The sequence below is a fragment of the Pseudomonas sp. NPDC090203 genome, assembly GCF_044746765.1.
Taxonomy (GTDB): Bacteria; Pseudomonadota; Gammaproteobacteria; order Pseudomonadales; family Pseudomonadaceae; genus Aquipseudomonas; species Aquipseudomonas putida_AD.
The window spans coordinates 82,541-138,643 of sequence record NZ_JBIVCV010000014.1; the positions used below are offsets into that span (position 1 = coordinate 82,541).

Consider the following 56,103-nt stretch of genomic DNA (forward strand, 5'->3'; position numbering starts at 1 on the left):
GAGTTCCGAGTGGTCGCCGCCACGGCCCTTGCCGATGTCGTGGTACAGGCCGGCCAGGTAGATCAGCTCGGGCTTGGGCAGCTTGGCCATGAGCTTGCTGGCCAGCGGGAATTTCTCCGACACCTGGGTGTACTGCAGTTTGCGCAGGTGCTTGATAAGGTTCAGCGTGTGGGCATCGACGGTGTAGATGTGGAACAGGTCGTGCTGCATCTGCCCCACGATGTGGCCGAACTCGGGCAGGTACAGGCCCAGGATGCCGTAGCGGTTCATCCGGCGCAGGTTGCGGTGGATGCCGATCTCGCACTTGAACAGCTCGATGAACAGGCTGGTGTTGCGAATGTCGTTACGGAAATCGTCGTTGATCAGGTGCCGGTGTTCGCGCAGCAAACGGATGGTATCGGCACGCACGCCCTTGATTTCCGGGCGTTGGGCCATCAGCACGAAAATCTCCAGCATCGCGAAGGGCGTACGCTTGAAGACGTTCGGGTTGCTGGCTTCGATGTAGCCGTCATGCAGCTGGAAGCGCGAGTTGATGGCCTCGGTCGCGGTGTTCTGGTCGTCCGAGAGGATGACTTCCTCGAAGTGCTGGATGATCAGATCGCTCAACTGGGCGATGCTCATGACCACCCGGTAGTACTTCTGCATGAAGCGTTCGATGGCCAGCTTCGCGTCGCTGTCCTGGTAGCCCAGCAGGCGCGCGATGTTGGTCTGGTAGTCGAACAGCAGGCGGTCTTCGGAGCGCCCGGCCAGCATGTGCAGCGCATAGCGGACCTTCCACAGGAACTCCTGGGAAGAGGCGAGCAGGGCGTTTTCGCTTTCCAGCAGAAAGCCCTCGTCGGCCAGTGCGTGCAGGTTCAGCGTGCCGTACTGGCGCCGTGCGACCCAGAGGATGGTCTGGATGTCCCGCAGCCCGCCGGGCGAGCCCTTGACGTTGGGTTCCAGGTTGTACTCGGTGTCGAAGTACTTGTGGTGCCGGGCTTTCTGTTCGGCACGCTTGGCCAGGAAGAATTCCTTGCTCGGCCACATGTGCTGCGTGCTGGTGACGTCCAGCATGCGTTGGCGCAAGTGCTCGGGGCCGGCAATGGTGCGGCTTTCCATGAGGTTGGTGACCACCGTGAGGTCCGCCTGGGCCTCGATGGCGCACTCCTCGACCGAGCGAACGCTCTGACCGACTTCCAGGCCGATGTCCCACAGCAGGGTCAGAAAGCGCTCGATGGAATCGCGAAACAGCTCGTGATCGGCACTGTCCAGCAGGATCAGCAGGTCGATGTCCGAATAGGGGTGCAGTTCGCCACGGCCGTAGCCGCCGACCGCCAGCAAGGCGATATCGGCGTCATCGCTCCAGTCGAACTGCTCCCAGGCCTGTTGCAGGATGTTATCGACGAACCAGGCGCGGTCCTCGATCAGGCGCCGTATCTCGCGGCCGGACTTGAAACGCTCGTCCAGCACCTCGCGGGCCTGACGGATGGCTTTCTTGAAGGCAGCGATGGGGCTGGCCTTCAACGCCAGTTCGGCCTTGAACTGGCCGCGATCGAACAAATCTGGGTCCACCTGCGGCATCGAACTGCTTTCCTTCTATCTATGCATGCTGTCTGGACGTGAGAATCAGGCGCTGGTGCGGGCGATGGTGTCGTCGCTGCGCAGGGTGAAGATCTCGTAGCCTGTGGCGGTGACCAGAATGGTGTGTTCCCACTGTGCCGACAGCTTGCGGTCCTTGGTGATGGCTGTCCAGCCGTCGCCCAGCAGACGGGTGTCGGCCTTGCCCTGGTTGATCATCGGCTCGATGGTGAAGGTCATGCCTTCCTTGAGTTCCATGCCTTCGCCGGCCTTGCCGTAGTGCAGCACTTGCGGTTCTTCGTGGAACACCTTGCCGATGCCATGGCCGCAGTATTCACGCACCACCGAGAAGCCGTTCTTTTCGGCGTGTTTCTGGATCACTTCGCCGATGTCGCCCAGGTGAGCGCCGGGCTTGACCAGCTCGATGCCCTTGTACATGCATTCCTGGGTGATTTTCGACAGGCGCTCGGCCCACTCTGGCACCTTGCCGACATGGAACATCTTGCTGGTGTCGCCGTGATAGCCGTCCTTGATGACGGTCACGTCGATGTTCAGCACGTCGCCTTCCTTGAGCGGCTTCTCGTTCGGGATGCCGTGGCAGACCACGTGGTTGATCGAGGTGCAGATGGACTTGGGAAAACCCTTGTAGTTGAGCGGCGCCGGAATGGCCTTCTGCTCATTGACGATGTAGTCGTGGCAGATGCGGTCCAGTTCGTCGGTGGTCACGCCAGGCTTGACGTAGGCCCCGATCATTTCCAGGACTTCGGCGGCCAGACGGCCGGCAATGCGCATCTTTTCGATGTCTTCAGGGGTTTTGAGGGTAACGGACATACAAGGCTCTCTCGGCGCGGCCAGGCCGCAGCTAAACACGGAAAACCGCGATTCTACCAGACCGTCGCCAAGCGGGTTATCATCGCTTCCTTATATAGAGGCGACGAGGGTGTGCGGCATGGCATCCCCGGCCCGGCAAAAGCCTCGGCAAAACAGGATCTTATTTCAGGTTCCGTTATCCAGACTTTTGTGATATAAAATGCGCCGCTTTACGGGGTATGCCCCGAAAGCACAAACCCACACACGTGTCGACACGATGACCTGGGTGCCCTCGGCTCGAGCCGCTGGTTGGTCATTGGGATGCGTGGAGGCCTAACCCGACTTATCAAGGAACTATCATGTCCCAAGTCAATATGCGCGATATGCTGAAGGCCGGTGTGCACTTCGGCCACCAGACCCGTTACTGGAACCCGAAAATGGGCAAGTTCATTTTCGGCGCGCGCAACAAGATTCACATCATCAACCTTGAAAAAACCCTGCCAATGTTCAACGACGCTCTGACGTTCGTAGAGCGCCTGGCCCAGGGCAAGAACAAGATCCTGTTCGTCGGCACCAAGCGTTCCGCTGGCAAGATCGTTGCTGAAGAAGCAGCACGTTGCGGTTCGCCGTACGTCGATCACCGCTGGTTGGGCGGCATGCTGACCAACTTCAAAACCATCCGTGCCTCCATCAAGCGTCTGCGCGAGCTGGAAGTTCAGGCTGAAGACGGTACTTTCGCCAAGCTGACCAAGAAAGAGGCGCTGATGCGCACTCGCGATCTGGAAAAGCTGGATCGTAGCCTGGGTGGTATCAAGGACATGGGCGGTCTGCCAGACGCACTGTTCGTCATCGACGTTGACCACGAGCGCATCGCGATCACCGAAGCCAACAAGCTGGGCATCCCGGTCATCGGCGTAGTCGATACCAACAGCAGCCCTGAAGGTGTTGACTACATCATCCCAGGTAACGATGACGCCATCCGCGCCATCCAGCTGTACATGGGTTCGATGGCTGACGCCGTTATCCGTGGTCGCAACAACGTTGCTGGCGGCACCGAAGTTTACGCTGAAGAAGCGGCTGTACCTGCTGCCGAGTAAGTGACGCTTTAGCGCCGCTTGGCACGCAAAAAGGGGGCTTGGCCCCCTTTTTGCCACCTCGAAAACCATCTGGCGTTGCCATCGATCTGATGTCATGTGCAGCGGTCATCATGGATTTTCAAGCGAATTTGAACGCCCGCCCGGCGGGTGGAATGGTTGAAGACCTATCCAAGAGGATTTTGAAATGGCAGAGATTACTGCAGCGTTGGTCAAAGAACTGCGCGAGCGTACTGGCGAAGGCATGATGGACTGCAAGAAGGCCCTGACCAAGGCCGGCGGCGACATCGAGAAAGCCATCGACGATATGCGTGCTTCGGGCGCCATCAAGGCCGCCAAGAAAGCAGGCAACGTTGCTGCTGAAGGCGCAATCGCCATCAAGGCAGACGGCAAAGTCGCTGTCCTGCTCGAAGTCAACTCCCAGACCGACTTCCTGGCTCTGCAGGACGACTTCAAGAACTTCGTCGCTGCAAGCGTCGACAAGGCATTCGCCGAGAAACTGACCGACGCAGCTCCGCTGATCGCCGCTCAGGAAGAAGCACGTACTGCCCTGGTTGCCAAAGTAGGCGAGAACGTCAACATCCGTCGTCTGGTACGCGTTGAAGGCGACGTTGTCGGTTCCTACCTGCACGGCAACAAGATCGGCGTAGCCGTTGTCCTGAAAGGCGGCGACGTCGAGCTGGCCAAAGACATCGCGATGCACGTTGCTGCAAGCAACCCTGAGTTCCTGCTGCCGTCGGACGTTTCTGCCGAAGCGATCGAGCGCGAGAAGAACGTCTTCCTGCAGCTGAACGAAGACAAGATCAAAGGCAAGCCTGCCGAGATCGCTGACAAGATGGTTCAGGGCCGCATCACCAAGTTCCTGGCCGAAGCCAGCCTGGTCGAGCAAGCGTTCGTCAAGAACCCTGAAATCAAGGTCGGTGAACTGGCCAAGAAAGCCGGCGCTGAAATCGTTTCCTTCACCTACTTCAAAGTAGGCGACGGCATCGAGAAGCCAGTCGACAACTTCGCTGAAGAAGTCGCTGCTCAAGTAGCTGCCAGCAAGCAATAAGACGGTTCTCCGACTGTCGACCCAAGAGGCTGCCCGCTCACGCGCGCAGCCTCTTTGTCAAAACGGCAGCAGGATTTTGTTTTTCCGGTACATGGCTCACAAGGCCACAACCGGCGCAGTAGCCTAGAGTTAGCGCAGGCGCAACGGCCGGCAACTCTGACATTTTTTTTATACGCCGCAGGAGAGATTCGCAATGGCTCAGCAGGGCAGTGGATATCAAGCTCGCTATAAACGCATTCTACTCAAGCTTAGCGGCGAGGCCCTGATGGGGTCCGAAGAGTTTGGCATCGATCCGAAAGTGCTGGATCGCATGGCGCTTGAAGTGGGTCAACTGGTAGGAATCGGTGTTCAGGTCGGCCTGGTCATCGGTGGTGGCAACCTGTTCCGTGGCGCGGCATTGAGCGCTGCCGGGATGGACCGCGTCACTGGCGACCACATGGGCATGCTGGCCACCGTGATGAACGGTCTGGCCATGCGCGACGCCCTTGAGCGTGCCAATATTTCCGCCATCGTGATGTCCGCCATTTCCATGGTGGGTGTGACCGATCACTACGATCGTCGCAAGGCGATGCGTCACCTGAATTCCAAGGAAGTGGTGATTTTCGCTGCCGGTACCGGCAACCCGTTCTTCACCACCGATTCGGCAGCCTGCCTGCGGGCCATCGAAATCGATGCCGACGTCGTGTTGAAGGCAACCAAGGTCGATGGTGTGTACACTGCCGATCCATTCAAGGACCCGCATGCCGAGAAGTTCGATCATCTGACTTACGATGAAGTACTGGATCGCAAGCTGGGCGTAATGGATCTGACGGCCATCTGCCTGTGCCGTGACCACAAGATGCCGCTGCGTGTCTTTAATATGAACAAACCCGGCGCCCTGCTGAACATCGTGCATGGCGGCGCGGAAGGAACCTTGATCGAGGAAGGCGTACAATGATCAACGAAATCAAGAAAGACGCTCAAGAGCGCATGAAGAAGTCCCTGGAGTCCCTGCACCACGCGTTCGGCCAGATCCGTACCGGCAAGGCTCACCCAAGCGTGCTGGGTTCGGTGATGGTTCCTTACTACGGCGTGGACACTCCGCTGACCGGCGTCGCCAACGTTACCGTGAAAGACTCCCGTACCCTGCAGGTCGTGCCGTTCGAGCGCAACATGCTGGGCGCCGTCGACAAGGCCATCGGCAGTGCAGGTCTTAACCTGAACCCGACCAACCTGGGCGAACTGCTGCTGATCTCCATGCCGCCGCTGACCGAAGAAACCCGCAAGGGCTTCACCAAGCAGGCCCGCAGCGCTGCCGAAGACGCTCGCGTTGCCGTGCGCAACATCCGTCGCGATGCCATGGGCGATCTGAAGAAACTGGTCAAGGACAAGGAAATCAGCGAAGACGAAGAGCGTCGTGCCAGCGCTGATATCGACAAACTGATCAAGGACTTCGAAGGCCAGATCACCAAGGCCACGGATGACAAAGAAGCGGACCTGATGGCCGTATAAGGTCGGGAAGCTTTCATGGAAAAGACAAAGCTGGCTGTGCCGTCGTCGGTACCGCGTCATGTCGCGATCATCATGGATGGGAACAATCGCTGGGCCAAGAAGCGCCTGTTGCCAGGCGTGGCGGGTCACAAGGCGGGCGTTGACGCCGTTCGGGCGGTCATCGAGGTGTGTGCCGAGGCCAAGGTCGAGGTGCTGACCCTGTTCGCGTTCTCCAGCGAGAACTGGCAGCGCCCGGCCGAAGAGGTCGGCGCGCTGATGGAGCTGTTCTTCACGGCCTTGCGTCGCGAGACCAAGCGCCTGAACGAGAACGGCATCAGCCTGCGCATCATCGGCGACCGCTCGCGTTTTCACCCTGAGCTGCAGGCCGCCATTCGCGAAGCCGAAGCCAGCACTGCCGGTAACAGCCGCTTTGTCTTGCAGATCGCCGCCAACTACGGCGGTCAGTGGGACATCGCCCAGGCTGCGCAGCGCCTGGCGCGTGAGGTTCAGGCCGGCCATCTGCGCCCCGAAGACATCACCCCGCAGTTGCTGCAGACCTGCCTGGCCACGGGCGACCTTCCGCTGCCCGACCTGTGCATCCGCACCGGGGGCGAGCATCGCATCAGCAACTTCCTGCTGTGGCAGCTGGCCTACGCCGAGCTGTACTTCTCCGACCTGTTCTGGCCGGACTTCAAACACGATGCCATGCGCCATGCGCTGGCCGATTTCGCTTCGCGCCAACGCCGCTTCGGGAAAACCAGCGAGCAGGTAGAAGCTGGAGCCCGCGCTTAATGCTCAAACAACGAATCATCACAGCGTTGATCCTCGCGCCGCTGGCCCTGTGCGGCTTTTTTCTGCTCGAGGGTGGCAGCTTTGCGCTGTTCATCGCTGCAGTGGTGGTGCTGGGTGCCTGGGAATGGGCGCGCCTTGCCGGTTTCGAGGCGCAGTCGGCCCGCGTGCTGTTCGCGGCGGTGGTCGGCGTGCTGCTGTTCCTGCTGTATCTGCTGCCCGGCCTTGCGCCGTGGATCCTGGTCGCTGCGCTGTTGTGGTGGCTGGCGGCAACCTGGCTGGTGCTGACGTACCCCGAGTCCAGCGAACACTGGTCCAGCGTGATCTACAAACTGGCCATCGGCCTTTTGATTCTGCTGCCGGCCTGGCAAGGGCTGGTGCTGATCAAGCTCGAACCGATGGGCAACTGGCTGATTCTCGCTGTCATGATCCTGGTGTGGGGTGCCGACATTGGTGCCTACTTCTCCGGCAAGGCCTTCGGCAAGCGCAAGCTGGCGCCGAAAGTCAGCCCCGGCAAGAGCTGGGAAGGCCTCTACGGCGGCCTGGCGACCTGCCTGGTGATTACCGCCGTGGTCGGCGTTTCTCGCGGCTGGGGCGTTGGGGAAATCCTGTTCGCCCTGGTATGCGCCGCCATCGTGGTGCTGATTTCCGTGGTCGGCGACCTGACCGAGAGCATGTTCAAGCGCAAGTCGGGGATCAAGGACAGCAGTAACCTGTTGCCTGGCCACGGCGGCGTGCTGGATCGCATCGACAGCCTGACCGCGGCGATCCCGGTGTTTGCCCTGCTGCTCTGGGCCGCCAAAGACTGGGGCCTGATGTGAGCAAGCCGCAACTGATCACGGTCCTGGGGGCTACCGGCTCCGTCGGGCTGAGCACGCTGGACGTTATCGCCCGCCATCCTTCGCGCTATCAGGTGTTTGCCCTCACGGGCTTCACCCGTATCGCCGAGTTGCTGGCGCTGTGCGTTCGCCACACCCCGCAGTTCGCCGTGGTGCCGACCACGGCCGCTGCCCGGCAGTTGCAGGATGACTTGCGCGCCGCCGGCCTGGACACCCGGGTGCTGGTGGGGGAGGGCGGCCTGTGCGAGGTGTCTGCCCATCCTCAGGTGGATACCGTGCTGGCGGCCATCGTCGGCGCGGCAGGGTTGCGTCCTACGCTGGCCGCTGTCGAGGCAGGCAAAAAGGTCTTGCTGGCGAACAAGGAGGCCCTGGTCACCTCGGGCGCCCTGTTCATGCAGGCCGTGCGCCGCAGTGGCACCATCCTGTTGCCGCTGGACAGCGAGCACAACGCCATTTTCCAGTGCCTGCCGGGCAACTACTCCAACGGCCTGGATCAGGTGGGCGTTCGCCGCATTCTGCTGACTGCCTCGGGCGGACCGTTTCGCGAAACGCCTCTGGCCGACATCGAGCATGTCACGCCGGATCAGGCCTGTGCGCACCCGAACTGGTCCATGGGGCGCAAGATCTCCGTGGATTCGGCCAGCATGATGAACAAGGGCCTTGAGCTGATCGAGGCCTGCTGGCTGTTCGACACGGCCCCTGCGAATATCGAAGTGGTGATTCACCCGCAAAGCGTGATTCATTCGATGGTCGATTACGTGGATGGCTCGGTGCTGGCGCAGTTGGGCAACCCCGACATGCGCACGCCGATCGCCCACGCACTGGCTTGGCCCGAGCGGATCGATTCGGGTGTGTCGCCGCTGGATCTGTTCAGCATTGCCCGGCTTGATTTCCAGGCTCCGGACGAATTGCGCTTCCCTTGCCTGCGTCTGGCGCGGCAAGCTGCGCAGACCGGCGACAGCGCCCCGGCAGTATTGAATGCCGCCAACGAGGTCGCCGTGGCGGCGTTTCTGGATCGGCGCATTCGCTTCCCTGAAATCGCGAGTATGATCGACGAAGTCCTGAACATAGAGCCTGTGGTTGCCCTGAACGAGCTGGAGACGGTCTTCGAGGTCGACGCCAGGGCGCGAACGCTGGCTGAGCAGTGGCTCAGCCGGAACGGGCGGTAAGCGACAAATGCCCACAGGCACAGGCCTGGCAAGGCGCGCGAGCAGCTTGACGCTGTCCGTAGCCCTCGCCATGCCGGTACCCGGAGAACAGCGATGAGCGCGCTTTACATGATTGTCGGCACCCTGATTGCGTTGGGTGTACTGGTGACGTTTCACGAGTTCGGCCACTTCTGGGTGGCGCGGCGCTGTGGCGTCAAGGTTTTGCGGTTCTCCGTTGGCTTCGGCATGCCGCTGTTGCGCTGGCACGACCGTCGCGGCACCGAGTTTGTGGTGGCCGCCATTCCCCTGGGCGGCTACGTCAAGATGCTCGACGAGCGCGAAGGCGAAGTACCTGCCGAGCTGGTGGACCAGTCCTTCAATCGCAAGTCCGTGTATCAGCGCATCGCCATCGTCATCGCCGGCCCGGTTGCCAACTTCCTGCTGGCCATCGTGTTTTTCTGGGTGCTGGCCATGCTGGGCAGCCAGCAGGTGCGCCCGGTCATCGGTGGCGTCGAGGCGGGCAGCATTGCCGAGAAGGCCGGTCTGGTTTCGGGCCAGGAAATTGTTTCCGTTGATGGCGAAGCCACCAGCGGCTGGGCGGCTGTGAACCTGCAACTGGTACGTCGCCTGGGCGAGAGCGGCAGCATTGCGCTGAAAGTCCGCGAGAAGGGCTCGGATGTCGATACCCCGCGCACCTTGGCACTGGATAACTGGCTCAAGGGCGTGGATGAGCCCGATCCGATCCGCTCGCTGGGCATTCGTCCGTGGCGTCCGGCGCTGCCTCCGGTGCTGGCCGAGCTCGATCCCAAGGGCCCGGCTCAGGCTGCAGGCCTGAAGACCGGTGATCGCCTGCTGGCCCTCGACGGCCAGCCGCTGGGTGAGTGGCAAGAGGTCGTGGATCGTGTCCGTGTCCGTCCTGATACCCGAATTTCACTGAGTGTCGAGCGCGATGGTGCGACAATCGACGTGCCTGTCACCCTGGCCGCGCGCGGTGAAGGTAAGGCGGCAACCGGGTATCTGGGTGCCGGGGTCAAAGGTGTCGACTGGCCACCGGAAATGCTCCGCGAGGTCAGTTATGGCCCTGTAGCTGCCGTGGCAGAGGGCGCGCGCCGTACCTGGACGATGAGCGTACTGACCTTCGATTCACTGAAGAAAATGTTGTTCGGCGAGCTCTCGGTAAAAAACTTGAGCGGACCGATAACCATTGCTAAAGTGGCGGGCGCTTCGGCCCAGTCAGGTGTAGGTGACTTCTTGAATTTCCTTGCTTATCTGAGCATAAGCCTGGGGGTTCTCAATTTGCTGCCCATTCCAGTGTTGGACGGGGGGCACTTGCTTTTTTATCTGATCGAGTGGGCGCGTGGTCGTCCGCTGTCGGAAAAGGTTCAGGGCTGGGGGGTCCAGATCGGTATAAGCCTGGTGGTCGGAGTCATGTTGCTCGCACTGGTCAACGATCTGGGACGACTGTAAAAGCTACGCCGAATTGTGAATCTGCCGCATTTTGCGGCAGTTTGTTTATTGCCAGTTGGAATAAGAAAGGACTTCATGAAACGTCTGCTGCTAACTGCGGTTCTTTCCGCACTGATGATCGCCGAAGTTCACGCCGAGTCCTTCACTATCTCCGATATCCGTGTCAACGGCCTGCAGCGGGTATCCGCCGGCAGCGTCTTTGGCGCGCTGCCGTTGAACGTGGGTGAGACCGCCGATGATGCGCATCTGGTCGATGCCACCCGCGCTCTGTTCAAAACCGGATTCTTCCAGGACATCCAGCTGGGCCGTGACGGCAACGTGCTGGTCATCACCGTGGTCGAGCGTCCGTCCGTTTCGAGCATCGAGATCGAAGGCAACAAGGCGATCACCACCGAAGACCTGATGAAAGGTCTGAAGCAGTCGGGTCTGGCCGAAGGCGAGATCTTCCAGCGGGCAACCCTGGAAGGCGTGCGTAACGAACTGCAGCGCCAGTACGTGGCCCAGGGTCGTTACTCGGCAGAAGTCGCCACCGAAGTCGTTCCTCAGCCGCGCAACCGCGTTGGCCTGAAAATCAACATCAACGAAGGCGCGGTCGCAGCCATCCAGCACATCAACGTGGTGGGCAACTCGGTATTCAAGGAAGAAGACCTGACCGACCTGTTCGAACTGAAGACCACCAACTGGCTGTCCTTCTTCAAGAACGACGACAAGTACGCCCGTGAAAAGCTGTCCGGCGACCTGGAACGCCTGCGTTCGTACTACCTGGACCGCGGCTATATCAACATGGATATCGCTTCGACCCAGGTGTCCATCACGCCTGACAAGAAGAGCGTGTACATCACCGTCAACATCCATGAAGGCGAGAAGTACAGCGTCAAGTCGGTCAAGCTCAGCGGTGACCTCAAGGTCCCTGAGGACCAGGTCAAGTCGCTGTTGCTGGTCAAGCCTGGCCAGGTCTTCTCGCGCAAGGTCATGACCACCACGTCCGAGCTGATCACCCGCCGCCTGGGTAACGAAGGCTACACCTTCGCCAACGTCAACGGCGTGCCGACCCCGAACGATGAAGACCACACCGTCGACATCCTGTTCGCCGTCGATCCGGGCAAGCGTGCCTACGTGAACCGCATCAACTTCCGTGGCAACACCAAGACCGCGGACGAAGTGCTGCGTCGTGAAATGCGTCAGATGGAAGGCGGTTGGGCTTCCACCTACCTGATCGACCAGTCCAAGACCCGTCTGGACCGCCTGGGCTTCTTCAAGGAAGTGAACGTCGAAACACCGGCAGTGCCGGGCACCGACGACCAGGTCGACGTGAACTACGCCGTGGAAGAGCAGGCTTCCGGTTCGATCACCGCCAGTGTGGGCTTCGCGCAGAGCGCGGGTCTGATCCTGGGTGGTTCGATCAGCCAGAACAACTTCCTGGGTACCGGTAACAAGGTCAGCATCGGCCTGACCAAGAGTGAATACCAGACCCGCTACAACTTCAGCTACGTCGATCCGTACTTCACGCCGGACGGTGTGAGCCTGGGTTACAGCGCGTTCTACCGCAAGACCAACTACGACGACCTCGATGTCGATATCGCAAGCTACTCGGTCGACAGCCTGGGTGCCGGTATCAACATGGGCTACCCGATCAGCGAAACCGCGCGCCTGAACTTCGGCCTGTCGGTTCAGCAGGACCAGATCAACACCGGTACCTACACCGTTGACGAAATCTTCGACTTCCTGGAGAAGGAAGGCGACAGCTTCACCAACTTCAAGGCATCCGTGGGCTGGTCCGAATCGACCCTGAACAAAGGCACGCTGCCGACCCGTGGTCACTCCCAGAGCCTGACGCTGGAAACCACCATTCCGGGTAGCGACCTGTCGTTCTACAAACTCGACTACCGCGGCCAGTTGTTCCACCCGATCACCACCAACACCACCCTGCGCCTGCACTCGGAACTGGGCTACGGTGACGGTTACGGTTCGACTTCGGGCCTGCCGTTCTACGAGAACTACTACGCCGGTGGCTTCAACTCGGTACGTGGCTTCAAGGACAGCACCCTCGGTCCGCGCAGTACGCCTAGCCGCGGCGAAGGCAACCCGGGCGGTCGTCCTGGCACCCTCGCTGACCCGGATCAGGATCCGCTGCCGTTCGGTGGTAACGTGTTGATCACAGGTGGTGCCGAAATCCTGTTCCCGCTGCCGTTCGTCAAGGACCAACGTTCGCTGCGTACCTCGCTGTTCTGGGACGTGGGTAACGTGTTCAACACCAACTGCGGTGGGGAGAAGACCACACTCAGCGGCGAGAAGATCGAGTGTAACGGTCCTGAGCTCTCGGGCCTTGCAAGCTCGGTGGGTGTTGGCGTGACCTGGATCACCGCATTGGGTCCATTGAGCTTCGCTCTGGCCATGCCGGTCAAGAAACCGGACAACAACACCGAAACCCAGGTCTTCCAATTCTCTCTCGGTCAGACCTTCTAAGGGTCTGGTCACTGATAACGACAACGAATTCTGTAGGAGTTACATCGTGCGTAAGTTGACTCAATTGGCTCTGCTGGCAACGGTCCTGGTCGCAGGCCCGGCCTTTGCCGACATGAAAATCGCGGTACTGAACTACCAGATGGCGCTGCTCGAATCCGACGCGGCCAAGAAGTACGCCGTCGACGCCGAGAAGAAATTCGGCCCGCAACTGACCAAGCTCAAGGCTCTGGAAAGCAGCGCCAAGGGCATCCAGGATCGTCTGGTCGCCGGTGGCGACAAGATGGCCCAGCCTGAGCGCGAAAAACTGGAGCTGGATTTCAAGCAGAAAGCCCGTGACTTCCAGTTCCAGTCCAAGGAGCTGAACGAAGCCAAGGCCGTCGCTGACCGTGACATGCTCAAGCAACTGAAGCCAAAACTGGACTCGGCTGTTGAAGAAGTGATCAAGAAGGGCGGTTACGACCTGGTGTTCGAGCGCGGTGCCGTGATTGACGTCAAGCCACAATATGACGTCACTCGCCAGGTCATCGAGCGCATGAACCAGCTGAAGTAAGTTCATGACCGCGACTATCACGCTCGGCCAGCTGGCCGAGTTCCTCGGAGCCACCCTGCGTGGCCCCGCGGACAAGCAGATTACCGGACTTGCCACCTTGCAGGAGGCCGGTCCAGGTCAGGTCAGTTTCCTGGCCAATCCCCAGTACCGTAAATTCCTCGCCACGTCCCACGCCGCTGCCGTGCTGCTCAAGCCTGCGGATGCCGAAGGCTATGCGGGTGATGCGCTGCTGATCGCCGATCCGTACCTGGCCTACGCGCGCATCTCGCACCTGTTCGATCCCAAGCCCAAGGCTGCCGCGGGCATTCACCCCACTGCTGTCGTGGCTGACGATGCTGTCGTCGATCCGGCTGCAAGCGTGGGGCCGTATGTCGTGATCGAAAGCGGTGCGCGCATTGCGGCCGGCGTGACCCTGGGCGCCCACTGCTTCATCGGCGCGCGCAGCGTGATCGGCGAAGGCGGCTGGCTGGCGCCGCGCGTCACGCTGTACCACGACGTGCGCATCGGCCAGCGTGTGGTCATCCAGTCGGGTGCCGTGCTGGGTGGCGAAGGCTTCGGTTTCGCCAACGAGAAGGGCGTCTGGCAAAAGATTGCCCAGATCGGCGGCGTCACCATTGGCGACGACGTGGAAATCGGTGTGAACACGGCCATCGACCGTGGCGCCATGGACGACACCCGCATCGGCAACGGTGTGAAGCTCGATAACCAGATCCAGATCGCCCACAACGTTCAGGTGGGTGACCACACCGCGATGGCGGCCTGCGTCGGTATCTCCGGCAGCGCCAAGATCGGCAAGCACTGCATGCTGGCAGGCGGGGTAGGGCTGGTCGGGCACATCGAAATCTGTGATGGCGTTTTCATCACCGGGATGACCATGGTCACCCGTTCCATCACCGAGCCAGGCTCGTATTCTTCGGGGACGGCGATGCAGCCCGCCGCCGAGTGGCGCAAGAGCGCCGCACGCATTCGCCAGCTCGACGACATGTCGCGCCGGCTGCAGCAGTTGGAAAAGCTTGTCGAGGCAGTGACCTCAGGCGGTAAAGCGTCATCTGATGGCTGATACTTTTTTCTTATCAAGTGTGCATAGCCGATAAACTGCCTCCTTGATTTGCCAGAGGAGTGCCGCGCACTCGTCGCGCACTCCCTATATTGACTACAGGCTTCCTCTCGAAATGATGGACATCAACGAAATCCGCGAATATCTGCCCCACCGTTACCCGTTCCTGCTCGTGGACCGTGTGGTGGCGCTCGATGTCGAGAACAAGAGCATTCGTGCCTACAAGAATGTCAGCATCAATGAGCCCTTCTTCAATGGGCACTTCCCGGCGCACCCGATCATGCCGGGCGTGCTGATCATCGAAGCCATGGCTCAGGCCGCCGGCATCCTGGGCTTCAAGATGCTTGACGTGAAGCCTGCCGATGGCACGCTGTACTACTTCGTGGGCTCCGACAAGCTGCGTTTCCGCCAGCCGGTACTGCCGGGCGACCAACTGATCCTTGAAGCCAAGTTCCTGAGCTGCAAGCGTCAGATCTGGAAGTTCGAGTGCCAGGCTTCGGTAGACGGCAAGCCGGTATGCTCCGCAGAAATCATCTGTGCGGAACGCAAACTATGAGTTTGATTGACCCTCGCGCCATCATCGATCCGACGGCCATCCTGGCTGACAATGTGGAGGTCGGCCCGTGGTCGATCGTCGGACCCGGTGTGGAAATTGGTGAGGGTACGGTCATTGGTCCGCATGTCATCCTGCGCGGGCCGACCAAAATCGGCAAACACAACCACATCTACCAGTTTTCCTCGGTAGGTGAGGATACGCCGGACCTGAAATACAAGGGTGAGGCGACTCGGCTGGTGATCGGCGATCACAACGTGATCCGTGAAGGCGTGACCATTCACCGTGGCACCATTCAGGATCGCGCCGAGACCACCATCGGCGATCACAACCTGATCATGGCCTACGCGCACATCGGTCACGACAGCGTCATCGGCAACCACTGCATCCTGGTCAACAACACCGCGCTGGCCGGCCACGTGCATGTGGCCGACTGGGCGATCCTGTCCGGTTTCACGCTGGTGCATCAGTACTGCCACATTGGCGCCCACAGCTTTTCCGGCATGGGCACGGCCATCGGCAAGGACGTCCCGGCGTTCGTCACGGTGTTCGGCAACCCGGCAGAAGCCCGCAGCATGAACTTCGAAGGCATGCGCCGTCGCGGTTTCTCCGACGATGCCATCCATGCCCTGCGTCGCGCCTACAAGACGGTCTATCGTCAGGGCCTGACCGTAGAACAGGCGGTGGTGGAACTGGCCGAACCCGCTACACAGTTTCCTGAAGTCGCGCTGTTCCTTGAGTCCATCCAGAACTCGACCCGCGGCATCACCCGTTAACCATGAGTGCCCTGCGTATTGCGCTGGTCGCCGGAGAAGCCTCTGGCGACATCCTGGGTTCGGGCCTGATGCGCGCCATCAAGGTTCATCATCCTGACGCACAGTTCATCGGCGTGGGCGGTCCGCTCATGGAAGCCGAAGGCATGACGTCCTACTTTCCCATGGAGCGCCTGTCGGTCATGGGGCTGGTGGAAGTGCTGGGGCGTCTCAAGGAGTTGCTGGCGCGGCGCAAGCTGCTGATCCAGACCCTGATCGATGAAAAGCCCGATGTGTTCATCGGCATCGATGCGCCGGATTTCACCCTCAATATCGAACTCAAACTGCGTCAGGCCGGAATCAAGACCGTGCACTACGTCAGCCCGTCCGTGTGGGCGTGGCGGCAGAAGCGCGTGCTGAAGATTCGCGAAGGCTGCGACCTGATGCTGACCCTTCTGCCCTTCGAGGCGCGTTTCTACGAAGAGAAAGGCGTGCCGGTGCGGTTCGTCGGGCACCCGCTGGCCGACACCATCCCCCTTGAGGCCGATCGCGCTGCGGCACGCGCTGAACTGGGGCTGGGCGAAGGGCCAGTGGTTGCACTGATGCCGGGCAGCCGTGGCGGAGAAGTGGGGCGCCTGGGGGCGCTATTCTTCGAGGCCGCCGAGCGAATGCTGGCCCAGCGCCCGAACCTGCGGTTCGTCCTGCCGTGTGCAAGCCCGCAACGCCGCGCGCAGATCGAAGAGCTGCTGCAAGGGCGCGACCTGCCACTGACCCTGCTCGATGGCCGCTCCCACGTGGCGCTGGCTGCCTGCGATGCGGTCTTGATCGCCTCGGGCACCGCGACCCTGGAAGCGCTGCTGTACAAACGACCGATGGTGGTTGCCTATCGTCTGGCGCCACTGACCTACTGGATACTCAAGCGGATGGTGAAGAGTCCGTACGTGTCGCTGCCGAACCTGTTGGCCCAGCGCTTGCTGGTGCCTGAGCTTCTGCAGGATGCGGCGACTGCCGATGCCCTGGCGCAAACCCTGCTGCCGCTGCTGGACAACGGCGCGGAGCAGACCGCAGGCTTCGATGCGCTTCACCGTACCTTGCGTCGCGATGCGTCCAATCAGGCCGCCGATGCGGTGCTGAGCCTGATTGGCCGGTCGCCTTCACCATGAGTGTGCGATCAATGCAAATGGGTTTGGATTTCAATCTGGTCGAGGACCTGGTCGCCGGCGTCGATGAAGTGGGTCGTGGCCCGCTGTGTGGCGCTGTGGTGACCGCTGCGGTGATCCTTGACCCCAATCGCCCGATCCTGGGGCTGAACGACTCGAAAAAACTCACCGAAGCCAAGCGCGAGAAGCTCTTTGACGAGATCCGTGAGAAAGCCCTGTGCTGGCACATCGCACGGGCCGAGGTCGAGGAAATCGACGAACTGAACATCCTGCACGCCACGATGCTGGCGATGAAGCGCGCTGTGGAAGGTCTGCTGATCACCCCCAAGCTGGCGCTGATCGACGGCAACCGCTGCCCGCAATTGTCGGTGCCCAGCGCGCCGGTGATTCAGGGTGACGCCCAGGTGCCGGCGATTGCCGCTGCGTCGATCCTGGCCAAGGTCACCCGTGACCGCGAAATGGCGGCCATGGAGTTGCTGTATCCGGGCTACGGCATCGGCGGGCACAAGGGTTATCCGACGCCGGTGCATCTGGAAGCGCTGGCCCGTCTGGGCCCGACGCCGATTCACCGACGTTCGTTCGCACCGGTCCGTGCGGCCTATGAAGCACGGGAGATGTTGACGGCCACCGGGTTCGCCTCGCTACCGCTCAACTGATCGCGGGCTGATGTTTTCTTGCGAGGCCGGTACAATCCGGCCTTCGTTTTCTGTGCGCCATAGGAATCACCTCCACTATGCCGGCTTCTTTCGTTCATCTACGCCTGCACACCGAATACTCGCTGGTCGACGGTCTGGTCCGGGTCAAACCGCTGGCCAAGGCGCTGACGGCCATGAACATGCCTGCGGTGGCGGTGACCGACCAGAACAACCTGTGCTCGCTGGTCAAGTTCTACAAGAGCGCCATGGGCGCCGGGATCAAGCCGATCTGTGGTGCCGACATCTGGCTGGCCGGGCGTGATCGCGATGCGCCGTTGAGCCGCATGAGCCTGTTGGTGATGAACCCCAAGGGCTACCTGAACCTCACCGAATTGATTTCACGAGGTTTCATGACCGGCCAGCGCAATGGCATGGTGGTCATCGAGCGCGAGTGGGTGGCCGAAGCCAGCGAAGGACTGATCGCCCTGTCGGCCGCCAAAGAAGGCGAGATCGGCATGGCGCTGCTGGGGGGCAATCCGGCCGAGGCCGACGTGCTGCTCAAGGAATGGATGGCGGTTTTTCCCGACCGTTTCTATGTCGAGATCCAGCGCACCAACCGCATCAACGACGAAGAACACCTGCACGCGGCGGTTGCCCTGGCCGAGCGTCATGGCGCGCCGCTGGTGGCGACCAACGATGTGCGCTTCCTCAAGCAGGAAGATTTCGAAGCCCACGAAACCCGTGTGTGCATCGGTGAAGGCCGGGCGCTGGACGACCCGCGCCGCTCGCACAACTACAGCGATCAGCAGTACCTTAAAAGCGCCGAGGAAATGGCCGAGCTGTTCAGCGACCTGCCCGATGCGTTGCAGAACACCGTCGAGATTGCCAAGCGCTGCAACATTGAGGTCAAGCTGGGCACTCACTTCCTGCCCAACTTCCCGATTCCCGATGGCCTGACCATCGACGAATATTTCCGCAAGGTCTCGTTCGAGGGCCTTGAAGAGCGCCTCGCCGTACTGTGGCCGAAAGACACCACGCCCAACTACGAAGCCAAGCGCCAGGAATACGTTGACCGGCTGAATTTCGAGCTGGATATCATCATCCAGATGGGTTTCCCCGGTTACTTCCTGATCGTTATGGACTTCATCCAGTGGGCCAAGAACAACGGCGTGCCGGTCGGCCCTGGCCGTGGATCGGGTGCCGGGTCCCTGGTGGCCTATGTGCAGAAGATCACCGACCTCGACCCGCTGGAATATGACCTGCTGTTCGAACGCTTCCTGAACCCCGAGCGGGTTTCCATGCCCGACTTCGACGTCGACTTCTGCATGGACGGCCGCGACCGGGTGATCGAATACGTGGCCGACAAGTACGGGCGTAATGCGGTCAGCCAGATCATCACCTTCGGTTCCATGGCCGCCAAGGCTGTGGTGCGTGACGTGGCGCGGGCCCAGGGCAAGTCCTTCGGCCTGGCCGATCGCCTGTCGAAGATGATTCCGTTCGAAGTCGGCATGACCCTTGAGAAGGCCTACGAGCAGGAAGAAATCCTGCGCGACTTCCTCAAGACCGACGAAGAAGGCGCCGAAATCTGGGAGATGGCCCGCAAGCTCGAAGGCGTTGTGCGAAACGTCGGCAAGCACGCCGGTGGTGTGGTGATCGCGCCGACCAAGCTGACCGACTTCGCCGCCATCTATTGCGACGAGGAAGGCAGCGGCCTGGTGACCCAGTACGACAAGGACGACGTCGAGGCGGCCGGGCTTGTGAAGTTCGACTTCCTGGGCCTGCGGACCCTGACCATCATCGACTGGGCGATGAAGACCATCAACCGCGACCGCGCCAAAGTGGGCGAGGAGCCGCTGGACATCGCTTTCATCCCCCTCGATGACGCGCCGACCTACGACCTGCTGCAGAAAGCCGAAACCACGGCGGTGTTCCAGCTTGAATCCCGCGGCATGAAGGAGCTGATCAAGAAGCTCAAGCCCGACTGCCTGGAAGACCTCATCGCACTGGTGGCGCTGTTCCGCCCGGGTCCGCTGCAATCGGGCATGGTGGACGACTTCATCAACCGCAAGCACGGTCGCGCGGAGCTCTCGTACCCGCACGTCGATTACCAGTACGAAGGCCTCAAGCCCGTACTGCTGCCGACCTACGGCATCATCCTGTATCAGGAACAGGTGATGCAGATTGCCCAGGTGATGGCCGGCTACACCCTCGGCGAGGCAGACATGCTGCGCCGGGCGATGGGCAAGAAAAAGCCCGAGGAGATGGCCAAGCAGCGCGGCGGTTTCATCGAAGGCTGCAAGACCAACAATATCGACCCGGACCTTGCCGGTAACATTTTCGACCTGGTGGAGAAATTCGCCGGTTACGGTTTCAACAAATCCCACTCTGCCGCCTATGGCCTGGTGTCCTACCAGACTGCCTGGCTCAAGCGGCACTACCCGGCGCCGTTCATGGCCGCGGTGCTCTCGGCGGACATGCACAACACCGACAAGGTCGTGACCTTGATCGAGGAAGTGCGCACCATGAAGCTGCGCCTGGACGCACCGGACGTGAACAACTCCGAGTTCAAGTTCACGGTGAACGACGACGGCCGCATCGTGTATGGCCTGGGCGCGATCAAGGGCGTGGGCGAAGGCCCGGTGGAAGCCATCACCGAGGCGCGTCAGGCGGGCCCGTTCAAGGACCTGTTCGATTTCTGTGCGCGCATCGACCTCAAGCGGGTCAACAAGCGCACCCTGGGCGGTCTGATCAGCAGCGGCGCGCTGGACCGTCTTGGTCCGTTTTTCTATGACGAACCCAAGCAGTATCACGCCAACATCGACCGCAACCGTGGCGTGCTGCTGGCCGCTCTGGAAGAGGCGATCCAGGCCGCCGAGCAGACCGCACGCAGTCATGACAGCGGCCACAGCGACCTGTTTGGCGGGCTGTTCGACGAACCCGATGCCGATGTTTATGCGAACCATCGCGGTGCCAAGGAGGTCACTCTCAAAGAGCGCCTGCGTGGCGAGAAGGAAACCCTGGGGCTGTACCTGACCGGGCACCCGATCGATGAGTACGAAGGCGAGATCCGTCGGTTCGCTCGCCAGCGCATCGTCGATCTCAAGCCTGCACGCGATACCCAGACCGTTGCCGGGCTGATCATCGCGCTGCGGGTAATGAAGAACAAAAAGGGCGACAAGATGGGCTTCATCACCCTGGACGACCGTTCCGGGCGTATCGAAGCCTCGCTGTTCGCCGATTCGTTCCAGGCCGCGCAGTCGCTGTTGCAGACCGACGCGATGGTGGTGGTCGAGGGCGAGGTCAGTTCCGATGACTTCTCAGGTGGCCTGCGCTTGCGTGCCAAGCGCGTCATGAGCCTTGAGGAAGCGCGCACCGGCCTTGCCGAAAGTTTGCGCCTGACCGTGCGCAGCGAGGCACTCAAGGGTGATCGCCTGCGCTGGCTGGGTGACCTGTGCAAGAAGCACCGGGGAGCGTGTCCGATCACGCTCGATTACACAGGGCAGGAGGCCCGCGCCTTGTTGCAGTTTGGCGAAGCGTGGCGAATCGATCCCGCAGACAGCCTGATTCAGGCCCTGCGTGACCAGTTCGGACGTGAGAACGTCTTCCTGCAGTATCGCTAGAAGCTGATCATGAGATTTTTTTGACTCGACGCTTTCAAGCCCGACATTTTTTAAACTCGACCGGACAGCGCCAGTTCCATTAAGGTATGGCGCTTACGGATCAACCGGCCGGCCTCTTGGCCGTCGACCCAAGACGGATGCCTATGAACCCGAATTTTCTGGATTTCGAACAGCCGATTGCTGACCTGCAAGCCAAGATTGAAGAGCTGCGTCTGGTAGGCAATGACAACTCGCTGAACATCGGCGATGAAATCTCTCGACTGCAAGATAAGAGCAAGACGCTCACCGAAAGCATTTTCGGCAATCTGACCAGCTGGCAGATCGCGCGCATGGCGCGTCATCCACGCCGTCCGTACACCCTGGACTACATCGAACACATCTTTACCGAGTTCGACGAGCTGCACGGCGACCGTCACTTCTCCGACGACGCGGCCATCGTGGGCGGTATCGCTCGCCTGGACGACAAGCCGGTGATGGTGATCGGTCATCAGAAGGGCCGCGATGTGCGCGAGAAGGTTCGCCGCAACTTCGGCATGCCGCGCCCTGAAGGCTACCGCAAGGCGTGCCGCCTGATGGAAATGGCCGAGCGCTTCAAGATGCCGATCCTGACCTTTATCGACACCCCGGGTGCATACCCGGGCATCGACGCCGAAGAGCGCAACCAGAGCGAAGCGATTGCCTGGAACCTGCGTGTCATGGCGCGCCTGAAGACCCCGATCATCGCGACCGTGATCGGTGAAGGCGGTTCGGGCGGTGCATTGGCCATTGGTGTGTGCGATCAGCTGAACATGCTGCAATACTCCACTTACGCGGTGATCTCGCCGGAAGGCTGCGCATCGATTCTGTGGAAAACCGCCGAGAAGGCGCCCGACGCTGCCGAAGCGATGGGCATCACCGCCGAGCGCCTCAAGGGCCTGGGCATTGTCGACAAAGTGATTGGCGAACCTCTGGGCGGCGCGCACCGCGACCCGGCCGGCGCGTCCGCTTCGATCCGCGAAGCCTTGAGCAGCCAGCTGGCGATGCTCAAGAAGTTCAACAACGATGAACTGCTGGCTCGTCGTTACGAGCGTCTGATGAGCTACGGCGTATAACCGACGCGGCTCCCACAGTCCGGCCAGCTTGAAGGTTCAACCATGAGCAAGCCGGACTGCATCAGAAAACAACTCGCCAAACGATTGCTACCGCGCCTGGAACCCTGGCGTGGCGCAGTCGCTTGGCGAATTGCCTTCTCGGGTGGACTCGATTCCACCGTCCTGTTGCACCTGCTGGCCGATCTCGCCCGCCAGCACGCCTTGCCTCCCTTGACCGCTGTCCATGTCCATCACGGCTTGCAGGCCGTTGCTGCGTCGTGGCCGGGACATTGCCGTCAGATGTGTCAGATTCTGGGAGTGCCTTTTCAGGTGCTCGATGTTCAGGTCCGGCCCGGCGCCAGCCTCGAACAGGCCGCCCGCGAGGCCCGCTACGCCGCGCTGGAAGGGGTGATGCAGGACGGCGAGGTGCTGCTGACCGCGCAACACCGCGATGACCAGGCCGAAACCCTGATGTTCAGGCTGCTGCGTGGCGCCGGGGTTCGAGGGCTGGCGGCGATGCCTGGCCATCGTCCACTGGGCAGGGGGACATTGTTTCGCCCGCTGCTGGATGAGCCGCGCGCCGTGCTCGAAGCCTATGCGCAGGAGGAAGGCCTGAGCTGGATCGAAGATCCCAGCAACCAGGACAGCCGTTTCTCGCGCAATTACCTGCGCAGCCACGTCATGCCGATGCTGGTTACGCGCTGGCCCCAGGCGGTTGTCAGCATGACCCGCAGCGCCGCGCATCTGGCCGAAGCCCAGGGCTTGCTCGACGAATTGGCAGTCCAGGATCTGGCGACAGCGCAAACCCCGTGCACCTGGCCCTGGCTGGACTTGCCGTCGCTGGAGCTGGCGCCACTGGAGGGCCTGTCCGAGGCCCGTCAGCGCAATGCCCTGCGGCACTGGCTGACACCGCTGACGCGCCTGCCGGACACCGATCACTGGGCGGGCTGGAACTCACTGCGCGACGCAGGCCCCGACGGGCGGCCGATCTGGCGCCTGGCTGACGGCCAGTTGCACCGCGCCGAAGGCAGGATCTGGTGGCTGTCGGGTATCTGGCTCAAGGATGTGGCCGGCTCCCAACACTGGTCCATGGCCTCGCAGCCCCTGACACTGCCCGGCAACGGCATGTTGCACCTGCTGGGGGAAATTCCCCGTGGCGGCCTGCACGTGCATTACCGGCGCGGCGGGGAAGTACTCGATGTGCCCGAGCGCGGCAGGCGCGATCTCAAGCGTCTGCTCAACGAGAAACGCGTGCCGGTGTTCCTGCGCGGCCGATTGCCGCTTTTGTACCGGGGCGAGCAGTTACTGGCGGTCGCCAACCTTCCGGGACTGGACGCGGACCCCCGTGGCGACTGGCGTTTGCACTGGCAGCCACCGACGAACGACCACCGTTTGAGATGAGAGCTGGTTTCCGGTAGACTACGCTCCCTTCTTGATACAGCTTATGTCGATCCTTCCGGGACGACACAAGTTGCCGATTACCAGCCAGTCTTTACTGGGCGATTCTCAAAATATGGCGAGCAATGGACAGGTCCGTATCCGGCCAGTCGCTATCAGCGCGGCAATTTCAGAAATGCACTGTGAAACACGCAGGTCATCGGGGGCTTCGGCCTTCCTTCGCTTTCCCCGGCGGCTCTGACCGCTTTAACGCAGACTTCTAGGGTTTTTCATGACGCGCTACATCTTCGTCACGGGCGGTGTTGTTTCTTCATTGGGGAAAGGCATTGCCTCGGCTTCATTGGCGGCCATCCTGGAGGCGAGGGGACTTAAGGTCACCATGCTCAAGCTGGACCCCTACATCAACGTCGACCCGGGCACCATGAGCCCGTTCCAGCACGGTGAAGTGTTCGTCACCCATGACGGCGCCGAGACCGACCTGGACCTGGGTCACTACGAGCGTTTCATTCGCACCACCATGACCCAGAACAACAACTTCACCACGGGCCGTGTGTACGAACACGTCCTGCGCAAAGAGCGCCGTGGTGATTATCTGGGCGCGACCATTCAGGTGATCCCGCACATCACCGACGAAATCAAGCGTCGCATCATCAAGGGCGCCGGCGATGCCGACGTGGCCCTGGTGGAAATCGGTGGCACCGTGGGTGACATCGAATCGCAACCGTTCCTGGAGGCCATTCGCCAGCTGCGTTTCGAAGTCGGCTCCAAGCGCGCGATGCTGATGCACCTGACGCTGGTTCCGTACATCGCCACCGCAGGCGAAACCAAGACCAAGCCTACCCAGCACTCGGTCAAGGAACTGCGCTCCATCGGCCTGCAGCCAGACGTCCTGGTCTGCCGCTCCGACCACCCGATCGACGTGTCGTCGCGCCGCAAGATCGCCCAGTTCACCAACGTTGAAGAACGTGCGGTGATCGGTCTGGAAGACGCCGATACCATCTACAAGATCCCGGGCATCCTGCACTCGCAAGGCCTGGACGATTTCGTGGTCGAGCGTTTCGGCCTGCAATGCGGCGGCGCCGACCTGTCCGAGTGGGACAAGGTCGTCGATGCCAAGCTCAACCCCGAGCACGAAGTCACCATCGCCATGGTCGGCAAGTACATGGAGCTGCTGGATGCGTACAAGTCGCTGATCGAAGCGATGAGCCACGCCGGCATCACCAACCGCACCAAGGTCAACCTGCGCTACATCGATTCCGAAGACATCGAGAATCAGGGCACCGGCCTGCTGGAAGGCGTGGACGCGATCCTGGTACCGGGCGGCTTCGGTCTGCGCGGCGTGGAAGGCAAGATCACCGCCGTTCAGTTCGCTCGCGAAAACAAGGTGCCTTACCTGGGTATCTGCCTGGGCATGCAGGTGGCGGTCATCGAGTTCGCACGTAACGTGCTGGGCTGGAAAGACGCCAACTCCACCGAATTCGACCGTACCAGCGCGCATCCTGTGGTGGGCCTGATCACCGAGTGGGAAGACTCCACCGGCGCCGTCGAAACCCGTACCGAAGCGTCCGACCTGGGCGGCACCATGCGCCTGGGCGCGCAGGAATGCCTGCTGGAGCCGGGTTCCCTGGTGCACGACTGCTATGGCAACGACACCATCGTCGAGCGCCATCGTCATCGCTACGAAGTGAACAACAAGCTGCTGCCGCAACTGATCGATGCGGGCCTCAAGATTTCCGGTCGTTCCGGTGACGGCGCGCTGGTCGAAGTGGTCGAGTCCAAGGATCATCCATGGTTCGTGGCCTGCCAGTTCCACCCGGAGTTCACCTCCACGCCTCGTGACGGTCACCCGCTGTTCAGTGGCTTCGTCAAGGCAGCGCTCGCTCAACACCAGAAGAACGCCTGATAGGGAATTCATTACATGGCACAGAAAATCATCCGCGTGGGCTCCATTGACATCGCCAACGACAAGCCCATGGTCTTGTTCGGTGGCATGAATGTCCTGGAGTCGCGGGACATGGCCATGCAAGTCTGCGAAGAGTACGTGCGGGTTACCGAGAAACTCGGTATCCCCTACGTGTTCAAGGCCAGCTTCGACAAGGCCAACCGTTCTTCCGTGACCTCCTATCGCGGTCCGGGCCTGGAAGCGGGCATGCGCATTTTCGAAGAGATCAAGAGCACCTTCGGCGTGCCCGTGATCACTGACGTGCATGAACCGCATCAGGCTGCTGCCGTGGCTGAAGTCTGCGACATCATCCAGTTGCCGGCCTTCCTGTCGCGCCAGACCGACCTGGTCGTGGCGATGGCGAAAACCGGCGCCGTGATCAACATCAAGAAGGCCCAGTTCCTAGCGCCTCAGGAAATGAAACACATCCTGAACAAGTGCGAAGAAGCCGGTAACGATCAGTTGATCCTGTGCGAACGTGGTTCGAGCTTCGGCTACAACAACCTCGTGGTGGACATGCTCGGCTTCGGCATCATGAAGGCTTTCGAATACCCGGTATTCTTCGACGTGACCCACGCCTTGCAGATGCCGGGCGGTCGTTCGGATTCTGCCGGTGGTCGTCGTGCCCAGGTGACTGACCTGGCCAAGGCCGGCATCAGCCAGGGCCTGGCGGGCCTGTTCCTGGAGGCGCATCCGGATCCGGACAACGCCAAATGCGACGGCCCGTGTGCCCTGCGTCTTGAGAAGCTTGAGCCGTTCCTGACCCAGCTCAAGGCCCTTGATGACCTGGTCAAGGCGTTCCCGACCATCGAAACGGCTTAAAATCCGCTTCTGCGGCACCGTCACCTCCGGTACAGTGCCGCTCGTTTCATTCCCGACCAACGGGTCGGGAATTTCTGTCGTCTCGGGCCTGCCCGCTGTCTAGTGCTCCGAGACGCCAGTCGCTTTTCCCAGCTGCGTCGTTTTCGTCAATCTTGGAGTGTTAACAACAATGGCAAAAATCGTCGACATCAAAGGTCGTGAAGTTCTCGACTCCCGTGGCAATCCCACCGTGGAAGCAGATGTGCTCCTCGACAACGGCATCATCGGCAGTGCCTGCGCGCCGTCCGGTGCTTCCACCGGCTCGCGTGAAGCACTTGAGCTGCGTGATGGCGACAAGAGCCGTTACATGGGCAAGGGCGTTCTGAAGGCTGTGGCCAACATCAATGGCCCGATCCGCGACCTGCTGCTGGGCAAGGACCCGGTTGACCAGAAAGCGCTGGATCACGCGATGATCAAGCTCGACGGTACCGAGAACAAGGCAAGCCTGGGCGCCAACGCCATCCTCGCCGTGTCCCTGGCCGCCGCCAAGGCCGCTGCACAGGATCAGGACCTGCCGCTGTACGCGCACATCGCCAACCTGAACGGCACGCCGGGCGAGTACACCATGCCGGTCCCGATGATGAACATCATCAACGGTGGCGAGCACGCCGACAACAACATCGACATCCAGGAATTCATGGTTCAGCCAGTCGGCGCCAAGACCTTCTCCGAAGGCCTGCGCTGGGGCACCGAGATTTTCCACCACCTCAAGGCTGTCCTGAAGGCCCGTGGCCTGAACACTGCCGTGGGTGATGAAGGCGGTTTCGCACCGAACCTGAACTCCAACGCCGAAGCCCTGGACGCCATCGCCGAAGCCGTGAAAAACGCCGGCTACAAGCTGGGCACCGACGTGACCCTGGCCCTGGACTGCGCAGCCAGCGAGTTCTACAAGAACGGCAAGTACGTGCTGAGCGAAGAAGGCGAGTACGACTCCGCCGGTTTCGCCGACTACCTGGCCGATCTGGTCAGCAAGCACCCGATCATCTCCATCGAAGACGGTCTGGACGAGTCCGACTGGGATGGCTGGAAAGTCCTGACCGACAAGATCGGCGACAAGATCCAGCTGGTGGGCGACGACCTGTTCGTGACCAACACCAAGATCCTGAAAGAAGGTATCGAGAAGAAAATCGGTAACTCGATCCTGATCAAGTTCAACCAGATCGGCACCCTGACCGAAACCCTGGAAGCCATCCAGATGGCCAAGGCCGCCGGTTACACCGCCGTGATCTCGCACCGCTCCGGCGAAACCGAAGATTCGACCATCGCGGACCTCGCCGTGGGCACCTCGGCTGGCCAGATCAAGACCGGTTCCCTGAGCCGTTCCGATCGCATCTCCAAGTACAACCAACTGCTGCGTATCGAAGAGCAATTGGGCGCCAAAGCTGTATACCGTGGTCGCGGCGAGTTTCGCGGCTGATAGTTAGATGGTAAAAAGGCAGCAGGCGCTGTAGGGCAAATCGTCAAAAGCGATTTATCCTGACGTCCTGATCCACGAGCCCGGTGACCACCGGGCTCTTGGGCATTTGAAATGGTCGGTTTTGCTGTCTTTCTCCACCGGGTAACAGATATTCACAATGCGCAGTCCTAACTGGTTGTTCCTCGTTCTGCTCTTGCTGCTCGCTGGCCTGCAGTATCGCCTGTGGGTGGGTAATGGCAGCCTTGCGCAGGTGGCCAGTCTGACCCAGCAAATCGCCGATCAGCATGCCGAAAACGATGTGTTGCTCGAGCGCAACCGGGTTCTGGACGCCGAAGTGCTTGAGTTGAAAAAAGGCCTGGAAACCGTTGAAGAACGTGCCCGTCATGAACTGGGCATGGTCAAGGACGGCGAGACCCTTTATCAGTTGGCACAGTGACCTCCTGTAAATGACTCAATCTCTTCCTGCCTTCTGGGCAGTGATTCCCGCAGCGGGCATTGGTGCACGCATGGCGGCAGACCGTCCCAAGCAATACCTGCAACTGGGCGGCCTCACAATTCTTGAACACAGCCTGCTTTGCTTTCTCGATCATCCCCAGCTCCAAGGGATGGTGGTAAGCCTTGCTGTGGATGATCCTTACTGGCCCACCTTGCCCTGTGCACTGGACTCACGCATTCAGCGGGTCGCCGGTGGCAAGGAGCGTGCGGACTCGGTGCTCAATGCACTGTTGCACCTGCACGCCAATGGCGCCGATGACAATGACTGGGTGTTGGTGCATGACGCCGCGCGCCCGAACCTGGCGCGGTCCGACCTGGACAACCTGCTGGGTGAGTTGGCGCACGATCCTGTGGGCGGCTTGCTCGCGGTACCGGCCAAGGACACCCTCAAACGCGCCGATGCCAATGGCCGGGTTACTGAAACGGTTGATCGCAGCCTGATCTGGCAGGCGTATACGCCGCAGATGTTCAGGTTGGGCGCGTTGCACCGGGCACTCGCCGACAGCCTGGTATCGAACGTCTCGATCACCGATGAAGCCTCGGCCATCGAATGGGCCGGCCAATCCCCCCGCCTGATCGAAGGCCGCGCCGACAACATCAAAGTCACCCGCCCCGAAGACCTCGAATGGCTGCGCCAGCGCCGCGGTGAATTCAACCGCTGATGCAGTTCCGCAGAAGCGCGCTTGCCCGCGACTGCGATTCGCCTGTGACAAATGTTGCGCCTGACACCCCGCCATCGCGGGCAAGCCCGGCTGCTACGGTAACGGCAGTTATCTGCACTCCGGTAAATTCAACCGTTGGTTGGACGAGTGCAGGCGATTCTGTAGGAGCGCGCTTGCCCGCGACTGCGATTCGCCTGTGACAAATGTTGCGCCTGACCCGCCGCCATCGCGGGCAAGCGCGCTCCTACAGGGCCGGGGGCGAGTTCGCGGCATCTGGGTTCACCCCAAACCCCGCGGGCAAGGCCGGCTGGTACGGTAACGGCAGTTATCTGCACTGCGGTAAATTCAAGCGTTGGTTGGACGAGTGCAGGCGATCCTGTAGGAGTGAGCTTGCTCGCGATTGCGGTGAGTCATTCGCCATCACGGTGCCTGACACGCCGCCATCGCGAGCAAGCTCACTCCTACAAGAGTCGGGGCCAGTTCTCGGTATCTACCTGCCCCCCAACCTCTAGGAGCGCGCTTGCCCGCGACTGCGATTCGCCTGTGACAAATGTTGCGTCTGACACCCCGCCATCGCGGGCAAGCGCGCTCCTACAGGGCCCGGGCGAGTTCGCGGCATCTGGGTTCACCCCAAACCCCGCGGGCAAGCCCGGCTGCTACCGGTACTCATCCCGCAACGCCAACCCTGTCTTCAGATAATCCACCAGCTTCCTGACCTTGGGCGACAGATGCCGTTGCTGCGGGTACAGCGCCCACACTGCGGTATTGGGAGGCTGGTGGGCATCGAGCAACGAGATCAATGCGCCGCTTTTCAAATGTTCAAGCACGTAATAATCCGGCAGCTGACACAACCCTACCCCCTGTAGCGCCGCATCCAGTACCGCTTGCCCACTGTTGCAGCGCCAGTTTCCGTGGACGCGCTGGGAGAACTCCTTGCCGTTCTGCTGCAGCAGCCAACTGTCCGAACTGCCTATAAGGCAGTTATGCCGGTTCAATTCCGACAAGCTGTGAGGCCGGCCATAGCGCTCCAGATACGAGGGCGACGCGCACAGGTACATGCGCCGGGGAGCCAGGCGGGTGGCGACCATTCGCGATTCCTGCAAGCGGCCCAGGCGAATCGCCAGGTCCATCCCTTCATGCACCAGGTCCAGGGTGTTGTTGGTCAGCTCGATGTCCACGCGCAATTGCGGGTACTCATCCATGAACCGGGTCACCAGCGGCGCGATAAAGCGCTCGCCGTATGCCACCGCGCAGGTCATCCTCAGCAGGCCCTTGGGTTCGCTGGTCAGATCGCCCACTGCGCGCAGTGCCTCCTCACGTCCATCCTGCAGACGCTGGCAATGATGCAGGAACGTCTGGCCAGCTTCGGTCAGCGCCACCTTGCGCGTGCTTCGGTACAGCAAGCGGGTCTGCAGTCGTTCTTCAAGGCGCGCGATCTGCCGACTGATGTGGGACGACGACACCCCCATGCGTTCGGCGGCCGCGGTGAACTGCCCACATTCGGCCACCGCGACGAATTCATCCAGCCCATCCCAGCGATTGGTGTACATCGATTATCCCTGTACAGCATTAATGTTTTGCTTTTGTCCTGATTATTCATCAAACGGCACTGCTTTACACTCCTGGTCTGTTTATCCTTTTTTAAACCCGCTGGAGAAGATTGATGATCAAGTCACGTGCAGCCGTAGCCTTCGCGCCAAACGAGCCTCTGCAAATTGTCGAAGTGGACGTCGAGGCGCCGAAAGCCGGTGAGGTCTTGATTCGTACCGTCGCATCCGGCGTTTGCCACACCGACGCCTACACCCTGTCCGGTGCGGACTCCGAAGGCGTGTTCCCGTGCATCCTCGGTCACGAAGGTGGCGGTATCGTCGAGGCGGTGGGCGAGGGCGTCACCTCCCTGGCCGTGGGCGACCACGTGATCCCGCTGTACACCGCCGAATGCCGCGAGTGCAAATTCTGCAAATCCGGCAAGACCAACCTGTGCCAGAAAGTCCGCGCCACCCAAGGCAAGGGCCTGATGCCCGATGGCACCACCCGTTTCAGCTACAACGGCCAGCCGGTCTACCACTACATGGGTTGCTCGACGTTCTCGGAGTACACCGTGGTGCCGGAAATTTCCCTGGCGAAAATCCCCAAGGAAGCGCCGCTGGAGAAGGTCTGCCTGCTGGGCTGCGGCGTGACCACCGGTATCGGCGCAGTACTGAACACCGCCAAGGTGGAAGAGGGCGCCACCGTGGCGATCTTCGGCCTGGGCGGCATTGGTCTTGCGGCGATCATCGGCGCGAAAATGGCCAAGGCCTCGCGCATCATCGCCATTGACATCAACCCGGCCAAGTTCGACGTGGCCCGTGAGTTGGGCGCTACCGACTTCATCAACCCGAAAGAGCACAGCAAGCCGATTCAGGACGTGATCGTCGAAATGACCGACGGCGGCGTGGACTACAGCTTCGAGTGCATCGGCAACGTACAACTGATGCGCGCCGCGCTGGAATGCTGCCATAAAGGCTGGGGCGAATCGGTCATCATCGGCGTCGCGCCGTCTGGCCAGGAAATCGCCACCCGTCCATTCCAGCTGGTGACCGGTCGCGTCTGGCGCGGTTCGGCGTTCGGCGGCGTGAAGGGCCGCACCGAACTGCCAAGCTACGTTGAAAAATCCCAGACCGGCGAAATCCCGCTGGACACCTTCATCACCCACACCATGGGCTTGGACAAGATCAACGAAGCATTCGACCTGATGCACGAAGGCAAAAGCATTCGTTCGGTCATCCACTTCTAAAAGCAGCGACAAGCCACGAGCCGCAAGCTGCAAGAAGGCGCGCCGCTGCCGACTTGTAGCTGACGGCTTGAAGCTTGCGGCTGGGAGGAACGACCTATGAGTCTGGAAAACATCTCGTGCCAGAAAAGCTTCGGCGGCTGGCATAAACGTTACAAACACCATTCCGACGTGCTGGGCTGCGACATGGTGTTCGCGGTCTATCTGCCGCCTCAGGCCGAGCAGGGCGGCAAGCTGCCGGTGGTGTACTGGCTGTCGGGCCTGACCTGCACCGACGAGAATTTCATGCAGAAGGCCGGTGCCCTGCGCATCGCCGCCGAGCTTGGGATCATCATCGTCGCACCGGACACCAGTCCTCGCGGCGCCGACGTGCCGGACGACCCGGACAGCGCCTATGATTTCGGCCTGGGCGCCGGTTTCTACCTGAACGCCACCCAACAACCCTGGGCGCGCCACTACCGCATGTACGACTATGTGGTCAGCGAGCTGCCGAACCTGATCGAGGCGCATTTTCCGGCTTCCGACAAACGCAGCATCAGCGGCCATTCGATGGGCGGGCACGGTGCGCTGGTGTGTGCGTTGCGCAATCCGGGGCGCTACAAATCGGTGTCGGCATTCTCGCCGATCACCAACCCGATGGATTGCCCCTGGGGGCAGAAGGCCTTTTCCCGCTATTTGGGCGAAGACCGCTCGCGCTGGCGCGAATGGGATGCCAGCGTGCTGATCGCCGATGCAGCCGAGCGCCTGCCGTTGCTGGTGGATCAGGGCGATCGTGACGACTTCCTTGCCAACCAGCTCAAGCCCGAGGCACTGGTGCAGGCGGCAAAGGCGGCGGGCCATCCGCTGGAACTGCGCATGCAGCCAGGCTACGACCACAGCTATTACTTCATCGCCAGCTTCATCGAGGATCACCTGCGTCACCACGCGCAAGCACTGGCGAGTTGACGAGGTAATGCAACACCTTGGTCTGATGGCGTGCTCTACGTAGCAGTCCGGCTTGCCGGCGGTGGCGCAATCAAGTCTGTCCCCGCCGGCAAGCCGGACTGCTACGGGATATTGCTGCGCCGCAGCACGCGGTGTTCAGTCAGTCGGACGCCCTAATGTCCGACAAAATAGGTAGAATCACGCCCTGACTTTTTCAGGGCGTTTTTTTATGCGTATTGGCCACGGCTACGATGTGCACCGTTTCGCTGAGGGCGATTTCATTACCTTGGGTGGGGTGCGTATTGCGCACAAGTTCGGGCTGCTCGCTCATTCCGATGGCGATGTCCTGCTGCATGCTTTGAGCGATGCCCTGCTGGGCGCCGCCGCCCTGGGTGATATCGGCAAGCATTTCCCGGACACCGATCCGCAATTCAAGGGCGCCGACAGCCGCGTGCTGCTGCGTCACGTCTTGAAGCAGGTGCAGGCCAAGGGCTGGAAAGTCGGCAACGTCGACGCCACCATCGTCGCCCAGGCGCCCAAGATGGCACCGCATATCGACACCATGCGCGCTTTGATCGCCGAAGACCTGCAGGTCGAACTCGACCAGGTCAACGTCAAGGCCACCACCACCGAGAAGCTGGGTTTTACCGGCCGTGAAGAAGGCATCGCGGTTCACGCCGTGGCGTTGTTGATCGCCCAATGACCGAATTCGAACTGCTGGGCCCGCGGGCCTATGGCGATGCGCTGGGCACTGCGGTACTCAAGGCCACCGCCGAAGATTTTCAAGTGGACGAAGTGCTGGACATTCCACTGTCCGGCGACGGCGAGCACCTGTGGCTGTGGGTTGAGAAACGCGGCCTGAACACCGAGGAAGCAGCCCGTCGGCTGGCCAAGGCCGCAGGCGTGCCGCTGCGCACCGTCGCCTACGCCGGCCTCAAAGATCGCCAGGCCCTGACGCGCCAGTGGTTCAGCATTCAGCTGCCCGGCAAGGCCGATCCGGACATGTCGGCGGCCGAGAACGACACCCTGAAGATCCTCGACAGCAAGCGCCACAAGCGCAAGCTGCAGCGCGGCGCCCATGCGGCCAACGGTTTCACCCTGCGCCTGACGCAGTTGCAGGCCGACAAGGCCGCGCTGGATCAACGCCTGGAAGCGATCAAGGCTGCCGGCATTCCCAATTATTTCGGTGCCCAGCGCTTCGGCTACGAGGGCGGCAACGTCGGCGAAGCCCGCCACTACGCTGAACGCCAGGCATTGCCTGAACAACGCAATGTACGTTCGCGGCTGCTCTCCACGGCGCGCAGCTACCTGTTCAATCAGGTGCTGGCGGCCCGGGTCGCCGATGGCAGTTGGCAGCGCGCGCAGGTCGGGGATCTGCTGGCATTCACCGACAGCCGCAGTTTCTTCCCGGCGGGCGAAGCCGAATGCAGCGATCCGCGCCTGGCCATCCTGGACCTGCACCCCACAGGTCCCCAGTGGGGCGAAGGCGATTCTCCGGCAGCCGGGGCCACCGTCGAGCTTGAAAACAGCGTCGCCCAGCGCGAGTCATCGCTGTGTAACTGGTTGATAAAAGCCGGAATGGAGCACGAACGTCGCATCCTGCGACTGCCCATCGGGCGGTTGACGTGGCATTATCCCGAGCCTGACATTCTGCAACTGGAATTCGTCCTGCCGGCCGGATGCTTCGCCACCGCCTTGGTGCGTGAACTCGTCGATCTGGCGCCCGCAGGACAGACGGACAGCTCATGCGTATTCTGATTTCAAATGATGACGGGGTCACGGCACCCGGACTGGCTGCGCTCTACGGTGCGCTGGCGGGCTATGCCGAGTGCGCGGTCATCGCTCCCGATCAAGACAAGAGCGGTGCCAGCAGTTCGCTGACCCTCGACAGGCCGCTGCACCCCATCGTTCTGGACAACGGCTTCATCAGCCTGAACGGCACGCCGACCGATTGCGTGCACCTGGGGATCCACGGCCTGCTGGAGCAGGAGCCCGACATGGTGGTCTCCGGCATCAACCTGGGCGCCAACCTGGGCGATGACGTGCTGTATTCCGGCACTGTCGCTGCAGCGCTGGAGGGGCGTTTTCTGCAGCGGCCCTCGTTTGCGTTTTCATTTTTGTCCCGCCAGGTCGATAACCTGGCAACCGCCGCGCATTACGCCCGGCTTCTGGTCGAAGCTCACGACAAGCTCGATCTTCCACCGCGTACCGTATTGAACGTGAATATTCCGAACCTGCCGCTGGACCATGTGCGCGGCATCCAGTTGACCCGCCTGGGGCATCGCACGCGCGCTGCCGCCCCCGTGCAGGTGGTCGATCCCCGTGGCAAGGCCGGTTACTGGATTGCCGCTGCCGGGGATGTCGAGGATGGCGGGCCAGGCACGGACTTTCATGCCGTGATGCAAGGTTATGTATCGATTACGCCGTTGCAGCTGGATCGGACCTATCAGGACGGTTTCAACAGCCTGAACACTTGGCTGGAGGGCATGGCCTGATGTCGCGTGAGCAAGATGATCTGTTACGCCGGGGTGTGGGATTCACCTCGCAGCGAACCCGCGAGCGCCTGATCCAGCGTCTGTACGAAGAAGGCATCGCCAACACCCAGGTGCTGGAGGTGATTCGCAAGACGCCCCGGCATCTGTTCGTCGACGAAGCCCTGGCCCACCGTGCCTATGAAGACACGGCGCTGCCGATCGGCAATAACCAGACCATTTCCCAGCCGTACATGGTGGCCCGCATGAGCGAGCTGCTGCTGGCGGCGGGGCCGCTGGACAAGGTGCTGGAGATCGGCACGGGGTCCGGCTACCAGACCGCCGTGCTGGCGCAACTGGTGGAGCGGGTGTTCTCGGTCGAGCGGATCAAGGTGCTGCAGGATCGCGCCAAGGAGCGCCTGCAGGAGCTGAACCTGCGCAACATGGTGTTTCGCTGGGGCGACGGCTGGGAAGGCTGGCCGGCGCTGGCGCCGTACAACGGCATCATCGTCACGGCGGTGGCCACCGATGTACCGCAAGCGCTGCTGGACCAGTTGGCACCCGGCGGACGCCTGGTGATTCCGGTCGGGGCGGGCGAGGTGCAGCAACTGATGCTGATCATCCGCGAAGAGCACGGATTCTCCCGCCATGTGCTGGGGGCCGTGCGTTTCGTGCCGCTGCTAAACGGGCCGCTGGCGTAAAGACTGTTTTGCAGCTGCAATGAATTCCGCAACGCGCCGCCTGTCTACAGGCTGGCTGTTTGCGAGGAGGGTCTGCCCGAACGCTGCTGGCCGTTGTGCACAAATGTCGTAACCAGTTTTTCCATGGCTGCCAGTCATCACCAAGACACAATAGGCAGCTTTAATTCAGTCACCGGTAAAGGGAGTGGCGGGTGAGTCTCACAGTCATTCGGCAGCGTATGTCTTCAACATGTTTTCAACGTCTGGTGACTGGCATTGCCCTGAGTTTCCTTCTGGCTGGCTGCTCCAGCTCGCCATCGGGCGGCGTGCGCGTCGTCGATCGCAACGACGGCAAGCCTTCTGCGCCCACCCGTCAGCCGGTCACCACGGGCCAGTACGTCGTCAAGCGTGGTGACACGCTGTTCTCCATCGCCTTCCGCTACGGCTGGGACTGGAAAGCCCTGGCAGCGCGCAACAACATTCCGGAGCCCTACACCATTCACGTCGGCCAGGCGATCCGCTTCGACGGCCGTTCGAGTTCAAACTCCACGGCCGTTGCAACTGCGCCTGTGGTGATTGCACCGAGTACATCGAACACCACAAATTCGCCATCGGGTTCAATCAAGACCACGGTCATTACACGCCCTGTAGGTGCAACTTCAGGTAGCACTTCCACTACCACGCCGCCAGCGGTGACCGCACCGGTCAATACACCCGTAGTTGCTGGCGCGCGTTCGCCGAGCGGCTGGGCCTGGCCAACTAGTGGTGTTTTGATCGCCAAATTTTCTTCAAACGGTAGTTTGAATAAAGGAATTGATATCGCGGGTGATTTGGGACAGCCTGTTTTAGCCGCGTCTGATGGTTCAGTGGTGTACGCCGGAAGTGGATTACGGGGCTACGGCGAGTTAGTAATCATCAAACACAGCGATACCTACGTCAGTGCTTACGGTCACAACCGTAGGCTGTTGGTTCGGGAGGGGCAACAGGTCAAGGCAGGGCAGACAATTGCCGAGATGGGGTCAACGGGGACTGATCGGGTGAAGCTCCATTTCGAGATTCGCCGTCAGGGCAAGCCAGTCGATCCACTTGAATTTTTGCCGCGTCGTTGATCGGTTACCAGCCTGTTCCTGCCGTAGAGGGGACAGGCTCACGTGATGCCAGGGAAAAAGGCGCCACTGGAGCTTGAGGTCGAACTCATCAAAGGACTATAACAATGGCTCTCAACAAAGAAGTGCCGGAGTTTGACATAGACGACGAGGTTCTCCTGATGGAGCACGGGATCGTCCTGGATTCTGCAACGGATGAGAAGCCAGCTACACCTTCTGTTCGTGCGAAGACCAAAAACTCCGCAGCACTCAAGCAGCACAAGTACATCGACTACACGCGGGCACTGGATGCCACGCAGCTGTACCTCAATGAAATCGGCTTTTCACCCTTGCTTTCCCCGGAGGAGGAGGTCCACTTTGCGCGTCTGTCGCAAAGCGGCGATCCGGCCGGGCGCAAGCGCATGATTGAAAGCAATCTGCGCCTGGTGGTCAAGATCGCCAGACGCTACGTCAATCGTGGCCTGTCATTGCTGGACCTGATCGAAGAGGGCAACCTTGGCCTGATTCGGGCGGTCGAAAAATTTGATCCGGAGCGCGGTTTCCGGTTCTCTACCTACGCGACCTGGTGGATCCGTCAGACCATCGAACGCGCGATCATGAATCAGACGCGGACCATCCGCCTGCCGATTCATGTGGTCAAGGAGCTCAACGTCTACCTGCGCGCTGCGCGGGAACTGACCCAGAAGCTCGATCACGAACCTTCACCCGAAGAGATCGCCAACCTGCTCGAGAAGCCGGTCGGTGAGGTCAAGCGCATGCTCGGCCTGAATGAGCGGGTATCCTCCGTTGACGTGTCCCTGGGGCCGGATTCGGACAAGACCCTGCTCGACACCTTGACCGACGACCGCCCTACAGACCCCTGCGAGCTGCTTCAGGACGACGATCTGTCCCAGAGCATCGACCAGTGGCTCTCGGAGCTGACCGACAAGCAGCGCGAGGTGGTGGTGCGCCGCTTCGGCTTGCGCGGCCACGAAAGCAGCACGTTGGAGGATGTGGGCCTGGAGATCGGCCTGACCCGTGAAAGGGTTCGCCAGATTCAGGTCGAGGGCCTCAAGCGCCTGCGTGAAATCCTCGAGAAGAACGGCTTGTCGAGTGAGTCATTGTTTCAGTGAAACAAGCAGTTCGCGCAAGTTGATGGCGAACTAGCATCAAATAAAAGCCCCGAACAGTCGGGGCTTTTTTTATGTGATGAAATGATGTGACAACGATGAACAATTGGTTAATCCGGACTACAGGAATGTTTATCCGGTGTGAAGTGAATCTGTAGGGATCTATTACTTTAGTTGTAAGCGATTTCTTACGTGACTTGTCAGATATTGCACTATTTCAAGTGCGCACACGCCTTTTAATTATGAGTGGAATTATACAGGTCGCTGATTTCCCTGCTGTTTATTTTTGTTGATTATGTGTTCATGAATACTTTTGAAAAATCAGGGTGGTTGCTCTGTATCGTTAAATCACTAATATCAGACCTGTGCCGACGGATTGGCACAGGCGGTCAAGGAAGACTGCTCAGGGACATCGCAGGATGCGATTCATCAGGATGATGACAAAGGATTAAATGGAATTACGGAAAAAATGTGGGCGGGTCAAACCGCCCCTTTTTTTCGCCTGCAGGAAAGTGCCCTCGCAAAAGGACGTCCAGGTTTTCTCTGGCCCCTGAACGCAAAAAAGACCCCGCAGGGTCTTTTCTGGTGTCGCACCGGGCTTAGCGCTCCAGATGCTCGATCTTGCCTGGCTTGCCATCCCACTCCGCAGCATCCGGCAGCGGATCCTTGCGCTCGGTGACGTTAGGCCAGACATCCGCCAGCTCGGCGTTCAGCTCGATGAAGTTTTCCATGCCGGCCGGGATCTCGTCTTCCGAGAAGATCGCTACGGCAGGGCATTCAGGCTCGCACAGAGCGCAGTCGATGCACTCATCCGGGTGAATCACCAGGAAGTTCGGGCCTTCGTAGAAGCAGTCCACCGGACAGACTTCTACGCAGTCGGTGTATTTGCACTTGATGCAGTTGTCGGTGACGACGAAGGTCATTTCTAATTCTCTCCTCAGGCGGCGGCAGCAGAGCCCCTCACGTCAGGGTTGCTCGGTCGGGAACGGTCCCGGGCCATTCTGAACATCGCCAGCGCAGCCCCATGCCGACAGGGCATGCAGGCGTGGCTTTGGTTCGGCGGTGTTCGAACGCGGCTCGGATGTCTTACGGCACGGCTGCTGGCCGTACCGTTCCCAAACCGCGCGGGATTCTAACAGCTTGTAACGAACACCGTTAGATCCGGTTTTGCAGTCCATATAACCATTCGATAGCTTGGCGCGGCGTCATGTCGTCGATTTTCAGCTTCGACAGCTCCTCGAGCACCGGGTGCGGCAGGCTGGCGAACATGTCCGCCTGCTGCGGCGCCGGCGCTTTTCCAGGCTTGGGCTTGGGCTGCTCGTGGGGCAGGCTGGTGGTTTCCAGACGCTGCAGATGCTCCTTGGCTCGGCTGATGACCTTGCCTGGAACCCCCGCCAACTGGGCCACGGCCAGGCCGTAGCTCTGGCTGGCCGGCCCAGGCAGCACGCGGTGCAGGAAGACGATCCGCTCGTTGTGCTCGGTGGCATTGAGGTGCACGTTGGCCACCAGCGGCTCGCTTTCCGGCAGCACGGTCAGCTCGAAATAGTGCGTTGCAAAGAGGGTGTAGGCGCGCAACTGGGCGAGACATTCTGCCGCAGCCCAGGCCAGCGACAGACCATCGAAGGTACTGGTGCCGCGGCCCACTTCGTCCATCAGCACCAGGCTTTTGTCGGTGGCGTTGTGCAGGATGTTCGCCGTTTCGCTCATTTCCACCATGAAGGTCGAGCGCCCGCCCGCCAGGTCATCGCTTGAGCCGATGCGGGTGAAAATGCGGTCCACCAGCGACAGCTCGCAGCTGGCCGCCGGTACGAAGCTGCCGATGTGGGCCAGCAGCACGATCAGCGCCGTCTGGCGCATGTAGGTGGATTTACCGCCCATGTTCGGGCCGGTAATCACCAGCATGCGGGTGTTGTCGTGCAGGTCCAGATCGTTGGCCACGAAAGGCGTCGACAACACCTGCTCGACCACCGGATGGCGGCCCTGCTCGATGCGCATGCACGGCTCGTCGGTGAAGCGTGGGCAATTGAGGTCCAGGTTCAGGGCACGCTCGGCCAGGTTGCTCAACACGTCCAGTTCAGCCAGCGCGGCGGCGGTGTCCTGCAGCGGCGCCAAGTGGCCGATCAGGTCTTCGAGCAATGCTTCGTAAAGCATTTTTTCCCGAGCCAGGGCGCGGCTCTTCGCGGAGAGGGCCTTGTCTTCGAACTCTTTTAGCTCAGGGGTGATGAAGCGCTCGGCACCCTTGAGTGTCTGGCGACGGATGTAGTCGGCCGGCGCCTGTTCGGCCTGCTTGCTCGGCAATTCGATGAAGTAGCCGTGAACCCGGTTGTAGCCGACCTTGAGGTTGGCAAGGCCGGTGCGGGCTTTCTCGCGGGCTTCCAGGTCGATCAGGAACTGGCCGGCGTTTTCACTCAGTGACAGGAGTTCGTCCAGCTCGGCGTCGTAACCGGTCTTCAGTACACCGCCGTCACGGATCACCGCCGGCGGGTTGTCGATGATCGCCCGTTGCAGCAGGTCCGCCAGTTCCGGGTAGGTGCTGGTGGTCACTGCCAGTTGCTGGATGTGCGGGGCTTCCAGTTCGGCCAGCGCCAGTTGCAGCTCGGGCAGCGCCGCCAGAGCGTCGCGCAGGCGGGCAAGGTCGCGCGGACGCGCATTGCGCAGGCCGATACGCGCCAGGATGCGCTCCAGGTCGCCGATTTCCTTGAGCTGCGGTTGCAGCTGTTCGAACCGGTAGCGCTCCAGGAAGCAGCCGATCGATTCCTGACGTGCCTGCAACACCTTGAGGTCGCGCAACGGGCGGTTCAGCCAGCGGGTCAGCAGGCGGGTGGCCATGGCGGTCTGGCAACGGTCCATCACCGACTGCAAGGTGTTGTCGCGCCCGCCTGCCAGGTTGGTATCCAGCTCCAGGTTGCGGCGGCTGGCGCCGTCGAGGATGACCGTATCGTCCATGCGCTCGTGGCGCAGGCTGCGCAAATGGGGCAGGGCGGTGCGCTGGGTTTCCTTGGCGTAGCTCAGCAGGCAGCCGGCGGCGCCGATTGCAAGCGTCAGGGTCTCGCACCCGAAGCCTTTGAGGTCCTGGGTGGAGAACTGTTGGCACAGGCTCTTGTGTGCCGAATCCCGCTCGAAATCCCATGGTGCGCGACGGCGCGAGCCGCGGCGTTTCTCGGCAGGCAGCCCTTGTGGCCAGTCGTCCGGGATCAACAGCTCGACCGGGTTGATGCGCTCAAGCTCGGCCAGCAGGTTTTCCCAGCCCTTGATTTCCTGAACGGTGAAATTGCCACTGGTGATGTCCAGCACGGCCAGGCCGAACAGGCGCTCGTCACCCAGCACGGCGGCGATCAGGTTGTCGCGGCGCTCGTCCATCAGCGCTTCGTCGCTCACGGTACCTGGGGTGATGATGCGCACCACCTGACGTTCGACCGGGCCCTTGCTGGTCGCCGGGTCGCCAATCTGCTCGCAGATCACCACGGATTCGCCCAGCTTGACCAGCTTGGCCAGGTAGCCTTCGGCGGCGTGGTAGGGAATGCCGCACATCGGGATGCTTTGCCCGGCCGACTGCCCGCGGGCGGTCAGGGTGATGTCCAGCAGCTTGGCGGCTTTCTTGGCGTCTTCGTAGAAAATCTCGTAGAAGTCACCCATGCGATAGAACATCAACTGGTCTGGATGCTGGTTCTTCAGCTTCCAGTATTGCTGCATCATGGGTGTGTGCGACGAGAGATCGGAAATTGCTTTATTCATCAGTTATTTAGGCAAATTCGTTGGAAGATTGGGGCAAATGGAGCGCGTGGCGTGGAACTCCACCTACGTGGGTCGACGCCAGATCCGATTGCTTTTGCGATGGGGCCAAGGGTATCACGCACGCTCGTGGCTCGCAGGTCCGGGTTATTCGTCACGGCGCGTTTCCGGGGCCACATTTTGCCGCTGCAGCTGTCTAGGATGTGGGGGCTGCGGTCCGATTCCGGACCGGCATGAAAAAGGACTTTCATATGAAAAAACGCAAACGCGCACGGGACGCCACCAACGGACGCTTCATCACCCTGGAAGAGGCCCGGCAGCGACCGCGGGAAACCGTCACCGAGACCATCAAGCCACCCAAGAAATGCCCCGTTCCGCTGGAGCCCGCATAGACCATCTGACAGGCGCGGTTGCCGGGCAGTCGCGTCCTGTCTTGCACTGCCGGCACGCTCGTGTAGCGTGTGGCGCTTGCCCGGAACATTCGGAGAATCGCTGTGGATGACATCACTCAACTGGCTGCCACCCTTGGGCAGCAGCTGTTAAAGGTACATGCGCAAGTGAGTACCGCTGAATCCTGCACCGGCGGGGGCATCGCCGAGGCCATCACCCGCATTGCCGGCAGCTCGGCGTGGTTCCAGGCTGGCTACGTCACTTATTCCAACCAGCAGAAAACCCGGCAGTTGGGCGTTGCGCCTGATCTGTTCGAGCAGGTCGGGGCGGTCAGCCAGGAAGTGGTCCAGGCCATGGCCCGGGGCGCACAGGACAACAGCAGCGCCCGGTTCTCGGTCGCGGTCAGCGGTGTGGCCGGTCCCGATGGTGGGTCAGTGGAAAAACCGGTGGGTACGGTGTGGATCTGCTGGGGGGCTGGGGAGCAGCTGATTGCCCGACGCTTTCAGTTCGCCGGTGACCGCGATCAGGTGCGCCGACAAACGGTGAAGGCCGCTCTAGAGGGGCTGATCCAGCTCACTCAGGCAGAAATACCAAATCAGGGGTAGGCGCGGGCTCAACCCTGTGGAATAATACTGTTCACTTATACAGTTATATCGGCCATCAGGCCTAACCGATTACGAGAGGACTTCAATGGACGACAACAAGAAGAAAGCCTTGGCTGCGGCCTTGGGTCAGATCGAGCGTCAGTTCGGCAAAGGCGCAGTCATGCGCATGGGCGATCATGACCGTCAGGCTATTCCTGCTATCTCCACCGGTTCGCTGGGTCTCGATATCGCACTGGGTATCGGCGGTCTGCCAAAAGGCCGGATCGTTGAAATCTACGGCCCGGAGTCTTCCGGTAAAACCACCATGACCCTGTCGGTCATTGCCGAAGCGCAGAAGATGGGCGCCACCTGTGCGTTCGTCGACGCCGAACACGCGCTTGATCCGGAGTACGCCGGCAAGCTGGGCGTCAACGTCGACGACCTGCTGGTCTCGCAGCCGGACACCGGTGAGCAGGCCCTGGAAATCACCGACATGCTGGTGCGCTCCAACGCCATCGACGTCATCGTAGTCGACTCCGTTGCCGCGCTGGTGCCAAAAGCTGAAATCGAAGGTGAAATGGGCGACATGCACGTCGGCCTGCAAGCCCGTCTGATGTCTCAGGCGCTGCGTAAAATCACCGGTAACATCAAGAACGCCAACTGCCTGGTCATCTTCATCAACCAGATCCGCATGAAGATCGGCGTGATGTTCGGCAGCCCTGAAACCACCACCGGTGGTAACGCGCTGAAGTTCTACGCCTCGGTTCGTCTGGACATCCGCCGCACCGGCGCCGTCAAGGATGGCGACGAAGTGGTCGGCAGCGAAACCCGCGTCAAGGTCGTCAAGAACAAGGTAGCTCCTCCTTTCCGTCAGGCTGAATTCCAGATCCTGTACGGCAAGGGCATCTACCGTAACGGCGAAATCATCGATCTGGGTGTGCTGCACGGTCTGCTGGAAAAATCCGGCGCCTGGTACAGCTACCAGGGCAACAAGATCGGCCAGGGTAAAGCCAACTCGGCCAAGTTCCTGCAGGACAACCCGGAAATCGGTGCGACCCTGGAGAAGCAAATCCGCGAAAAACTGCTGACTGCTGCGCCTGACGTCAAAGCCCAATCGTCTCGCGTTGCCGAAGACGACATCGCTGAAGTCGAAGACGCTGACATCTGATTGCTGTCATGTCGGTAGAGCTTGATACGCCCGTCGCTGTACGGCGTACTGCAATGGACCTGCTCGCACGTCGCGAGCACGGTCGGGTCGAGCTGACGCGCAAGTTGCGTCAGCGAGGCGCCCCTCCTGAATTGATCGAAACGGAGCTCGATCGTCTGACGGAAGAGGGTCTGCTTTCCGAATCCCGTTATCTCGAAAGTTTTGTTTCCTACCGTGCCCGGTCCGGCTACGGCCCTTTGCGTATTCGCGAAGAGCTGGGGCAGCGTGGCTTGCAGCGTGCCGATATTGAACTGGCGCTTCGCGAGTGCGGCATTGACTGGCGAGAGAAGCTGGAAGAGTGCTGGCAGCGCAAGTTCGGTGGGCAATTGCCCCAGGATGCCCGCGAGCGTGGGCAGCAGATGCGCTTTCTCAGTTATCGGGGTTATCCGCCGGAACTCATCAGCCGTCTGCTTAGTGGGAAGGGCTACGACGACTGATATCGCGTGGGCGTGTTCGAGATCGCTCCCGCGGGCAAGCCCGGCTGCTACGGGATTTGCGGTGTCCGCGCGGGATTTGTGTTGTCTGTTCGTAGCAGCACGGCTTGCCGGCGGGGGCGTCCGCAAGATCGCTGACGCCGCTTAGCCGGACTGCTACCGGATCGGTTTCACGTCGCCTGCAGGGGTTCGCGACCGGTGGCTTTGATACCTTGCACCGGCTTCGCCCAGTTTTCGCTCTGGTTGATGAAATTCACCAACTCACGCAGACGTCCATGGTTGCGCCCGGTGAACTTGAACGCCAGGCGGGTGAGGTGGCTGAACTGCGCTTCGTCGTGTTCTTCCTGATAGCTGTGCTGATGAAAATCATCGCTCAGGCGCAGGTCGGCGAAGCTCTCCTGAATCTGCGACAGCGCCTGTTCGCTCAGGGCATGGTGCATGCGAATCACGAAGGTGTTCTTCAGCCAGCGGCTTGAGTGGAAGTTGCTGTAGAACTGGTTGATCTCGGCCACGGCCTCGTCGGCGCTGTACACCAGTTTCAGCAGGTTCATGTCGCTGGGCAGGATGTAGCGGTTGGCTTCCAGTTCGTTCCTGATAAAGCTCAGGGCTCCCTCCCAGAATGTGCCGCCCGGTGCATCCAGCAGCACCACGGGCACCAGCGGACTCTTGCCGGTCTGGATCAGTGTCAGCACTTCCAGCGCTTCATCCAGGGTGCCGAAACCGCCCGGGCAGAGCACCAGGGCATCGGCCTCCTTGACGAAAAACAGCTTGCGGGTGAAGAAGAAGTGGAAGGGCAAGAGGTTGCCCGTCCCGTCGACGGTGGCGTTGGCGTGTTGTTCGAAAGGCAGGGTGATGTTGAAGCCCAGGCTGTAGTCGAGCCCGGCGCCTTCGTGAGCGGCGGCCATGATCCCGCCGCCTGCGCCGGTGATCACCATGAGGTCGGAGGCGGCAAGTTTGGCACCCAGCTCACGAGCCAGGGCGTACACCGGGTGCTCAAGCGGCGTGCGGGCCGAGCCGAACACCGTGACCTTGCGCCGGCCCCGGAACTGTTCCAGCACACGGAAAGCATTGTCCAGTTCGCGCAGGGCCTGAAGGACGATTTTGGCGTTCCAGCGGTTGCTGTCGTCCTGGGCCATGCGCAGGACGGTCAGCATCATGTCTCGGTACAGCGCAAGATTGGGGCTGTTGGGGGCCACCAGGTTGAGTTGTTCTTCGACCTTGGCGGTCAGGTCCATTCCGTTGCTCTGGAAATGGCGGGACAACAGATCATTGGGTACATAAGGCATTCAGACTTTCTCCTTCTGCAGAATCATTGATCCGGTGCGTTGCCACAGGATCACGACGCTTCATGCGTCGCTGCTCACAGCCGATCGGGGGCCAGGGTCAATTGCTCGATGGCGACAGGCTGACGCCACGTTGATTCTGCCTATGTCCTTGGGTTGAAAAGAAAATAGTGTGCGTGACGACTGTGACAGGCAACCCCCTGTCTTGCCCGTGAAACACGATGAATCAATACGGTAGGTACAGCGGCTGACTCGATGATGTGCCCAACAATCCACGCTGGCAACGACTCTTTGCGAGCATCGGGCAACCTGCTTTCCACTCGTCGGAAGCCAGCATGAGGCGTCAGCGCTCTGATTTACTGAAAGAGATGGCAGAGTAATGCCATTGCAACCTGGATAGCATCGACGGGCCCGAATGTCGGGTGCCGCGTCGAACGGCGGTCATCGAGGTTTGCCCACGTGCACGTCTGGCGTGGACGGGCCAGGGAGGATGAAATGGAAATCATCAGGCTGGAAGTCGATCAGGAGCTGTACCACTCGCTGATCGAGTCGGCGCGCAGCAGTCGTTGCACGCTGGAGCAGGAATGCGTCAGGCGCCTGAGCCAGAACGGCCGGCGCTCGTACTATCTTCAGGCGCTGGTCGCCGAATTGCGCGCCGAAGATCAGCAACGGCGCGCAGCCTGCTAGCAGGGCAGGTTACTTCTTCTTGGTAGGCGGTTTTGCGGCGCAGTCGGCTGCGGTGATCTGCTGAGTGGTGATCGGGCGATCGGTCTTGTATTCGCGGAAGTCGTAACGCAGTACCGCGCCCTTGGCCATCAACTGGCGGTATCCAGCATTGCGGCAGACGCTGGTGCCCAGCTGGCGACCCATCAGGTCCGGGTTCTCGCGCATTTGCGCAGCCTGGCCGGCCTGCACGCTCAGGTGGTTGATGAGCACCTTGCCTTCGACGGTGTAGCCGTTGTCCAGAATGTCTTCGCTGAGCGCGTTGGGCTTTCCGACGTTGCTTTTCGCAGCGACCTGTTCAAGCTCCTTGTTGAGTTCGTAGTCCTGTTTGGACGCCGCGTTGGCGCACAGAGGGGCAACGAGCAAGAGCGTAAGCGCGGGGGCGATGAGGCGCAGCATTGGATTCTCCTGGAGCAATGAACGGTGTTGGACCGGCGACAACGGCAGGCGTTCACTGGTGACATAAGGCTTTCAAGGCCGGGCAGTATAGGGGAGTCGCCAAGGCCGACACCAGAGATCCGGCGGCCTCTGGTAAACTGCGGCGACTTTTTCCTGCCGGATGTTCCCTGTGTCGTTGTTTTCCTGCTGCCCGCTGCCGTTACCCGGGCGCCTTGCCTCATGAGCCATGCCGTCTCGCGTCTGCGCGCCGAACGCCTGGCCCGCAGCACCAAGCCGTTCATTGCGCGAGGCTCGCGCGCGCCTCGCTGTGCAAGATGCCGGGTGATCAAAAGCTACTGCCTGTGCGCGTGGAAACCAGAGGTTCAGGCGCAGTCGGCAGTCTGTCTGCTGATGTATGACACCGAGCCGTTGAAACCCACCAACACGGGTTGGCTGATTGCCGATGTCATCAAGGACACCGAGGCATTCAGTTGGTCGCGAACCGAGGTGGACGAAAAGCTCCCGGCGCTGCTCAATGATCCGCAGTGGCAGCCTTACATCGTGTTCCCGGGTGAGTTCGTGGCGCCCGAGCGGGTGGTCACCCAGGTGACGCCGCAGCCGGGCAAGCGTCCGCTGTTCATTCTCCTCGATGCCACCTGGCCCGAGGCGCGCAAGATGTTTCGCAAGAGCCCCTATCTGGACAATCTGCCGGTGCTGAGCCTTGAACCTGAGCAGATGTCACGCTATCGGCTGCGCCGCTCCAAGCGCGACGATCATTTCTGCACGGCCGAGGTGGCGGCGTTGTGTCTGGAACTTGCCGGCGATCAACAGGCCGCAGGGGTGCTGGACGCCTACCTGGATGTGTTCAGCGCCCACTACCTGGGCGCCAAGTTCCTGTTGCCCATCGACCCGGACGACGCCCCCCACAGCCATCTCAAGCCGTTTCTTTAGGCGGATTCTTTCCTCGGCCACAGCTGCGCCAGCAACATCCCCGCCAGCATCAGCGCGCAGCCTACATACCCACGCAGTTGTAACGCCTCGCCGAGAAACCACGCGCCGGCAATCGCGGCGAACACTGCTTCCAGCGACAGAATGATCGCAGCGTGGGAGGCGATGGCGTGCTTCTGCGCCACCACCTGCAAGGTGTATCCGACGCCCACCGCGAACACGCCGCCATACAACAGGGCAGGGCCGGCAGCGATGATGCTGTCCAGTGCAATCGGCTCGAAGATCACGGCCAGGATCAGGCTGATGACCGAGCAGGTGGCGAATTGCAGGAACGCCAGGCGGATCGGGTCATGGCGGCTGGCGAACAGGCCCACCAGAATCACGTGCCCACCCCAGACGAATGCGCCGATCAATTGCAGCCAGTCACCGGACGCCACATGAAAGTTGTCGCCGACGCTGAGCAGGAACATGCCGATCACCGCCAGCACGCAACCGAGCCAGGTGCCCATGCCGGTCTTGTGCCCCAGAAGCAGCCCCAGAAGTGGAACTACAATGACATACAGCCCGGTGATGAAGCCTGCGTTGGTGACACTGGTAAACAGCAGCCCCACCTGTTGCAGGTTGATGCCCAGCGCCAGCGCGATGCCCATGACGATGCCGCCTTGCAGCAGGCCGCGGGTCATCAAGGGTTCCGGGGCAGGGCCGCTGGCCGGGCGGCGCAGGATCAGCGGCAGCAGGCAGATCGAGCCCAGCGCAAAGCGCAGGCCGGAAAACAGGTAGGGGCCGATGTGATCCATGCCCGCAGTCTGTGCGACGAAGCCTGAGCCCCAGATCATGGCGGTCAGGAGCATGAGCAGGTCCGCTCGCAGGGCGTGTCGTTGCATGATGGCACTCGTCGATTCAGGGCCGCAGACTGTGCCGTAAACCGTCGAGCTTGACCACCCCGGCTTCGCTGGGCATCCTTGGCGCCGCATGAATGTTCGAACGCCTTGTATCCCGTGCTTTTGGCGTGGTTTGCGCCGCAGTGGCACACGGTGATGAAGGCTGGCATTTACCGATGCCATCGTGAGGGCTGAATCCGTCGGCGCTCACTTATAAACAGGATCATGAAATGAACTACGAAATCCTGATCGCCGATGACCATCCTTTATTCCGCAGTGCCTTGCATCAAGCGCTGACGCTTGGCCTGGGCCCCGATGCCCGACTGGTCGAAGCCGAAAGCATCGCTAGCCTAGAAAAGCGCCTCACTGAAAAATCCGATTGGGATCTGGTCCTGCTGGATCTGAACATGCCCGGCGCCTATGGTTTTTCCGGGCTGGTGCTGTTGCGTGGCCAGTATCCGCAGGTGCCGGTGGTGATGGTGTCGGCCCAGGAAGAAGCGGCCGTGGTGGTCAAGTCCAAGGAGTTTGGTGCCAGCGGCTTCATTCCCAAGTCCAGCTCCCTGGAAACCATCCAGCAGGCAGTGCGCACCGTGCTCGATGGCGATGTTTGGTGGCCGCCGCAGGTGAATGAAAGCGTGCGAGTCTCGGATGAAGCCCGCGCGGCCAGCGAAGGGCTTGCGAGCCTCACGCCGCAGCAGTTCCGGGTGCTGACCATGGTCTGCGAAGGGCTGCTTAACAAGCAGATTGCCTACGAACTCAACGTTTCGGAGGCCACCATCAAGGCCCACGTCACGGCGATCTTCCGCAAGCTGAACGTGCGCACCCGTACCCAGGCCGCGCTGTTGCTGCAACAACTGGAATCGATTTCGCCCAACTGATTTGCGCGTTTTCGCTCTGTTTCAAGGCATTCGGCGGCAGACCTTCACACTTTTTTGACTGTCGCTGAACTAGCCTCCCTCGTCTTCATTTATCAGTAAGTTTCCCTCATGACGTCACCGTTCAAAGGCCAAACCGGATTCAAACGCGTGCTCAACGCCGCAGGCTATTCCCTCGACGGGCTGGTTGCCGCTTTCAAGGGCGAAGCCGCCTTCCGGCAACTGGTGCTGCTCAACGTCATTCTGATTCCGCTGTCGTTCCTGTTTCATGTCAGTCGTGGCGAAAGGGCGATCCTGATTGCGGTGTGCCTGCTGGCGCTGATCGTTGAATTGCTCAACTCGGCCATCGAGGCGGCCATCGACCGCATTTCCCTGGACCGTCACCCACTCTCCAAGAACGCCAAGGACATGGGCAGCGCCGCGCAATTCGTGGCCTTGAGCATGATTGCGGTGGTCTGGGGCCTGATCCTGCTGAGCTGAATACATTCCTGTAGCAGTCCGGCTTGCCGGCGTCGGCGTCCTCAAAATCGCCGACGCCGGCAAGCCGGACTGCTACGGGAAATGCGTCAACGTCAGGCGATACTGGGCAACACAATCTCGTCACTGCGCCGCACCCCTGCGGTGAACGCCCTGCACAGCTCCAGAAACTCGCGGATCGCCGACGTCTGGTACTTCTGCTTGTGCCAGATGAAGTAGAACTGCCGCACCAGGTCCAGCTCAGGGGTTTCCACCGCCACCAGGCTGCCCCGGCGAAACGCATCGCGCAGCGCCAGGCGTGAGATACAGCCAATCCCCAGCCCCGATTCCACCGCGCGCTTGATCGCTTCGGTGTGCTCAAGCTCAAGCCGCACGTTGAGGCTGTTGAGGTGATGGCGCATGGACTGGTCGAACGTCAGCCGCGTCCCTGAACCCTGTTCCCGCAGAATCCAGGCCTCGTGGGTCAGCTCTTTCAAGGTGGCCTGGCCGCGCTTGGCCAGCGGATGCTGCGGGGCGCAGAACACCACCAGTTCATCCTCAACCCAGGTTTGCACTTCGATATCGGGGTGGCTGCAATCGCCCTCGATCAGGCCCAGGTCGATTTCATAGTGAGCCACCTGTTGCACGATGTTGGCGGTGTTCTGCACATGCAGCTTCACCTGGCTCTCCGGGTGGCGCTGCATGAAGCTGCCGATCAGCAGGGTGGCCAGGTAGTTGCCGATGGTCAGGGTGGCGCCCACCGCCAGCGAGCCGAAGCCGGACTTGCCGTTGAGCAGGTCTTCGATTTCCTTGGCCTGGTCCAGCAAGGCCACGGCCTGGGGCAGCAACTGGCGCCCGGTGGCGTTCAGGCTCAGGCGCTTGCCCGCCCGGTCGAACAGCTGGCAACTGGATTGGCGCTCCAGTTCGGTAATGGAGGTACTGGCCGCAGATTGCGACAGAGACAGCTGCACGGCAGCGCGGGAAACGCTTTCCTGCTGGGCCACGGCGACGAAGACTTGCAGCTGACGGAGAGTAAATCGCATATCTATATAACCGATAACCCATATCTTGATAATTCAGTTAACAGATATTGTGTCTGCCACTAGAATATTGCGCAATGGCGCTTTGATTGGCGCATGCAAATATTCAGGAGTTCCCACGTACCATGAGCAACATGAATCACGAGCGTGTCCTCAGCGTTCATCACTGGAACGACACCCTTTTCAGTTTCAAGTGCACCCGTGATCCAGGTCTGCGTTTCGAGAACGGTCAGTTCGTCATGATCGGTCTGCAGCAGCCCAACGGGCGCCCGCTCATGCGTGCCTACTCCATCGCCAGCCCGAACTGGGAAGAGCATCTGGAATTCTTCAGCATCAAGGTGCCGGACGGCCCGCTGACTTCCCAGCTGCAGCACCTGAAGGAAGGCGACGAGATCATCATCAGCAAGAAGCCTACCGGCACGCTGGTGCTGGATGACCTGAAGCCAGGCAAGCACCTGTACCTGCTCAGCACCGGCACTGGTCTTGCGCCGTTCATGAGCGTGATCCAAGACCCTGAAACCTACGAGCGTTTCGAGAAGGTCATCCTGTGCCACGGCGTGCGCTACGTGAACGAAGTCGCCTATCGCGAGTTCATCACCGAGCACCTGCCGCAGAACGAATTCTTCGGCGAAGCGCTGCGCGACAAGCTGATCTACTACCCGACCGTTACCCGCGAGCCGTTCGAGAACGAAGGCCGCCTGACCGACCTGATGCGCAGCGGCAAGCTGTTCAGCGACATCGGTCTGCCACCGATCAACCCGCAGGACGACCGCGCCATGCTGTGCGGCAGCCCGAGCATGCTCGACGAGACCAGCGAAGTGCTGAACAGCTTCGGCCTGACCGTTTCGCCACGCATGCGTGAGCCGGGTGACTACCTGATCGAGCGCGCATTCGTCGAGAAGTAAGCACACAGAATCGGACCTGATCGCGGATGAGGCGCTCTCACAATCACTGTGGGGGCGGGTTCATCCGCGACCAGGTCAGTACAGGCACCAGCAACTTGGCGTCTGAAAAAAACCGCCTGGAGGTCACGGACCAGGCGGTTTTTTTGTGGGTGTTGTTCAGGATTTGCAAACCCCGACCGTAGCAGCACGGCTTGCCGGCGGGAGCGGTGTATCGGTGATGGATGTGCCGTCTGACACACCGCCCCCGCCGGCAAGCCGTGCTGCTACGGGAGAGGGGCGTTCATCAAATGGTTGATCGAACCACTTCCAGCACCCGAATCAACTCCGGCTGCGGGTAATGCCAGCGCACGTCCAGGTCCCAGAATTGCGCGCCGTAGCGACGCTCTGGCGCCGGCACCTGGTATGCCGGACGAGGGTCCTGGGCCAGGCACTGTTCGATCAGTTCCACCAGCGGCTCATCCAGGCGCAATCCGTGTTCGCGGGCCTGCACCAGCGCACTGTCATCCCATTGCACGGGAATCAGCTCGGGCGCCGCCGCAGCCATGGTGTTGGTGGCACCGTCGATCACGTCGGCGTAGGGCACGTAGGGTTTGACGTCCAGTACCGGCGTGCCGTCCAGCAGGTCGATACCGGACAGCCACAGCCGGTTGGCTTCGACCCTTTCCAGCTTGACCACCGACTGGCCGATGCCGTTGGGGCGGTGGGTGGCGCGGGTGGCGAACACCCCCATCGACTGGTTGCCGCCCAGGCGAGGAGGGCGAACCTTGAGCCGTGGCTTGTCTTCCAGCGCTTGGTGGAACAGGAACAGCAGCCACACGTGGCTGACTTGCTCCAGCCCTTGCACCGCGTCGCCCTGGTCGAACGGCGCGACCAGTTCCAGCACGCCACGGGCAGCAGGCGCCAGTTGTGGCTGGCGCGGGATGGCGAACTTTTCCTTGAAGCAGGAACGCATGAAGCCAATGGGGGAGACGCTGTAGGCCGTCGTCATCGGGCGCCTGCGAGACTCAACCGCGAACGCGCGTGGTCAGGCCGCGCAGGAAATTGCGCAGCAGTTGATCGCCGCAGGGGCGGTAGTTGTTGTGGCCCGCCTTGCGGAACAGCGCGCTGAGTTCAGGCTTTGAAACCGGGAAGTCGGCCGCGTTGAGGATTGCGTGCATGTCTTCTTCCTTGAGTTCGAAGGCCACGCGCAGCTTCTTGAGCACGATGTTGTTGGTCATCGGCAATTCGACGGGCAGTTGCGGGCGGCTCTCGTCCTTGCCGCGCTTGAAAAACACCAGGCCGTCGAGAAAGTAGGCCATCACTTCATCGCTGCAAGGCTCGAAGCCTTCTTCTTCGTCTTTCTTGAGGAAGGCGGTGATTTGCGCCTTGGTGACGTCGAGCCCGCCCAGCTTGATGATTTCGACCACCTTGGTTTCGTGGAGATCAAGCATGTAGCGAATGCTGCGCAGTACGTCGTTGTTCATCATGATGCGTGTTTCCTGTTGTTCGTGCATGAGCGCGCGCCCGCAGGCATCGCGCTGAAAAAAAGGTCAGAACTTCTCTTTGTCGGTCATGTAGCGCCACTGGCCTTCGGGCACCTTGCCGATGGACACGCCGCCGATGCGGATCCGCCGGATCGACACGACCTTGAGCCCCACCGCCTGGCAGAGCTGGGCGATGATTCCCGGCTGCGGGTTCTTCATGGCGAAGCGCAGGCGAGTCTCGTTCTGCCAGCTGGCCTTGACCTTCGGCAGCTCCGTGCCTTTGTACATCAGGCCGTGATTGAGGCGGTTGAGTCCGTGGGGAGCCATTTCGCCGTCGATCTCGACCACGTATTCCTGTTCGATCTTGCTGCGGTCATCGGTGAGCTTGCGCAGGATTTTCCAGTCCTGGCTGAACACCATCAGGCCACTGGCATTGGCTTGCAGGGTCGAGATCGCTTCCAGACGCAGGAAGTGCCCCTTGAGCGGGCGCTTGCCGATGCTGTGCTCGGCCGACAGCGACGCCGGGGAGATCAGTGCCAACGCCTTTTCCGGGCTCATGCCGGCAGGTACGTTGAACAGAATGGTCACCGCTTCCGGGGTCACGGCCTTGGCGTCGGGGCTGAGGGCGACGGTCTGGTTCTCGACCTTGAATTGCGGCTCGTCGACGACCACGCCGTCCACCGTGACCCAGCCGCCCTCGATGTACAACTCGGCTTCGCGGCGCGAGCAGCCGGTCAGCTCGATGAGGCGTTTGGAAAGGCGAATGGGATCAGTCATGAGAAAAGCCGTAGCAAGAAGGGAAAGGTGCCTATTGTACCCGTGCAAGCACCGTTAATCGCGGCAACATTGAAAATGCAGACCGAATAAGACTCCATTCGGGGGATTTTTCCGGGGGCGGCGCAGGTCTGCTCTCAATTCCCACTTTGTCTGGAGCTTTTTCATGACCAAATGGCTACCCGCCTTGCTGATGAGTGTCAGCCTGCCACTGATGGCCGCTGAGGCACAGTCCTATGGCCCGCAACTGGAAGGCTTCACCTACCCGTATCCGGCTCAGGATTTCCGTTTCGAATCCCAGGGTGTCCAGGTGCAGATGGGCTACATGGACATCAAGCCGACCGGTACGCCCAACGGGCGCAGCGTGGTGATGCTGCACGGCAAGAATTTCTGCGGCGCGACCTGGGAAGGCAGCATCAAGGCGCTGACCGCGGCGGGTTACCGGGTGGTGGCGCCGGACCAGATCGGCTTCTGTCGCTCCAGCAAACCTGCGGACTACAAATACTCCTTCGAGCAACTGGCGCAGAACACCCGGGCGCTGCTGACCCAGTTGGGCATCGATCATGTGACCGTGGTCGGGCATTCCATGGGCGGCATGCTGGCGACCCGTTTTGCGTTGATGTACCCCGAGCAGGTGGATCAACTGCTGCTGGTCAACCCCATCGGCCTTGAAGACTGGAAAGCCAAGGGGGTGCCGGATCGCAGCTTCGATGACTGGTACGCTCGCGAGCTGAAGACCAACGCCGAGAGCATTCGCAAGTATCAGCAATCGACCTACTACGCCAACGAATGGCGGCCTGAATTCGATCACTGGGTGCAGATGCAGGCGGGCATGTTCAACGGCAAGGGCAAGGAAGAAGTGGCCCGCGCCTCGGCGCAGACCTACCAGATGATCTTCAACCAGCCGGTGTTCTACGATTTCGAAAAGCTGAAGATGCCGACCGTGCTGTTCATCGGGCAGAAGGACAACACAGCAATCGCCAAGGATGCCGCGCCAGAGGCGCTACGCAAGACGCTGGGCAACTATCCGGAGCTTGGCAAGGCGGTGGCCAAACTCCTTCCCCAGGCCACCTTGGTGGAGTTCGCAGGGCTGGGGCATGCGCCGCAGATTCAGGATCCGCAGCAGTTCAACAGGGTGTTGCTGGAGAGCCTGAAACACTAGCGCCAGTTCCCGTAGCAGCACGGCTTGCCGGCGGGAGCGGTGTGTCAGGCGGTACATTCGTCACAGACACACCGCCCCGCCGGCAAGCCGTGCTGCTACGGATCATCTGTGGGCTTTCAACCTCATCCGCAACATCGGGTACGGCCTGCCCAGGCCGTCCACTTCCGAGCGCCCGGCAATCTCGAACCCCTGCTTCTCGTAGAAGCCCAGCGCCTGCGGGTTCTGTTCGTTGACGTCCAGTTCAGTCACCCGGTAGTTCTCGATGGCGTAGTCCAGCAGCTTCTTGCCAAGCCCCATGCCGCGGTAGTCCGGCGCGATGAACAGCATTTCCAGTTTGCCCGGCGTGGTGCCGCCAAAGCCTGTGATGTTCAGGCGCGAGTCGCGGGTGCAGAACAGGTTCACGGCATCCAGATACTGGGTTTCCAGCAGGTTGCGCAGCAGGGTGATGTAGTTTTCCGGCAGAAAGTCATGGGTCGCCCGCACGGACGCCTCCCAGACCCGGGTCAGTTCGGCGTAGTCGTGTTTCTTGGGCAGGTAAATGACCGAGTGGTGGGCCATGTTGCCGCGTCTCCTGTGCTTTTCGTTGTCCTTATGTGGAGACGATAGCCAGAAAAAACAAACCCCGCCGTTCAAGGGCGGGGTTGGCGAGCCAGGGGTATGCGCCCGTAGCAGTCCGGCTTGCCGGCGTCGGCGTACTTGAGGCCGATATCGCCGGCAAGCCGGACTGCTACAGGTGGAGGCCTTTAGACCGGCTCAGCCCACAGGTCATACTCGTCGGCATCGACCACGCGGCACAGGACCTTGTCGCCCGGCTTCAGATCGCGGTCGCTTTCGACGAACACGTTACCGTCGATTTCCGGCGCGTCGAAGAACGAACGGCCAACGAAGCCTTGCTCGTCCACTTCGTCGATCAGCACTTCGATTTCCTTGCCGATCTTCATC

55 protein-coding genes (2 of these 55 only partly in view) are annotated in these 56,103 nt (G+C 61.0%); 41 read left to right on the plus strand and 14 right to left on the minus strand.

Annotation, left to right across the window (positions count from 1 at the left end; all coding sequences use genetic code 11):
• Together ACIPO9_RS22440 and map are read right to left on the minus strand one after the other, a co-directional pair.
• Positions 1–1,560, minus strand: partial view of a [protein-PII] uridylyltransferase gene (locus ACIPO9_RS22440; protein WP_274133893.1) — the 5' portion only. It extends 1,140 nt beyond the left edge of the window; only the first 1,560 of its 2,700 coding nucleotides appear in the window; its start codon is at positions 1,558–1,560; its stop codon lies beyond the left edge, outside the window.
• Between the two features lie 45 nt (positions 1,561–1,605).
• A complete protein-coding gene (gene map, locus ACIPO9_RS22445; RefSeq protein WP_274133892.1) occupies positions 1,606–2,388 on the minus strand; it encodes a type I methionyl aminopeptidase in 783 nt (260 codons plus the stop codon).
• Positions 2,389–2,726: 338 nt separating this feature from the next.
• Here map and rpsB point away from each other — a divergent pair, with 338 nt between their 5' ends.
• From rpsB to ispD, 23 genes are all read left to right on the plus strand, one after another.
• The gene (gene rpsB / locus ACIPO9_RS22450; protein WP_274133891.1) at positions 2,727–3,464 is read left to right on the plus strand and encodes a 30S ribosomal protein S2; all 738 of its coding nucleotides are present in this window, start codon (positions 2,727–2,729) and stop codon (positions 3,462–3,464) included.
• A 184-nt stretch (positions 3,465–3,648) separates the two neighbouring features.
• The gene (tsf, locus tag ACIPO9_RS22455) at positions 3,649–4,512 is read left to right on the plus strand and encodes a translation elongation factor Ts (protein WP_274133890.1); all 864 of its coding nucleotides are present in this window, start codon (positions 3,649–3,651) and stop codon (positions 4,510–4,512) included.
• 193 nt (positions 4,513–4,705) lie between these two features.
• Positions 4,706–5,449 (plus strand): UMP kinase, encoded by a 744-nt coding sequence (pyrH, locus tag ACIPO9_RS22460; RefSeq protein WP_274133889.1) that lies wholly within the window; start codon positions 4,706–4,708, stop codon positions 5,447–5,449.
• On the plus strand, positions 5,446–6,003 hold the full coding sequence (frr, locus tag ACIPO9_RS22465) for a ribosome recycling factor (RefSeq protein ID WP_274133888.1): 558 nt from the start codon (positions 5,446–5,448) through the stop codon (positions 6,001–6,003). The genes pyrH and frr overlap by 4 nt, the downstream gene beginning before the upstream one ends.
• A 15-nt stretch (positions 6,004–6,018) precedes the next feature.
• A complete protein-coding gene (uppS, locus tag ACIPO9_RS22470; protein ID WP_274133887.1) occupies positions 6,019–6,774 on the plus strand; it encodes a polyprenyl diphosphate synthase in 756 nt (251 codons plus the stop codon).
• Positions 6,774–7,592 carry a phosphatidate cytidylyltransferase gene (locus ACIPO9_RS22475; protein WP_400783596.1) on the plus strand — a complete coding sequence of 273 codons (819 nt, stop codon included), beginning with the start codon at positions 6,774–6,776 and terminating at the stop codon, positions 7,590–7,592. The genes uppS and ACIPO9_RS22475 overlap by 1 nt, the downstream gene beginning before the upstream one ends.
• Complete coding sequence (gene ispC / locus ACIPO9_RS22480) at positions 7,589–8,779, plus strand: 1-deoxy-D-xylulose-5-phosphate reductoisomerase (protein ID WP_274133885.1); 1,191 nt, start codon at positions 7,589–7,591, stop codon at positions 8,777–8,779. Before ACIPO9_RS22475 ends, ispC begins: the two co-directional genes overlap by 4 nt.
• A 93-nt stretch (positions 8,780–8,872) precedes the next feature.
• Positions 8,873–10,225 (plus strand): sigma E protease regulator RseP, encoded by a 1,353-nt coding sequence (rseP, locus tag ACIPO9_RS22485; RefSeq protein WP_274133884.1) that lies wholly within the window; start codon positions 8,873–8,875, stop codon positions 10,223–10,225.
• Between the two features lie 75 nt (positions 10,226–10,300).
• Positions 10,301–12,691: an outer membrane protein assembly factor BamA gene (gene bamA / locus ACIPO9_RS22490; RefSeq protein ID WP_400610249.1), complete on the plus strand. Its 2,391-nt coding sequence runs from the start codon at positions 10,301–10,303 to the stop codon at positions 12,689–12,691.
• Positions 12,692–12,737: 46 nt separating this feature from the next.
• Positions 12,738–13,241, plus strand: coding sequence for an OmpH family outer membrane protein (locus ACIPO9_RS22495; protein ID WP_166593536.1), 504 nt, complete (start codon positions 12,738–12,740; stop codon positions 13,239–13,241).
• Between the two features lie 4 nt (positions 13,242–13,245).
• On the plus strand, positions 13,246–14,301 hold the full coding sequence (lpxD, locus tag ACIPO9_RS22500; RefSeq protein ID WP_274133882.1) for a UDP-3-O-(3-hydroxymyristoyl)glucosamine N-acyltransferase: 1,056 nt from the start codon (positions 13,246–13,248) through the stop codon (positions 14,299–14,301).
• 112 nt (positions 14,302–14,413) lie between these two features.
• Positions 14,414–14,854, plus strand: coding sequence for a 3-hydroxyacyl-ACP dehydratase FabZ (gene fabZ / locus ACIPO9_RS22505; RefSeq protein WP_274133881.1), 441 nt, complete (start codon positions 14,414–14,416; stop codon positions 14,852–14,854).
• Positions 14,851–15,627, plus strand: coding sequence for an acyl-ACP--UDP-N-acetylglucosamine O-acyltransferase (gene lpxA, locus ACIPO9_RS22510; RefSeq protein WP_274133880.1), 777 nt, complete (start codon positions 14,851–14,853; stop codon positions 15,625–15,627). Before fabZ ends, lpxA begins: the two co-directional genes overlap by 4 nt.
• A 2-nt stretch (positions 15,628–15,629) precedes the next feature.
• The gene (gene lpxB / locus ACIPO9_RS22515) at positions 15,630–16,766 is read left to right on the plus strand and encodes a lipid-A-disaccharide synthase (protein ID WP_274133879.1); all 1,137 of its coding nucleotides are present in this window, start codon (positions 15,630–15,632) and stop codon (positions 16,764–16,766) included.
• 11 nt (positions 16,767–16,777) lie between these two features.
• Entirely contained in the window at positions 16,778–17,419 is a 642-nt protein-coding gene (gene rnhB, locus ACIPO9_RS22520) for a ribonuclease HII (protein ID WP_400783598.1), read from the plus strand.
• A gap of 77 nt (positions 17,420–17,496) precedes the next feature.
• Positions 17,497–21,018 carry a DNA polymerase III subunit alpha gene (dnaE, locus tag ACIPO9_RS22525; RefSeq protein WP_274133877.1) on the plus strand — a complete coding sequence of 1,174 codons (3,522 nt, stop codon included), beginning with the start codon at positions 17,497–17,499 and terminating at the stop codon, positions 21,016–21,018.
• Positions 21,019–21,161: 143 nt separating this feature from the next.
• Complete coding sequence (locus ACIPO9_RS22530; protein WP_274133876.1) at positions 21,162–22,109, plus strand: acetyl-CoA carboxylase carboxyltransferase subunit alpha; 948 nt, start codon at positions 21,162–21,164, stop codon at positions 22,107–22,109.
• Between the two features lie 42 nt (positions 22,110–22,151).
• Positions 22,152–23,489, plus strand: coding sequence for a tRNA lysidine(34) synthetase TilS (gene tilS, locus ACIPO9_RS22535; protein ID WP_400783601.1), 1,338 nt, complete (start codon positions 22,152–22,154; stop codon positions 23,487–23,489).
• A gap of 268 nt (positions 23,490–23,757) precedes the next feature.
• Positions 23,758–25,389, plus strand: a complete 1,632-nt coding sequence (locus ACIPO9_RS22540) for a CTP synthase (RefSeq protein WP_274133874.1) — start codon at positions 23,758–23,760, stop codon at positions 25,387–25,389.
• A gap of 15 nt (positions 25,390–25,404) precedes the next feature.
• Complete coding sequence (kdsA, locus tag ACIPO9_RS22545; protein WP_400610237.1) at positions 25,405–26,250, plus strand: 3-deoxy-8-phosphooctulonate synthase; 846 nt, start codon at positions 25,405–25,407, stop codon at positions 26,248–26,250.
• A gap of 169 nt (positions 26,251–26,419) precedes the next feature.
• On the plus strand, positions 26,420–27,706 hold the full coding sequence (gene eno, locus ACIPO9_RS22550) for a phosphopyruvate hydratase (protein WP_400610235.1): 1,287 nt from the start codon (positions 26,420–26,422) through the stop codon (positions 27,704–27,706).
• 157 nt (positions 27,707–27,863) lie between these two features.
• Positions 27,864–28,142, plus strand: a complete 279-nt coding sequence (ftsB, locus tag ACIPO9_RS22555; protein ID WP_331189073.1) for a cell division protein FtsB — start codon at positions 27,864–27,866, stop codon at positions 28,140–28,142.
• A gap of 10 nt (positions 28,143–28,152) precedes the next feature.
• Complete coding sequence (gene ispD, locus ACIPO9_RS22560) at positions 28,153–28,863, plus strand: 2-C-methyl-D-erythritol 4-phosphate cytidylyltransferase (protein ID WP_400783604.1); 711 nt, start codon at positions 28,153–28,155, stop codon at positions 28,861–28,863.
• A gap of 656 nt (positions 28,864–29,519) precedes the next feature.
• On the opposite strand, the gene ACIPO9_RS22565 is transcribed toward ispD, so the two are convergent.
• Positions 29,520–30,413 carry a LysR substrate-binding domain-containing protein gene (locus tag ACIPO9_RS22565; RefSeq protein WP_274133869.1) on the minus strand — a complete coding sequence of 298 codons (894 nt, stop codon included), beginning with the start codon at positions 30,411–30,413 and terminating at the stop codon, positions 29,520–29,522.
• Between the two features lie 113 nt (positions 30,414–30,526).
• Here ACIPO9_RS22565 and ACIPO9_RS22570 point away from each other — a divergent pair, with 113 nt between their 5' ends.
• From ACIPO9_RS22570 to rpoS, 8 genes are all read left to right on the plus strand, one after another.
• Positions 30,527–31,639 carry an S-(hydroxymethyl)glutathione dehydrogenase/class III alcohol dehydrogenase gene (locus ACIPO9_RS22570; RefSeq protein ID WP_274133868.1) on the plus strand — a complete coding sequence of 371 codons (1,113 nt, stop codon included), beginning with the start codon at positions 30,527–30,529 and terminating at the stop codon, positions 31,637–31,639.
• Between the two features lie 96 nt (positions 31,640–31,735).
• Entirely contained in the window at positions 31,736–32,581 is an 846-nt protein-coding gene (gene fghA / locus ACIPO9_RS22575) for an S-formylglutathione hydrolase (protein WP_400783607.1), read from the plus strand.
• A gap of 208 nt (positions 32,582–32,789) precedes the next feature.
• Positions 32,790–33,263, plus strand: coding sequence for a 2-C-methyl-D-erythritol 2,4-cyclodiphosphate synthase (gene ispF / locus ACIPO9_RS22580; RefSeq protein ID WP_274133866.1), 474 nt, complete (start codon positions 32,790–32,792; stop codon positions 33,261–33,263).
• Positions 33,260–34,318, plus strand: coding sequence for a tRNA pseudouridine(13) synthase TruD (gene truD, locus ACIPO9_RS22585; RefSeq protein ID WP_400783610.1), 1,059 nt, complete (start codon positions 33,260–33,262; stop codon positions 34,316–34,318). Before ispF ends, truD begins: the two co-directional genes overlap by 4 nt.
• Positions 34,306–35,055, plus strand: coding sequence for a 5'/3'-nucleotidase SurE (gene surE / locus ACIPO9_RS22590; protein WP_274133864.1), 750 nt, complete (start codon positions 34,306–34,308; stop codon positions 35,053–35,055). The genes truD and surE overlap by 13 nt, the downstream gene beginning before the upstream one ends.
• Positions 35,055–35,732, plus strand: coding sequence for a protein-L-isoaspartate(D-aspartate) O-methyltransferase (locus tag ACIPO9_RS22595; RefSeq protein ID WP_274133863.1), 678 nt, complete (start codon positions 35,055–35,057; stop codon positions 35,730–35,732). The genes surE and ACIPO9_RS22595 overlap by 1 nt, the downstream gene beginning before the upstream one ends.
• Positions 35,733–35,923: 191 nt before the next feature.
• Positions 35,924–36,820 (plus strand): peptidoglycan DD-metalloendopeptidase family protein, encoded by an 897-nt coding sequence (locus ACIPO9_RS22600; RefSeq protein ID WP_400610226.1) that lies wholly within the window; start codon positions 35,924–35,926, stop codon positions 36,818–36,820.
• A 104-nt stretch (positions 36,821–36,924) separates the two neighbouring features.
• A complete protein-coding gene (rpoS, locus tag ACIPO9_RS22605; RefSeq protein ID WP_081565880.1) occupies positions 36,925–37,929 on the plus strand; it encodes an RNA polymerase sigma factor RpoS in 1,005 nt (334 codons plus the stop codon).
• 596 nt (positions 37,930–38,525) lie between these two features.
• Here rpoS and fdxA read toward each other — a convergent pair.
• A complete protein-coding gene (gene fdxA / locus ACIPO9_RS22610) occupies positions 38,526–38,849 on the minus strand; it encodes a ferredoxin FdxA (RefSeq protein WP_274133861.1) in 324 nt (107 codons plus the stop codon).
• 232 nt (positions 38,850–39,081) lie between these two features.
• Complete coding sequence (mutS, locus tag ACIPO9_RS22615) at positions 39,082–41,649, minus strand: DNA mismatch repair protein MutS (protein WP_400783693.1); 2,568 nt, start codon at positions 41,647–41,649, stop codon at positions 39,082–39,084.
• Positions 41,650–41,909: 260 nt separating this feature from the next.
• Between mutS and ACIPO9_RS22620 the strand changes: the two genes are divergently transcribed.
• The 4 genes from ACIPO9_RS22620 (at position 41,910) to recX (ending at position 44,276) form a co-directional block, all read left to right on the plus strand.
• A complete protein-coding gene (locus ACIPO9_RS22620) occupies positions 41,910–42,050 on the plus strand; it encodes a hypothetical protein (protein ID WP_274134458.1) in 141 nt (46 codons plus the stop codon).
• 102 nt (positions 42,051–42,152) lie between these two features.
• The gene (locus ACIPO9_RS22625; protein WP_400783613.1) at positions 42,153–42,653 is read left to right on the plus strand and encodes a CinA family protein; all 501 of its coding nucleotides are present in this window, start codon (positions 42,153–42,155) and stop codon (positions 42,651–42,653) included.
• An 85-nt stretch (positions 42,654–42,738) separates the two neighbouring features.
• Positions 42,739–43,800, plus strand: coding sequence for a recombinase RecA (gene recA / locus ACIPO9_RS22630; protein WP_274134455.1), 1,062 nt, complete (start codon positions 42,739–42,741; stop codon positions 43,798–43,800).
• 8 nt (positions 43,801–43,808) lie between these two features.
• Positions 43,809–44,276, plus strand: a complete 468-nt coding sequence (gene recX, locus ACIPO9_RS22635) for a recombination regulator RecX (RefSeq protein WP_274134454.1) — start codon at positions 43,809–43,811, stop codon at positions 44,274–44,276.
• A gap of 167 nt (positions 44,277–44,443) precedes the next feature.
• Here recX and ACIPO9_RS22640 read toward each other — a convergent pair whose 3' ends face one another.
• Positions 44,444–45,559, minus strand: coding sequence for an LOG family protein (locus tag ACIPO9_RS22640; RefSeq protein ID WP_400783616.1), 1,116 nt, complete (start codon positions 45,557–45,559; stop codon positions 44,444–44,446).
• 492 nt (positions 45,560–46,051) lie between these two features.
• Here ACIPO9_RS22640 and ACIPO9_RS22645 point away from each other — a divergent pair, with 492 nt between their 5' ends.
• Complete coding sequence (locus ACIPO9_RS22645; RefSeq protein ID WP_400610218.1) at positions 46,052–46,243, plus strand: hypothetical protein; 192 nt, start codon at positions 46,052–46,054, stop codon at positions 46,241–46,243.
• 9 nt (positions 46,244–46,252) lie between these two features.
• Here ACIPO9_RS22645 and ACIPO9_RS22650 read toward each other — a convergent pair whose 3' ends face one another.
• Positions 46,253–46,678, minus strand: coding sequence for a PA3611 family quorum-sensing-regulated virulence factor (locus tag ACIPO9_RS22650; protein ID WP_400610216.1), 426 nt, complete (start codon positions 46,676–46,678; stop codon positions 46,253–46,255).
• Between the two features lie 219 nt (positions 46,679–46,897).
• Here ACIPO9_RS22650 and ACIPO9_RS22655 point away from each other — a divergent pair, with 219 nt between their 5' ends.
• A complete protein-coding gene (locus ACIPO9_RS22655) occupies positions 46,898–47,608 on the plus strand; it encodes a tRNA-uridine aminocarboxypropyltransferase (protein ID WP_400783619.1) in 711 nt (236 codons plus the stop codon).
• On the opposite strand, the gene ACIPO9_RS22660 is transcribed toward ACIPO9_RS22655, so the two are convergent.
• Positions 47,605–48,489 carry a DMT family transporter gene (locus tag ACIPO9_RS22660; RefSeq protein ID WP_400783622.1) on the minus strand — a complete coding sequence of 295 codons (885 nt, stop codon included), beginning with the start codon at positions 48,487–48,489 and terminating at the stop codon, positions 47,605–47,607. The two genes, ACIPO9_RS22655 and ACIPO9_RS22660, sit on opposite strands and share 4 nt — an antisense overlap.
• Positions 48,490–48,716: 227 nt before the next feature.
• Between ACIPO9_RS22660 and erdR the strand changes: the two genes are divergently transcribed.
• Complete coding sequence (gene erdR, locus ACIPO9_RS22665) at positions 48,717–49,364, plus strand: response regulator transcription factor ErdR (RefSeq protein WP_400783625.1); 648 nt, start codon at positions 48,717–48,719, stop codon at positions 49,362–49,364.
• A gap of 108 nt (positions 49,365–49,472) precedes the next feature.
• Complete coding sequence (locus tag ACIPO9_RS22670) at positions 49,473–49,841, plus strand: diacylglycerol kinase (RefSeq protein ID WP_274134444.1); 369 nt, start codon at positions 49,473–49,475, stop codon at positions 49,839–49,841.
• Positions 49,842–49,933: 92 nt separating this feature from the next.
• On the opposite strand, the gene ACIPO9_RS22675 is transcribed toward ACIPO9_RS22670, so the two are convergent.
• Positions 49,934–50,860 (minus strand): LysR family transcriptional regulator, encoded by a 927-nt coding sequence (locus tag ACIPO9_RS22675; protein WP_274134443.1) that lies wholly within the window; start codon positions 50,858–50,860, stop codon positions 49,934–49,936.
• Between the two features lie 122 nt (positions 50,861–50,982).
• Here ACIPO9_RS22675 and fpr point away from each other — a divergent pair, with 122 nt between their 5' ends.
• Positions 50,983–51,762, plus strand: a complete 780-nt coding sequence (fpr, locus tag ACIPO9_RS22680; protein WP_002554680.1) for a ferredoxin-NADP reductase — start codon at positions 50,983–50,985, stop codon at positions 51,760–51,762.
• 283 nt (positions 51,763–52,045) lie between these two features.
• Here the strand turns inward: fpr and tsaA are convergent, their stop codons facing one another.
• From tsaA to ACIPO9_RS22695, 3 genes are all read right to left on the minus strand, one after another.
• Entirely contained in the window at positions 52,046–52,750 is a 705-nt protein-coding gene (gene tsaA / locus ACIPO9_RS22685) for a tRNA (N6-threonylcarbamoyladenosine(37)-N6)-methyltransferase TrmO (RefSeq protein ID WP_400783628.1), read from the minus strand.
• Between the two features lie 16 nt (positions 52,751–52,766).
• Positions 52,767–53,228, minus strand: a complete 462-nt coding sequence (locus ACIPO9_RS22690) for a DUF1456 family protein (protein ID WP_400783631.1) — start codon at positions 53,226–53,228, stop codon at positions 52,767–52,769.
• A 63-nt stretch (positions 53,229–53,291) separates the two neighbouring features.
• The gene (locus ACIPO9_RS22695; protein ID WP_274134422.1) at positions 53,292–54,002 is read right to left on the minus strand and encodes an rRNA pseudouridine synthase; all 711 of its coding nucleotides are present in this window, start codon (positions 54,000–54,002) and stop codon (positions 53,292–53,294) included.
• Positions 54,003–54,165: 163 nt separating this feature from the next.
• Between ACIPO9_RS22695 and ACIPO9_RS22700 the strand changes: the two genes are divergently transcribed.
• Positions 54,166–55,161, plus strand: coding sequence for an alpha/beta fold hydrolase (locus ACIPO9_RS22700; protein WP_400783633.1), 996 nt, complete (start codon positions 54,166–54,168; stop codon positions 55,159–55,161).
• 102 nt (positions 55,162–55,263) lie between these two features.
• Here the strand turns inward: ACIPO9_RS22700 and ACIPO9_RS22705 are convergent, their stop codons facing one another.
• Together ACIPO9_RS22705 and rimO are read right to left on the minus strand one after the other, a co-directional pair.
• Complete coding sequence (locus ACIPO9_RS22705) at positions 55,264–55,719, minus strand: GNAT family N-acetyltransferase (RefSeq protein ID WP_274134420.1); 456 nt, start codon at positions 55,717–55,719, stop codon at positions 55,264–55,266.
• 185 nt (positions 55,720–55,904) lie between these two features.
• Positions 55,905–56,103 carry the final stretch of a 30S ribosomal protein S12 methylthiotransferase RimO gene (gene rimO, locus ACIPO9_RS22710; RefSeq protein ID WP_274134419.1) on the minus strand. Its footprint extends 1,139 nt past the window's final position, so 199 of the gene's 1,338 nt are visible here — the last part of the coding sequence; its start codon lies beyond the right edge, outside the window; it ends in the stop codon at positions 55,905–55,907.

Bases quoted from the DNA above. Each gene is read 5' to 3' on its own strand.
- ACIPO9_RS22650 (WP_400610216.1), bottom strand. From the start codon at position 46,678: ATGCTGCGCCTCATCGCCCCCGCGCTTACGCTCTTGCTCGTTGCCCCT.
- truD (WP_400783610.1), top strand. From the start codon at position 33,260: ATGACCGAATTCGAACTGCTGGGCCCGCGGGCCTATGGCGATGCGCTG.
- tilS (WP_400783601.1), top strand. From the start codon at position 22,152: ATGAGCAAGCCGGACTGCATCAGAAAACAACTCGCCAAACGATTGCTA.
- recA (WP_274134455.1), top strand. From the start codon at position 42,739: ATGGACGACAACAAGAAGAAAGCCTTGGCTGCGGCCTTGGGTCAGATC.
- fpr (WP_002554680.1), top strand. From the start codon at position 50,983: ATGAGCAACATGAATCACGAGCGTGTCCTCAGCGTTCATCACTGGAAC.
- eno (WP_400610235.1), top strand. From the start codon at position 26,420: ATGGCAAAAATCGTCGACATCAAAGGTCGTGAAGTTCTCGACTCCCGT.
- tsf (WP_274133890.1), top strand. From the start codon at position 3,649: ATGGCAGAGATTACTGCAGCGTTGGTCAAAGAACTGCGCGAGCGTACT.
- tsaA (WP_400783628.1), bottom strand. From the start codon at position 52,750: ATGACGACGGCCTACAGCGTCTCCCCCATTGGCTTCATGCGTTCCTGC.
- fdxA (WP_274133861.1), bottom strand. From the start codon at position 38,849: ATGACCTTCGTCGTCACCGACAACTGCATCAAGTGCAAATACACCGAC.
- bamA (WP_400610249.1), top strand. From the start codon at position 10,301: ATGAAACGTCTGCTGCTAACTGCGGTTCTTTCCGCACTGATGATCGCC.
- ACIPO9_RS22570 (WP_274133868.1), top strand. From the start codon at position 30,527: ATGATCAAGTCACGTGCAGCCGTAGCCTTCGCGCCAAACGAGCCTCTG.
- ACIPO9_RS22655 (WP_400783619.1), top strand. From the start codon at position 46,898: ATGAGCCATGCCGTCTCGCGTCTGCGCGCCGAACGCCTGGCCCGCAGC.
- surE (WP_274133864.1), top strand. From the start codon at position 34,306: ATGCGTATTCTGATTTCAAATGATGACGGGGTCACGGCACCCGGACTG.
- ACIPO9_RS22475 (WP_400783596.1), top strand. From the start codon at position 6,774: ATGCTCAAACAACGAATCATCACAGCGTTGATCCTCGCGCCGCTGGCC.
- recX (WP_274134454.1), top strand. From the start codon at position 43,809: ATGTCGGTAGAGCTTGATACGCCCGTCGCTGTACGGCGTACTGCAATG.
- ACIPO9_RS22620 (WP_274134458.1), top strand. From the start codon at position 41,910: ATGAAAAAACGCAAACGCGCACGGGACGCCACCAACGGACGCTTCATC.
- ispF (WP_274133866.1), top strand. From the start codon at position 32,790: ATGCGTATTGGCCACGGCTACGATGTGCACCGTTTCGCTGAGGGCGAT.
- ACIPO9_RS22645 (WP_400610218.1), top strand. From the start codon at position 46,052: ATGGAAATCATCAGGCTGGAAGTCGATCAGGAGCTGTACCACTCGCTG.
- ispD (WP_400783604.1), top strand. From the start codon at position 28,153: ATGACTCAATCTCTTCCTGCCTTCTGGGCAGTGATTCCCGCAGCGGGC.
- kdsA (WP_400610237.1), top strand. From the start codon at position 25,405: ATGGCACAGAAAATCATCCGCGTGGGCTCCATTGACATCGCCAACGAC.
- rseP (WP_274133884.1), top strand. From the start codon at position 8,873: ATGAGCGCGCTTTACATGATTGTCGGCACCCTGATTGCGTTGGGTGTA.
- ACIPO9_RS22690 (WP_400783631.1), bottom strand. From the start codon at position 53,228: ATGATGAACAACGACGTACTGCGCAGCATTCGCTACATGCTTGATCTC.
- erdR (WP_400783625.1), top strand. From the start codon at position 48,717: ATGAACTACGAAATCCTGATCGCCGATGACCATCCTTTATTCCGCAGT.
- rpsB (WP_274133891.1), top strand. From the start codon at position 2,727: ATGTCCCAAGTCAATATGCGCGATATGCTGAAGGCCGGTGTGCACTTC.
- fabZ (WP_274133881.1), top strand. From the start codon at position 14,414: ATGATGGACATCAACGAAATCCGCGAATATCTGCCCCACCGTTACCCG.
- ACIPO9_RS22695 (WP_274134422.1), bottom strand. From the start codon at position 54,002: ATGACTGATCCCATTCGCCTTTCCAAACGCCTCATCGAGCTGACCGGC.
- ACIPO9_RS22670 (WP_274134444.1), top strand. From the start codon at position 49,473: ATGACGTCACCGTTCAAAGGCCAAACCGGATTCAAACGCGTGCTCAAC.
- rpoS (WP_081565880.1), top strand. From the start codon at position 36,925: ATGGCTCTCAACAAAGAAGTGCCGGAGTTTGACATAGACGACGAGGTT.
- ACIPO9_RS22530 (WP_274133876.1), top strand. From the start codon at position 21,162: ATGAACCCGAATTTTCTGGATTTCGAACAGCCGATTGCTGACCTGCAA.
- ACIPO9_RS22660 (WP_400783622.1), bottom strand. From the start codon at position 48,489: ATGCAACGACACGCCCTGCGAGCGGACCTGCTCATGCTCCTGACCGCC.
- map (WP_274133892.1), bottom strand. From the start codon at position 2,388: ATGTCCGTTACCCTCAAAACCCCTGAAGACATCGAAAAGATGCGCATT.
- ACIPO9_RS22565 (WP_274133869.1), bottom strand. From the start codon at position 30,413: ATGTACACCAATCGCTGGGATGGGCTGGATGAATTCGTCGCGGTGGCC.
- lpxA (WP_274133880.1), top strand. From the start codon at position 14,851: ATGAGTTTGATTGACCCTCGCGCCATCATCGATCCGACGGCCATCCTG.
- lpxB (WP_274133879.1), top strand. From the start codon at position 15,630: ATGAGTGCCCTGCGTATTGCGCTGGTCGCCGGAGAAGCCTCTGGCGAC.
- frr (WP_274133888.1), top strand. From the start codon at position 5,446: ATGATCAACGAAATCAAGAAAGACGCTCAAGAGCGCATGAAGAAGTCC.
- ACIPO9_RS22540 (WP_274133874.1), top strand. From the start codon at position 23,758: ATGACGCGCTACATCTTCGTCACGGGCGGTGTTGTTTCTTCATTGGGG.
- ACIPO9_RS22675 (WP_274134443.1), bottom strand. From the start codon at position 50,860: ATGCGATTTACTCTCCGTCAGCTGCAAGTCTTCGTCGCCGTGGCCCAG.
- ACIPO9_RS22700 (WP_400783633.1), top strand. From the start codon at position 54,166: ATGACCAAATGGCTACCCGCCTTGCTGATGAGTGTCAGCCTGCCACTG.
- fghA (WP_400783607.1), top strand. From the start codon at position 31,736: ATGAGTCTGGAAAACATCTCGTGCCAGAAAAGCTTCGGCGGCTGGCAT.
- dnaE (WP_274133877.1), top strand. From the start codon at position 17,497: ATGCCGGCTTCTTTCGTTCATCTACGCCTGCACACCGAATACTCGCTG.
- uppS (WP_274133887.1), top strand. From the start codon at position 6,019: ATGGAAAAGACAAAGCTGGCTGTGCCGTCGTCGGTACCGCGTCATGTC.
- rnhB (WP_400783598.1), top strand. From the start codon at position 16,778: ATGCAAATGGGTTTGGATTTCAATCTGGTCGAGGACCTGGTCGCCGGC.
- ftsB (WP_331189073.1), top strand. From the start codon at position 27,864: ATGCGCAGTCCTAACTGGTTGTTCCTCGTTCTGCTCTTGCTGCTCGCT.
- ACIPO9_RS22595 (WP_274133863.1), top strand. From the start codon at position 35,055: ATGTCGCGTGAGCAAGATGATCTGTTACGCCGGGGTGTGGGATTCACC.
- pyrH (WP_274133889.1), top strand. From the start codon at position 4,706: ATGGCTCAGCAGGGCAGTGGATATCAAGCTCGCTATAAACGCATTCTA.
- ACIPO9_RS22640 (WP_400783616.1), bottom strand. From the start codon at position 45,559: ATGCCTTATGTACCCAATGATCTGTTGTCCCGCCATTTCCAGAGCAAC.
- lpxD (WP_274133882.1), top strand. From the start codon at position 13,246: ATGACCGCGACTATCACGCTCGGCCAGCTGGCCGAGTTCCTCGGAGCC.
- ACIPO9_RS22705 (WP_274134420.1), bottom strand. From the start codon at position 55,719: ATGGCCCACCACTCGGTCATTTACCTGCCCAAGAAACACGACTACGCC.